This is a genomic window from Allobosea sp. GW821-FHT12C12, assembly GCF_058807355.1.
This window is the reverse complement of record NZ_JBXAQP010000002.1, coordinates 336,260-392,225: the sequence shown is the minus strand read 5'-3', so window position 1 is coordinate 392,225 and position 55,966 is coordinate 336,260. Positions and strand designations below refer to the sequence as shown.

51 protein-coding genes and 1 tRNA gene (1 of these 52 only partly in view) are annotated in these 55,966 nt (G+C 68.9%); 30 read left to right on the top strand and 22 right to left on the bottom strand.

The annotated features are described in order from the left end of the window. A protein-coding gene (locus AC1RRW_RS04810; protein ID WP_492899388.1) for an alpha/beta fold hydrolase crosses the window boundary here: on the top strand, positions 1-608 show its 3' portion. The gene continues 88 nt to the left of window position 1, outside the view; the window shows 608 of its 696 coding nt (coding positions 89-696); its start codon lies beyond the left edge, outside the window; it ends in the stop codon at positions 606-608. 184 nt (positions 609-792) lie between these two features. Here the strand turns inward: AC1RRW_RS04810 and AC1RRW_RS04805 are convergent, their stop codons facing one another. Both AC1RRW_RS04805 and parE read right to left on the bottom strand, forming a co-directional pair. Further along, entirely contained in the window at positions 793-1,053 is a 261-nt protein-coding gene (locus tag AC1RRW_RS04805) for a hypothetical protein (RefSeq protein ID WP_492899387.1), read from the bottom strand. A gap of 128 nt (positions 1,054-1,181) precedes the next feature. Beyond that, positions 1,182-3,263: a DNA topoisomerase IV subunit B gene (gene parE / locus AC1RRW_RS04800; protein ID WP_492899386.1), complete on the bottom strand. Its 2,082-nt coding sequence runs from the start codon at positions 3,261-3,263 to the stop codon at positions 1,182-1,184. Between the two features lie 193 nt (positions 3,264-3,456). Here parE and AC1RRW_RS04795 point away from each other — a divergent pair, with 193 nt between their 5' ends. From AC1RRW_RS04795 to AC1RRW_RS04780, 4 genes are all read left to right on the top strand, one after another. Continuing rightward, entirely contained in the window at positions 3,457-4,119 is a 663-nt protein-coding gene (locus tag AC1RRW_RS04795; RefSeq protein WP_492899385.1) for a tetratricopeptide repeat protein, read from the top strand. A gap of 146 nt (positions 4,120-4,265) precedes the next feature. Next, positions 4,266-5,687: a ribosome biogenesis GTPase Der gene (gene der / locus AC1RRW_RS04790; protein ID WP_492899384.1), complete on the top strand. Its 1,422-nt coding sequence runs from the start codon at positions 4,266-4,268 to the stop codon at positions 5,685-5,687. Then, positions 5,684-6,781 carry an NAD(P)/FAD-dependent oxidoreductase gene (locus AC1RRW_RS04785; protein ID WP_492899383.1) on the top strand — a complete coding sequence of 366 codons (1,098 nt, stop codon included), beginning with the start codon at positions 5,684-5,686 and terminating at the stop codon, positions 6,779-6,781. Before der ends, AC1RRW_RS04785 begins: the two co-directional genes overlap by 4 nt. Positions 6,782-6,806: 25 nt before the next feature. Further along, the gene (locus AC1RRW_RS04780; protein ID WP_492899382.1) at positions 6,807-7,220 is read left to right on the top strand and encodes an NUDIX domain-containing protein; all 414 of its coding nucleotides are present in this window, start codon (positions 6,807-6,809) and stop codon (positions 7,218-7,220) included. On the opposite strand, the gene AC1RRW_RS04775 is transcribed toward AC1RRW_RS04780, so the two are convergent. The 6 genes from AC1RRW_RS04775 to AC1RRW_RS04750 form a co-directional block, all read right to left on the bottom strand. Then, positions 7,221-7,961 carry an SDR family NAD(P)-dependent oxidoreductase gene (locus AC1RRW_RS04775; RefSeq protein WP_492899381.1) on the bottom strand — a complete coding sequence of 247 codons (741 nt, stop codon included), beginning with the start codon at positions 7,959-7,961 and terminating at the stop codon, positions 7,221-7,223. 22 nt (positions 7,962-7,983) lie between these two features. Continuing rightward, a complete protein-coding gene (purF, locus tag AC1RRW_RS04770) occupies positions 7,984-9,456 on the bottom strand; it encodes an amidophosphoribosyltransferase (RefSeq protein WP_492899380.1) in 1,473 nt (490 codons plus the stop codon). A 92-nt stretch (positions 9,457-9,548) separates the two neighbouring features. Beyond that, positions 9,549-10,226, bottom strand: a complete 678-nt coding sequence (locus AC1RRW_RS04765; RefSeq protein ID WP_492899379.1) for a CvpA family protein — start codon at positions 10,224-10,226, stop codon at positions 9,549-9,551. A 108-nt stretch (positions 10,227-10,334) separates the two neighbouring features. Beyond that, complete coding sequence (gene radA, locus AC1RRW_RS04760) at positions 10,335-11,729, bottom strand: DNA repair protein RadA (protein WP_492899378.1); 1,395 nt, start codon at positions 11,727-11,729, stop codon at positions 10,335-10,337. A gap of 170 nt (positions 11,730-11,899) precedes the next feature. Continuing rightward, complete coding sequence (alr, locus tag AC1RRW_RS04755; RefSeq protein ID WP_492899377.1) at positions 11,900-13,030, bottom strand: alanine racemase; 1,131 nt, start codon at positions 13,028-13,030, stop codon at positions 11,900-11,902. Continuing rightward, entirely contained in the window at positions 13,027-14,514 is a 1,488-nt protein-coding gene (locus tag AC1RRW_RS04750) for a replicative DNA helicase (RefSeq protein ID WP_492899376.1), read from the bottom strand. The genes alr and AC1RRW_RS04750 overlap by 4 nt, the downstream gene beginning before the upstream one ends. A 205-nt stretch (positions 14,515-14,719) precedes the next feature. Between AC1RRW_RS04750 and AC1RRW_RS04745 the strand changes: the two genes are divergently transcribed. Together AC1RRW_RS04745 and AC1RRW_RS04740 are read left to right on the top strand one after the other, a co-directional pair. Next, entirely contained in the window at positions 14,720-14,968 is a 249-nt protein-coding gene (locus AC1RRW_RS04745; RefSeq protein ID WP_492899375.1) for a plasmid stabilization protein, read from the top strand. Beyond that, positions 14,965-15,378 carry a type II toxin-antitoxin system VapC family toxin gene (locus AC1RRW_RS04740; protein WP_492899374.1) on the top strand — a complete coding sequence of 138 codons (414 nt, stop codon included), beginning with the start codon at positions 14,965-14,967 and terminating at the stop codon, positions 15,376-15,378. The genes AC1RRW_RS04745 and AC1RRW_RS04740 overlap by 4 nt, the downstream gene beginning before the upstream one ends. Positions 15,379-15,444: 66 nt before the next feature. Here AC1RRW_RS04740 and rplI read toward each other — a convergent pair whose 3' ends face one another. The 4 genes from rplI to rpsF form a co-directional block, all read right to left on the bottom strand. Further along, positions 15,445-16,008 (bottom strand): 50S ribosomal protein L9, encoded by a 564-nt coding sequence (gene rplI, locus AC1RRW_RS04735; protein WP_492899373.1) that lies wholly within the window; start codon positions 16,006-16,008, stop codon positions 15,445-15,447. A 54-nt stretch (positions 16,009-16,062) separates the two neighbouring features. Continuing rightward, positions 16,063-17,007 (bottom strand): hypothetical protein, encoded by a 945-nt coding sequence (locus AC1RRW_RS04730; RefSeq protein ID WP_492899372.1) that lies wholly within the window; start codon positions 17,005-17,007, stop codon positions 16,063-16,065. A gap of 227 nt (positions 17,008-17,234) precedes the next feature. Continuing rightward, positions 17,235-17,480: a 30S ribosomal protein S18 gene (gene rpsR, locus AC1RRW_RS04725; protein WP_038367644.1), complete on the bottom strand. Its 246-nt coding sequence runs from the start codon at positions 17,478-17,480 to the stop codon at positions 17,235-17,237. 3 nt (positions 17,481-17,483) lie between these two features. Beyond that, positions 17,484-17,954, bottom strand: coding sequence for a 30S ribosomal protein S6 (gene rpsF, locus AC1RRW_RS04720; RefSeq protein ID WP_492899371.1), 471 nt, complete (start codon positions 17,952-17,954; stop codon positions 17,484-17,486). Between the two features lie 339 nt (positions 17,955-18,293). Between rpsF and fabD the strand changes: the two genes are divergently transcribed. The 7 genes from fabD to gmk all read left to right on the top strand — a co-directional run bounded on the left by fabD (position 18,294) and on the right by gmk (position 25,149). Beyond that, the gene (fabD, locus tag AC1RRW_RS04715) at positions 18,294-19,238 is read left to right on the top strand and encodes an ACP S-malonyltransferase (RefSeq protein ID WP_492899370.1); all 945 of its coding nucleotides are present in this window, start codon (positions 18,294-18,296) and stop codon (positions 19,236-19,238) included. A 32-nt stretch (positions 19,239-19,270) separates the two neighbouring features. Further along, entirely contained in the window at positions 19,271-20,008 is a 738-nt protein-coding gene (gene fabG, locus AC1RRW_RS04710; protein ID WP_492899369.1) for a 3-oxoacyl-[acyl-carrier-protein] reductase, read from the top strand. 269 nt (positions 20,009-20,277) lie between these two features. Further along, positions 20,278-20,511 carry an acyl carrier protein gene (locus AC1RRW_RS04705; RefSeq protein ID WP_492899368.1) on the top strand — a complete coding sequence of 78 codons (234 nt, stop codon included), beginning with the start codon at positions 20,278-20,280 and terminating at the stop codon, positions 20,509-20,511. A 58-nt stretch (positions 20,512-20,569) separates the two neighbouring features. Then, entirely contained in the window at positions 20,570-21,835 is a 1,266-nt protein-coding gene (gene fabF / locus AC1RRW_RS04700) for a beta-ketoacyl-ACP synthase II (RefSeq protein WP_492899401.1), read from the top strand. Positions 21,836-22,004: 169 nt separating this feature from the next. Beyond that, positions 22,005-23,393 carry an endolytic transglycosylase MltG gene (gene mltG / locus AC1RRW_RS04695; RefSeq protein WP_492899367.1) on the top strand — a complete coding sequence of 463 codons (1,389 nt, stop codon included), beginning with the start codon at positions 22,005-22,007 and terminating at the stop codon, positions 23,391-23,393. A 221-nt stretch (positions 23,394-23,614) separates the two neighbouring features. Continuing rightward, positions 23,615-24,496: a YicC/YloC family endoribonuclease gene (locus AC1RRW_RS04690; protein WP_492899366.1), complete on the top strand. Its 882-nt coding sequence runs from the start codon at positions 23,615-23,617 to the stop codon at positions 24,494-24,496. Positions 24,497-24,501: 5 nt separating this feature from the next. Next, entirely contained in the window at positions 24,502-25,149 is a 648-nt protein-coding gene (gene gmk, locus AC1RRW_RS04685; RefSeq protein WP_492899365.1) for a guanylate kinase, read from the top strand. A gap of 20 nt (positions 25,150-25,169) precedes the next feature. Here gmk and AC1RRW_RS04680 read toward each other — a convergent pair whose 3' ends face one another. The 7 genes from AC1RRW_RS04680 to lptF all read right to left on the bottom strand — a co-directional run bounded on the left by AC1RRW_RS04680 (position 25,170) and on the right by lptF (position 33,464). Then, complete coding sequence (locus AC1RRW_RS04680; RefSeq protein ID WP_492899364.1) at positions 25,170-26,150, bottom strand: Bug family tripartite tricarboxylate transporter substrate binding protein; 981 nt, start codon at positions 26,148-26,150, stop codon at positions 25,170-25,172. Between the two features lie 50 nt (positions 26,151-26,200). After that, positions 26,201-26,626, bottom strand: coding sequence for a hypothetical protein (locus AC1RRW_RS04675; protein WP_492899363.1), 426 nt, complete (start codon positions 26,624-26,626; stop codon positions 26,201-26,203). 81 nt (positions 26,627-26,707) lie between these two features. After that, a complete protein-coding gene (rsmA, locus tag AC1RRW_RS04670) occupies positions 26,708-27,556 on the bottom strand; it encodes a 16S rRNA (adenine(1518)-N(6)/adenine(1519)-N(6))-dimethyltransferase RsmA (protein ID WP_492899362.1) in 849 nt (282 codons plus the stop codon). Continuing rightward, positions 27,553-28,569, bottom strand: coding sequence for a 4-hydroxythreonine-4-phosphate dehydrogenase PdxA (gene pdxA, locus AC1RRW_RS04665; protein WP_492899361.1), 1,017 nt, complete (start codon positions 28,567-28,569; stop codon positions 27,553-27,555). The genes rsmA and pdxA overlap by 4 nt, the downstream gene beginning before the upstream one ends. Positions 28,570-28,617: 48 nt before the next feature. Continuing rightward, positions 28,618-31,128 (bottom strand): LPS-assembly protein LptD, encoded by a 2,511-nt coding sequence (locus tag AC1RRW_RS04660; RefSeq protein WP_492899360.1) that lies wholly within the window; start codon positions 31,126-31,128, stop codon positions 28,618-28,620. A 57-nt stretch (positions 31,129-31,185) separates the two neighbouring features. Beyond that, positions 31,186-32,274, bottom strand: coding sequence for an LPS export ABC transporter permease LptG (lptG, locus tag AC1RRW_RS04655; protein WP_492899359.1), 1,089 nt, complete (start codon positions 32,272-32,274; stop codon positions 31,186-31,188). After that, positions 32,274-33,464, bottom strand: a complete 1,191-nt coding sequence (gene lptF / locus AC1RRW_RS04650) for an LPS export ABC transporter permease LptF (RefSeq protein ID WP_492899358.1) — start codon at positions 33,462-33,464, stop codon at positions 32,274-32,276. Before lptF ends, lptG begins: the two co-directional genes overlap by 1 nt. A 190-nt stretch (positions 33,465-33,654) precedes the next feature. On the opposite strand from lptF, the gene AC1RRW_RS04645 reads away from it, so the two are divergent. From AC1RRW_RS04645 to AC1RRW_RS04635, 3 genes are all read left to right on the top strand, one after another. Further along, the gene (locus AC1RRW_RS04645) at positions 33,655-35,148 is read left to right on the top strand and encodes a leucyl aminopeptidase (protein WP_492899357.1); all 1,494 of its coding nucleotides are present in this window, start codon (positions 33,655-33,657) and stop codon (positions 35,146-35,148) included. A gap of 141 nt (positions 35,149-35,289) precedes the next feature. Then, positions 35,290-35,742 carry a DNA polymerase III subunit chi gene (locus AC1RRW_RS04640; protein WP_492899356.1) on the top strand — a complete coding sequence of 151 codons (453 nt, stop codon included), beginning with the start codon at positions 35,290-35,292 and terminating at the stop codon, positions 35,740-35,742. Beyond that, positions 35,739-36,146 (top strand): hypothetical protein, encoded by a 408-nt coding sequence (locus AC1RRW_RS04635; protein ID WP_492899355.1) that lies wholly within the window; start codon positions 35,739-35,741, stop codon positions 36,144-36,146. Before AC1RRW_RS04640 ends, AC1RRW_RS04635 begins: the two co-directional genes overlap by 4 nt. A gap of 155 nt (positions 36,147-36,301) precedes the next feature. Here AC1RRW_RS04635 and AC1RRW_RS04630 read toward each other — a convergent pair whose 3' ends face one another. Continuing rightward, entirely contained in the window at positions 36,302-38,179 is a 1,878-nt protein-coding gene (locus AC1RRW_RS04630; protein WP_492899354.1) for an ABC-F family ATP-binding cassette domain-containing protein, read from the bottom strand. Positions 38,180-38,305: 126 nt separating this feature from the next. On the opposite strand from AC1RRW_RS04630, the gene AC1RRW_RS04625 reads away from it, so the two are divergent. The 11 genes from AC1RRW_RS04625 (at position 38,306) to AC1RRW_RS04575 (ending at position 52,346) form a co-directional block, all read left to right on the top strand. After that, positions 38,306-38,449 carry a hypothetical protein gene (locus AC1RRW_RS04625; protein ID WP_492899353.1) on the top strand — a complete coding sequence of 48 codons (144 nt, stop codon included), beginning with the start codon at positions 38,306-38,308 and terminating at the stop codon, positions 38,447-38,449. Between the two features lie 119 nt (positions 38,450-38,568). Next, positions 38,569-40,698 (top strand): methyl-accepting chemotaxis protein, encoded by a 2,130-nt coding sequence (locus AC1RRW_RS04620; RefSeq protein WP_492899352.1) that lies wholly within the window; start codon positions 38,569-38,571, stop codon positions 40,696-40,698. A 48-nt stretch (positions 40,699-40,746) separates the two neighbouring features. Further along, entirely contained in the window at positions 40,747-41,253 is a 507-nt protein-coding gene (coaD, locus tag AC1RRW_RS04615; RefSeq protein WP_492899351.1) for a pantetheine-phosphate adenylyltransferase, read from the top strand. A gap of 150 nt (positions 41,254-41,403) precedes the next feature. Beyond that, a complete protein-coding gene (proS, locus tag AC1RRW_RS04610; protein ID WP_492899350.1) occupies positions 41,404-42,735 on the top strand; it encodes a proline--tRNA ligase in 1,332 nt (443 codons plus the stop codon). A 160-nt stretch (positions 42,736-42,895) separates the two neighbouring features. Continuing rightward, the gene (locus tag AC1RRW_RS04605; protein WP_492899349.1) at positions 42,896-44,197 is read left to right on the top strand and encodes a lipoprotein-releasing ABC transporter permease subunit; all 1,302 of its coding nucleotides are present in this window, start codon (positions 42,896-42,898) and stop codon (positions 44,195-44,197) included. Between the two features lie 7 nt (positions 44,198-44,204). After that, positions 44,205-44,894 (top strand): ABC transporter ATP-binding protein, encoded by a 690-nt coding sequence (locus AC1RRW_RS04600; protein ID WP_492899348.1) that lies wholly within the window; start codon positions 44,205-44,207, stop codon positions 44,892-44,894. 446 nt (positions 44,895-45,340) lie between these two features. Further along, positions 45,341-45,709 carry a helix-turn-helix domain-containing protein gene (locus tag AC1RRW_RS04595; RefSeq protein ID WP_492899347.1) on the top strand — a complete coding sequence of 123 codons (369 nt, stop codon included), beginning with the start codon at positions 45,341-45,343 and terminating at the stop codon, positions 45,707-45,709. 42 nt (positions 45,710-45,751) lie between these two features. Beyond that, on the top strand, positions 45,752-49,231 hold the full coding sequence (gene dnaE / locus AC1RRW_RS04590) for a DNA polymerase III subunit alpha (protein WP_492899346.1): 3,480 nt from the start codon (positions 45,752-45,754) through the stop codon (positions 49,229-49,231). Positions 49,232-49,366: 135 nt separating this feature from the next. Then, entirely contained in the window at positions 49,367-50,089 is a 723-nt protein-coding gene (locus AC1RRW_RS04585) for an FkbM family methyltransferase (protein WP_492899345.1), read from the top strand. Positions 50,090-50,149: 60 nt separating this feature from the next. Next, a complete protein-coding gene (gene pncA, locus AC1RRW_RS04580; RefSeq protein ID WP_492899344.1) occupies positions 50,150-50,878 on the top strand; it encodes a bifunctional nicotinamidase/pyrazinamidase in 729 nt (242 codons plus the stop codon). A 37-nt stretch (positions 50,879-50,915) separates the two neighbouring features. After that, complete coding sequence (locus AC1RRW_RS04575) at positions 50,916-52,346, top strand: amidase (RefSeq protein WP_492899343.1); 1,431 nt, start codon at positions 50,916-50,918, stop codon at positions 52,344-52,346. On the opposite strand, the gene AC1RRW_RS04570 is transcribed toward AC1RRW_RS04575, so the two are convergent. Together AC1RRW_RS04570 and AC1RRW_RS04565 are read right to left on the bottom strand one after the other, a co-directional pair. Then, positions 52,261-52,710 carry a DoxX family protein gene (locus tag AC1RRW_RS04570; RefSeq protein ID WP_492899342.1) on the bottom strand — a complete coding sequence of 150 codons (450 nt, stop codon included), beginning with the start codon at positions 52,708-52,710 and terminating at the stop codon, positions 52,261-52,263. The two genes, AC1RRW_RS04575 and AC1RRW_RS04570, sit on opposite strands and share 86 nt — an antisense overlap. Further along, positions 52,707-54,149 (bottom strand): multicopper oxidase family protein, encoded by a 1,443-nt coding sequence (locus AC1RRW_RS04565; RefSeq protein ID WP_492899341.1) that lies wholly within the window; start codon positions 54,147-54,149, stop codon positions 52,707-52,709. Before AC1RRW_RS04565 ends, AC1RRW_RS04570 begins: the two co-directional genes overlap by 4 nt. 200 nt (positions 54,150-54,349) lie before the next feature. On the opposite strand from AC1RRW_RS04565, the gene AC1RRW_RS04560 reads away from it, so the two are divergent. Together AC1RRW_RS04560 and tig are read left to right on the top strand one after the other, a co-directional pair. Continuing rightward, positions 54,350-54,434: transfer RNA gene (locus AC1RRW_RS04560), tRNA-Leu, on the top strand. 85 nt (positions 54,435-54,519) lie between these two features. After that, entirely contained in the window at positions 54,520-55,938 is a 1,419-nt protein-coding gene (gene tig, locus AC1RRW_RS04555; protein ID WP_492899340.1) for a trigger factor, read from the top strand. Positions 55,939-55,966 lie beyond the last annotated feature (28 nt).

Genomic DNA, 55,966 nt, shown 5'->3' with positions numbered 1-55,966 from the left:
CGATCCTGGTCGCCGACCATGCCCGCGACGAGACCATGACGGATATCGCGAGGCGGCTGCTGGCGGCCGCGCCCGCGCGCTTCGCGCTGTGCGGATTGTCGATGGGCGGCTACATCGCCTTCGAGGCGATGCGGCAGGCGCCGGAGCGCGTCAGCCGGCTGGCGCTGCTCGACACCTCCGCCAAGGGCCCGACGCCGGAGAGCGACGCGGCGCGCGAGCAGATGATCGCGCTGGCCGAAAAGGGCGCCTTCGACAACGTCACGACGCTGCTCTGGCAGAAGCTGGTCGCGCCCGCGCGCCTGACGGACGAGCCGCTGCGGCTGGCGGTGCGCGCCATGGCCGAGGAGATCGGCCCGGCCGGCTTCGTGCGCCAGCAGAAGGCGATCATGAGCCGGCCGGATTCAAGGGCCGACCTGGCCGCGATCGGCGTCCCGACGCTGGTGCTTGTCGGCGAGGAGGACGCGCTGACGCCGCCCGCGGAGGCGAGGGAGATCGCGGACGGGATCGGCGGCAATGCGCGGCTCGTCGTGCTGCCGGGCTGCGGGCATCTCTCGACGCTGGAGGCTCCCGGGATCGTAACGAAGGAGCTTCTCGACTGGCTGGCCTAGAGCCCGCCGGGTTTCTCCGAACCGCTGCGTCATCCCGCACGAGCGGCCCTCGGGTCGTGCTTTCGGTAGGCCCAGGGACAGGCTCCGCCGCGCCGATCCGTCATAACGCTCGGCGGCTCTCCGTGATGGATCCCGGGTCGGGCCCGGATGACGACGTGTTTTCGCGTGAATGCTTCTGGGAGACTCAGCGCTGGACGACGCAGGGGTCGAGTTTCGTCTCGCCGGCCTTCTTCGGGATCGAGCCCGTCACCATCGGGTCGACCAGGCGGCCTTTCGAGGCCGCGTCGGCGACCTGCGTCAGCCGCTCCCTGTCGAGATTGGCGGCCTGGTTCGAGACGAAGTTCGCCGCGATGATGGAGAGAAGGGCGATCGCGACGCCCGCCTTGGCGACGTCGGCGACCATCGTGCCGCGCTCGTTCTTCCAGAAGAGTTCGATCAGCCGCATCGGCCCGCTCCGCGATCCATCCGGCGCATAGGCGCGCCGCTGGAGCGATCATGCCCGCCAAGCTGTAAAAAGACGGTTAGCGAAGCGTTGCGGCGATGCCGCCGAGGCGATGTCGTTCTGACGAAACGTCACAAATCGATCAGCTCGCCGGCGAAGGCGGCCCGCTCCTGGATGAAGACGAAGCGCGCCTCGGGCTTGTTGCCCATCAGCCGCTCGACCGTGTCGGAGGTCTCGTCGCGGGCCTCGTGCTCGACCATGACCTTGAGCAGGATGCGCTTGCCCGGATCCATGGTGGTCTCCTTGAGCTGCGCCGGCATCATCTCGCCAAGACCCTTGAAGCGCGAGATCTCCGGCTTCCTGCCCTTGAAGATCGAGGCGATCAGCTCGTCCTTGTGCGCGTCGTTGCGGGCATAGACCGACTTGCCGCCGGCCTGCAGCCGGTAGAGCGGCGGCACGGCGAGGAAGAGATGGCCCTTCTCGATCAGGCGCGGCATCTGGCGCCAGAAGAAGGTCACCAGCAGCGAGGCGATATGGGCGCCGTCGACATCGGCGTCGGTCATCACGATGACCTTCTCGTAGCGGAGGTCGTCCTCGCGGAACTGGCTGCCGATGCCGCAGCCCAGCGCCAGGATCAGGTCGGCGAGCTGCTGGTTCTGGTTGAGCTTGTCGCGCGTCGCGTTGGCGACGTTCAGGATCTTGCCGCGCAAGGGCAGGATGGCCTGCGTCGCGCGGTTCCTCGCCTGCTTTGCCGAGCCGCCGGCCGAGTCGCCCTCGACGATGAAGAGCTCGGAGCCGGCCGCACCGGCATTGCCGCAATCGGCGAGCTTGCCGGGCAGGCGCAGTTTCTTCGTTGCGGTCTTGCGCGAGACCTCCTTTTCGAGGCGGCGGCGCAGGCGCTCGTCGGCCCGGTCGACCGACCAGTCGAGCAGCTTCAGCGCCTGCTGCGGGGCTGCGGCGAGCCAGTGGTCGAAGGCGTCGCGGACCGCGTTCTCGACGATGCGCGAGGCCTCGACCGTCGCGAGCTTGTCCTTGGTCTGGCCCTGGAATTCCGGCTCGCGGATGAAGACCGAGAGCATGGCGGCGCAGGTCGCCATTACGTCGTCGGAGGTGACCTGCGCCATGCGCTTGGACTGGCCGATGCGCTCGGCATGGTCGCGCAGGCCGCGCAGCAGGGCGATGCGCAGGCCCTGCTCATGCGTGCCGCCCTCGGGCGTCGGGATCGTGTTGCAGTAGGAGGAGGCGAAGCCGTCCTCGCCGGTGGCGAGCCAGGCGATCGCCCATTCGAGCGAGCCGTGGCTGCCGGCCCTGGTGATCTTGCCGGAGAAGATCGGCTCGGCGACGAGATCCTTGCCCTCGATCTCGCGGGCGAGATAGTCGCGCAGGCCCCCCGGAAACTTGAACACGGCCTCCGCCGCGACGTCGCTCTCGGCCTTGAGCAGCGCCGGCGCGCAATGCCAGCGGATCTCGACGCCCCCGAAAAGATAGGCCTTCGAGCGCGCCATCCGGAACAGGCGGGACGGGACGAAATGCGCCCCCTCGCCAAAAATCTGCGCGTCGGGATGGAACCGCACGCGGGTGCCGCGCCGGTTGGCGACGCGGCCGACCGTCTCCAGCGGTCCCTGCGGATGGCCTCGGGAGAACGTCTGGCGATAGAGAGTCTGGCCGCGCGCGACCTCGACCTCGAGCGTGTCGGAGAGCGCGTTGACGACCGAGACGCCGACGCCGTGCAGTCCGCCGGAGGTCTCGTAGGCCTTGGAGTCGAATTTTCCGCCGGCATGCAGCGTCGTCATGATGACTTCGAGCGCCGACTTGCCGGGGAATTTCGGATGCGGATCGACCGGGATGCCGCGGCCGTTGTCGGTGACGGCGATCGAGCCGTCCTCCAGCGCCTCGACCTCGATGAAGGTCGCGTGGCCGGCGACCGCCTCGTCCATGGCGTTGTCGATCACCTCGGCGAAGAGATGATGCAGCGCGCGCTCGTCGGTGCCGCCGATATACATGCCTGGCCGGCGGCGGACCGGCTCCAGACCTTCGAGCACCTCGATGGCCGAGGCGTCGTAACCCTGCTCGGAGAGCGTGCCGTTGCGCGGCGGAGCGGCAGCCGGCACAGGCTTGCCGCTGGCGGGCGGCGCGGCGGCGCGTGGCGGCTTCGGCGGAGGTCCGGCCGGTGGCTCGGCTCCAGCGCCGAAAAGATCGCCGTTCTCCGCCATGTCCGCCGTCGGCCTCCCTGATTCGCTCGCGCCCGAGACTAGCGCAGCCGCGTCGTTCCCGCTCTGTCTGCATCGCCGCAGGCCGGGCGAGGCCGTGGATTGGATGTATCCCGCGTCAGGCCGCGTCAAGCGGCTCGCAATCGAGCGGCGGAAATGCTACGCGGCCCGTCAACAGGGAATTTCTTGGCGGGCCATGTCCGATATTTTTCGCGAGATCGATGAAGAGGTGCGCCGCGACAAGGCGGCCGCCTTCTGGAAGAAATACGGCAATGTGCTGATCGGGCTCGCCGTTCTGGCGGTGCTCGCCGTCGCCGGCTGGCAATACTGGCTGCGACGCGAGAACATCGCCTCGCAGGCCGTCGGCGCGCGGCTGGAAGCGGCGCTGAAATCCTCGCGCGACGGCAATGGCGACGAGGCGGAGACGATCCTGAAGGATCTCGCGGCGAATGCGCCGGCCGGCTACCGCCAGATCGCGCGCTTCAGGCTCGCGGCCGAGACCGGCAAGCGCGACCCGGCCACCGGGGCGACCGCGTTCGACGCGCTCGCCAACGACGGCGCGCTGGCGCAGGTCTATCGCGACGTGGCCCGGCTGCGCGCCGGCATGCTGCGGATCGACCTCGTGCCCTATGCCGAACTGCGCACCGCGCTGGAGCCGCTTGCAGCTCCGCAGGGCGTGCTTCGCCATTCGGCCCGCGAATTCCTCGGCATCGCCGCGCTCAAGGCCAACCTGTTCGAGGATGCCGGGCGCTGGTTCGACGCGATCGTCACCGACCCGTCCTCGCCGCGCGTGATGCGCCAGCGCGTCGATCTCTATCTGACGCTGGTGCGCGGCGGCCCGGTCGAGACGCGCAATTGAACGACGCCGTCATCCCGGGCGACCGAAGGGAGACCCGGGATCCATTCCGGAGCCTTTCCGAATAGCGTTCAGGAATGGAGCCCGAATCGGCGTGGCTAGCGCCGCTTGTCCGGGACGACAACCGCGAACAGGATATCCGGAAGACCATGACCGCCACCGTCGCCATCGTCGGCCGCCCCAATGTCGGCAAGTCGACCCTGTTCAACCGGCTCGTCGGCAAGAAGCTGGCGCTGGTCGACGATCTTCCCGGCGTGACCCGCGACCGGCGCGAGGGCGAGGCCTCGCTCGGCCATCTGCGCTTCACCGTCATCGACACGGCGGGGCTGGAAGAGGCCGATCCCGGCTCGCTCGCCGGCCGCATGCGGGCGCAGACCGAGACCGCGATCGGGCAGGCCGACGTCATCCTGTTCATGATCGACGCCAGGCTCGGCCTGACGCCGATGGACCAGCCCTTCGCCGATCTCGCGCGCAAGTCCGGCAAGCCGGTGATCCTGCTCGCCAACAAGGCCGAGGGGAAGAAGGGGCTCGACGGCATCCTCGAATCCTATGCGCTGGGTCTCGGCGACCCGGTGCCGTTCTCGGCCGAGCATGGCGAGGGCACCTCGGACCTGCTGGAGGCGCTCGCGCCCTTCGTCGACGAGGAGCCGGAGGAGGAAGAGCCCTTCGACGAGAGCTATGGCGACAAAAGCTGGGCCGATGCGCCGGCCGCCATCGGCGACGAGGAGGCGGAATACGGCGATCCGGCCAAGCCGCTGCGCGTCGCCATCATCGGGCGGCCCAATGCCGGCAAGTCGACGCTGGTCAACCGGATGATCGGCGAGGAGCGGCTTTTGACCGGCCCCGAAGCCGGCATCACCCGCGACACCATCTCGGTCGACTGGGAATGGCGCGGCAAGCCCGTGAAGCTCTTCGACACGGCGGGCATGCGCAAGCGCGCCCGGATCGAGGAGAAGCTCGAGAAGATGTCGGTGCAGGACGCGCTCAGGGCCGTCCGCTTCGCCGAGGTCGTGGTCGTGCTGCTCGACGCGACGATCCCGTTCGAGAAGCAGGACCTGACGCTGGTCGACCTGACCGAGCGCGAGGGCCGCCCCGTCGTGATCGGCCTGAACAAATGGGATCTCGTCGCCGACAGGAACGGGCTGCTGGCCGAACTCAGGGAAAAGGCGACGCATCTGCTCGCGCAGGTGCGCGGCGTGCCGATCATCCCGCTCTCGGGACTGGCGGGCGAGGGGATCGACCGGCTGATGCAGGGCGTGTTCTCGGCCTATGAGGTCTGGAACCGGCGCGTCTCGACGGCGCGGATCAACCGCTGGCTCGAAGGCGTGCTCTCGGCCCATCCGCCTCCGGCCGTGGCCGGGCGGCGCATCAAGATCCGCTACATGACGCAGGCCAAGGCGCGGCCGCCGACCTTCGCGCTGTTCGGCAACCAGCTCGACCACCTGCCGGTGTCCTACACGCGCTACCTCGTCAACAACCTGCGCGAGGCCTTCGAGCTGCCGGGCACGCCGATCCGGCTGCATACGCGCGGCGGCGAAAACCCCTATGACAGGAACAGGCGGGCCGGATGAAGATCGCCGTCGTCGGAGCCGGCATCGCCGGGATGTCCACCGCCTGGGCCCTGAACAAGGCCGGGCATGAGGTCACGCTGATCGAGCAGGCGGCGGCGATCCCCAACCCCTATGCGGCGTCGGGCGACCAGCACCGCATCATCCGGCGCGCCTATGCCGGCGAGGACGGCTATGCCCGGACCATCACCGAGGCCTTCGCCGCCTGGGACGAGCTCTGGGCCGATCTCGGCGCGGTCCACTACAAGGCCTGCGGCGTGATGGGCATCTCGCAGGTCGCGGGCGACGAGGGCGAGGCGTATCGCGACGGGCTCGACCGGACGGGCTCGCCCTACGAGCTGTTCGAGCCGGCGGAGGCGGCGCGGCGCTATCCCTTCCTCGACGCTTCGACCTTCCGCTACGCCTATCTGAGCGGCGATGGCGGGGCGCTGTTTCCCGCCCGCATCGCGGCCGGGCTGGTCGCGCTGCTGCGCGAGCGCGGCGTCGCGATCCGCGAGGGCGTGGCCGTGACCTCGGTCGATCCCGGGAGCGGCGCGGTCGGGTTTTCAGATGGGGAGCGGCTGGGCCTCGACCGCATCGTCGTCACGGCCGGCGCGTGGACGCCGAGGCTGCTGCCGGAACTCGGCGAGGCGCTCAAGACCTATCGGACGGCGGTGGCCTATCTCGATCCGCCCGACGACCTCAAGGCCGCCTGGGCGGCCGCGCCCTGCATCGTCGATGTCGGCGGCCCGGTCGACGGCTATGTCCTGCCGGCGGTGGATGGGACCGATCTCAAGGTCGGGGCGGGAGTCCACAAGGTTCCGATGGCGCCCGATCTCGACCGCGAGCCGCGCCCCGGCGAAGGCGAGATCATCCGCGACTATTTCGCGCCGCCCTTTGCGCGCATCGGCGAGTACGGCGTCAAGCGCGTGGCGAGCTGCGCCTACACCTTCACCGCCGACCACAAGTTCCTGTCGCGGCGGGTGGGCAAGGTGCTCGCCGTCTCGGCCTGTTCCGGCCACGGCTACAAGTTCGGCGCGGCGGTCGGGCGGCGGGTGGCCGCGGCTGTCGAGAGCGGGGATGACGTGGGGCTGCTGGCTTGGTTGAGGGCGGAATGAAGCGCCCTCGCGACTTGGATCGGCCATGATCCATACCGTTGGCGCTCTCTTCGTCAGCCCGGGCTGTCAGACCCTGCTAGGACTTCGCGCCATGCACAAAAAGGCGTGGCCGGGACACTGGGATGCGATCGGCGGCCACGTCGAGCCTGCCGAAACGGTCAACGAAGCCCTGTTGCGCGAGTGCCGTGAAGAAGTGGGCGTTACGCCGACAAGGTTTTGGCTCGCGGTCACGGCCCAGGAGCCTCACCGCGAAAGCCTCTATCACATCCATATCGTGACGCGCTGGGATGGCGGAGCGCCGCGCAACGTCAGCGCGGAACACTCCGAAATCAGATGGTTCGACTTCGACGAACTCGCACGCCTCGATAAGCTGGCCGACTATCGCTATGTCGACATCATCGCCGCCAACAAGGACGCGATCGACGCCGCCATGCGCTGATCATGCCGGCGGCTGCGGGCTCAGCACCTTGTCCTGCGGGAAATCGAAGATCTTGCCGCTCTCCGTCCAGTCCGGCGAGGCGAGCCTGACCAGATGCGGCGCGAGGTCTTCCGGCGTCCTCAGCGTCTGCGGGTCCTCGCCCGGCATCGCCTCGGCGCGCATGCGGGTGCGCAGGGGGCCGGGATTGACCAGCATCACCTTGGTCGGCGTCGTCGCGGTCTCGGCGGCGTAGGTCCGCGCCATCGCCTCGACGGCGGCCTTCGAGATCGAATAGGGGCCCCAGTAGGCCAGGCATTTATGGGCCGCGCCCGAGCTCATCAGGATGACGCGGGCGGCGTCGGAGAGCCGCAGCGCCGGCTCGACCGATTTCAGCAGCCGCCAGTTCGCCGTGACGTTGGTGTCGAAGACGCGGTTCCATTCCTTCGCGGAGGCGTGGGTCAGCGGCGTCAGCGGGCCGAGGATGCCGGCATTGGCCAGCAGGATGTCGAGCCTGCCCCAGCGCTGCAGCAGGGCAGGGCCGAGCTTCTCGATCGCGGCGGCGTCCGCCAGATCGACCGGGACCAGCGTCGCCGCGCCGCCCGCCGCCCTGATCTCGTCGTCGAGTTCCTCCAGCGCGCCGGAGGTGCGCGCGAGCGCGACGACATGGGCGCCGGCCTGCGCATAGGCCAGCGCGGCGGCGCGTCCGATGCCGCGCGACGCGCCGGTGACGAGCGCGACGCGCCCTTCGAGAGGCCTGGTCATGAAAGGTCCGTCGTGGTCGGGATCAACCTGCTTCCGCCAGCAGCGAAAGCTGCTGCTTGGCGCTCTCGCCGATCACGTCGGTCAGAGAGGTCGGGTAGTCGCCGGTGAAGCAGTGGTCGGTGAATTGCGGGCGGGCATCGTCGCGTCCGGAATGGCCCATGGCGCGGTAGAGCCCGTCGACCGAGAGGAAGGCGAGCGAATCCGCGCCGACGAAACGGCGCATCTCCTCCAGCGTGTGGGTCGCGGCGAGCAGCTTCTCGCGGTCGGGCGTGTCGATGCCGTAATAGTCGGGATGGGTGATCGGCGGCGAGGAGATGCGGAAATGCACCTCGCGCGCCCCGGCCTCGCGCATCATCTTGACGATCTTGAACGAGGTGGTGCCGCGCACGATCGAATCGTCGACCAGCACGATGCTCTTGCCCTCGACCACCGAGCGGTTGGCCGAATGCTTCAGCCGGACGCCGAGCTCGCGGACCTTCTGCGTCGGCTCGATGAAGGTGCGGCCGACATAGTGGTTGCGGATGATGCCGAGCTCGAAGGGGATGCCGCTCGCCTGCGCATAGCCCAGCGCGGCGGGCACGCCTGAATCGGGCACCGGCACGATGACGTCGGCGTTGGCCGGGGCCTCGGCCGCGAGCTGCGCGCCCATCTGCTTGCGGCGCTCGTAGATGCTGCGGCCCTTCACGATCGAATCGGGCCGGGCGAAGTAGATGTATTCGAAGATGCAGGGGCGCTCGGCCACAGGCGGGAAGGGCTTGTGGCTCTCGATGCCGCTCTCGGAGATGACGACGACCTCGCCGTTCTCGACCTCGCGGATGAATTTCGCGCCGATGATGTCGAGCGCGCAGGTCTCGGAGGTCAGGATCGGGCAGCCGTCGAGTTCGCCGAGCACCAGCGGGCGGATGCCGAGCGGGTCGCGCACACCGATCAGCTTCTTGTTGGTGATGCCGACGAAGGCGTAGGCGCCCTCGATCTGGCGGATCGCCTCGACGAAGCGCTCGATGAAGCGCGGCCTGCGCGAGCGGGCGACAAGATGCAGCAGCACCTCGGTGTCGGAGGTCGACTGGTAGATCGCGCCGTCGCGGACGAGGTTGCGCCGCAGCGTCAGCCCGTTGGTCAGGTTGCCGTTGTGGGCGACCGCGAAGCCGCCGCCATGCAGTTCGGCGAAGAGCGGCTGGACGTTGCGCAGGATGGTCTCGCCGGTGGTCGAGTAGCGGACATGGCCGATGGCCTGCGAGCCTTTCAGCTTCTCGATCACCGCCGCTTCCGAGAAGGCGTCGCCGACGAGGCCGAGGCGGCGCTCGGAATGGAAGCGCGCGCCGTCGAAGCAGACGATGCCCGCCGCCTCCTGGCCGCGATGCTGGAGCGCATGCAGGCCGAGCGCCGTCAGGGCCGCCGCGTCGGCATGGCCGAAGATGCCGAAGACGCCGCATTCCTCACGCAGCCTGTCGGCATGGGGGTCGAACGGCGGATCGGCTGGGCTCAGCGGCTGCATCGCAGGCTCCATGTAGCGGGCGGGAATGTCATCCAACCGGGCTTCGATAGGCTCGGATCAAGGCAATATTCGTGCTCAAGGCGGGGCGCTTCTCAAGGTCTGGCCGGCGTCGCGGGCCGGCTGGCGTCGATGGCGCGCTGCAGGCCGGCCCGATCGGTCGCGTTGGGCAGTTCGGTGCGGCGCTGCGGATCGGCGGTCGGGCTGGCGGGCGTGCGCGGCTCCTCGGCCGGCGCCTCGCTCGGCTCGTCGCCGGTCTTGGGCTTGAGCAGCTTCTTGACGATGTCGGAGTTGATGTCCTGCGGCAGCATGGTCAGCAGCGAGCGGCCGGTCTCCTCCAGCAGCGGCTTGGCCCTGGCTTCCCTGGCCCAGGAAGGCTGCATCTTCTCCGGCACCAGCGCGGAGAAGAAGAGATAGCCGATCACGGCCAGCAGCAGGCCGCGGCCGGCCCCGAAGACGAAGCCCAGCGTGCGGTCGAGCGCGCCGATGCGCGAATCGAGCACGAAATCCGACAGCCGCGCCGTGATCAGCGAGACCAGGATCAGCGTCACCAGGAAGAGCGAGGCGATCGCGGCGATCAGCGCGACGGTGTCGTTGGGGATGTACTGCTTCACGATCGGCAGAAGCTGCGGATGGAAGGTCCAGGCGACGGCGGCCGCGGCGACCCAGGACGCGATCGCCAGCACCTCGCGCGTCAGCCCGCGCACGGCGGCGAGCAAAGCCGAGATCAGAACCACGCCGATGACGACGAGATCGAGGATGGTGACAGGCATAAGGGCGTCGCTTCGCTAGGATAAATCGGGACGGCCATGAAGAGATGGGCTGGCCGCATGGATTTCGCTATACGCGCTCGAGCGCGCGGCGTCACCCATATGACGATCTCATTTCACAACCCTGCGAGGCGCGCGCGCCGCGATCTCCGCGACCAGCTCCGTGACATGGCCGATGCGCCTCAGGCCGAGCCCCGCGCCATCGCCCTGATCGCCTCCGCCGGGCAGCGTCGCCGATTCGAAGCCGAGCTTGGAGGCCTCGCGCAGCCGCGCCGGCGTCACCGAGACCGGGCGCACCGCGCCCGACAGCGCGATCTCGCCGAAATGCACGCCCTCCGGCGGCAGGATCGCGCCGGTCAGCGACGAGACGAGCGCGGCGGCGACCGCGAGATCGGCGGCCGGCTCGTTGACGCGCAGGCCGCCCGCGACGTTGAGGTAGACGTCGTGCTGGCCGAGCTTGAGCCCGCCATGGGTCTCCAGCACCGCCAGCACCATGGCAAGACGGCTGTTCTCCCAGCCGACGACGGCGCGGCGCGGCGTGCCGAGCGCGGTCGGGGCGACCAGCGCCTGGATCTCGACCAGCACCGGCCTCGTGCCCTCGATGCCGGCGAAGACGGCCGCGCCCGGCGCGGCCTGGTCGCGTCCGGCGAGGAAGAGCGCGGACGGGTTGGAGACCTCGGACAGGCCCTTGCCGGTCATCTCGAAGACGCCGATCTCGTCCGTCGCGCCGAAACGGTTCTTCTGGCCGCGCAGGATGCGGAAGGAATGCGCGCCTTCTCCCTCGAAGGAGAGCACGGCGTCGACCATGTGCTCGACGACGCGCGGGCCGGCGATCTGGCCGTCCTTGGTGACGTGGCCGACGAGGATCAGGCAGGCGCCGCTGGTCTTGGCGTAGCGGATCAGCGCCTGGGCGGAACCCCGCACCTGCGTCACAGTGCCCGGCGCGCTCTCGACCTCGCCCGACCACATCGTCTGGATCGAATCGATCACCACCAGCGCCGGGCGCTCGCCCTGGCTCAGCGTCGCGACGATGTCCTCGACATTGGTCTCGGCGGCGAGATCGACCGCGACATGGGCGAGGCCCATGCGCTCGGCGCGCAGGCGGACCTGTCCGGTCGATTCCTCGCCCGAGACGTAGACGACGCGGCGGCCGGTCAGCGCCAGCGCCGCGCAGGCCTGCATCAGCAGCGTCGACTTGCCGATGCCGGGATCGCCGCCGATCAGCAGCACCGAGCCCGGCACGAAGCCGCCGCCGGTGACCCGGTCGAGCTCGCCGAGCCCGGTCCTGACGCGGGGCGCGTCCTGCGTCTCGCCCTTCAGCGTCTCCAGCGCGAAGATGCGGCCTCGCGGCTTGGCCCCCGACGAGCCGCGCCCGCCGGGAACGGGAGCGGCCTGCGCTTCCTCGGCGAGCGACGACCAGACGCCGCAGGAATCGCACTTGCCCTGCCAGCGGTGATAGACCGCGCCGCAGGCCTGGCAGATATAGGTCGGCCCGCGCTTAGCCATGTCTTCTCCCTCCCCCCGCTTGCGGTGGGGAGGGTCGGGGTGGGGGGGAGAGTCCAGGCCGTCGCCTGAAACCGGCGCCGAGCCAGATTCTGCACGCCCCCCCATCCCTAACCCTTCCCCACCGCAAGCGGGTGGAAGGGGACGGGTCGAGGCTCGTCAAATCCACCGCGTCACAACCCGACATAGCGGCGCGCATAGCGCCGGCCGAGGCTGGTCAGGATCTCGTAGCCGCTGGTCTTCGCGCCCGCGCCGACCGCTTCCAGATCGAGCGGGCCGCCGATCAGGGTGACGGGCGCGCCGCGTTCCACGGACGCCGCCGGCGCATCGCTGACGTCGACGATGATCAGGTCCATCGAGACGGTGCCGACGAAGGGGCAGACCGCGCCGCCGACCAGAGCCGAGCCACCGGTCGCGCTGTCGGTCCAGCTCGCATTGCGCGGATAGCCGTCGGCGTAGCCGAGATGGATCGTCGCCAGCCGGCGCTTGCCCTTCGCGGTCCAGCGGCCGTTATAGCCGACCTGCGTGCCGGCCTCGACCTCGCGCAGCTGGATGATGCGGGCCTCCAGCCCGATGACCGCCCGCATCGGGTTCGGCTGTCCCGGCGTCGGGTTGCCGCCATAGAGCGCGTAGCCCGGCCGGGTCAGGGCGTAGGACGGACAGTCCTTCAGGAAATGCCCCGACGAGTTCTTCAGCGAGGCCGGCACGCCCGGAAGCGCGGCCGCGATCTCGGCGAAGGCCGCGACCTGGCGGGCGTTGGCCGGGTCGGCCTCGTCCTCGGAAGAGGCGAAATGGCTCATCAGCAGGCCGATGCCGGCCGCCGCGACGACGCTGCCGCGCTCGCGCGCGAGGCTCAGGCCCTCGCCGGCCCACAGGCCGAGCCGGTTCATCGCCGTGTCGACATGCAGCGCGGCGGGGCGGACCCGCGCGCCGCTCTGACGGAACGAGGCCCAGTCGAGCAGTTCCTCATGCGAACCCAGCACGGGCGAAAGGCCGTGCTCGGCGTAGACGCCGCAGGCGCCGGGCAGGAGGCCGTTGAGGACGTAGATCGCCGCCTCGGGAGCGACGGCGCGCGCCCGGATTCCCTCGGAAAGATGGGCGACGAAGAAGCTCCTGCAACCGGCCCGGGCAAGCGCGGTCACCGCCGGCTCGATGCCGATTCCATAGGCGTCGGCCTTGACCACGGCGGCGGCTTCCGTCCCGGCGCGGACGCCGAGCGCGCGCCAGTTGGCGACGAGCGCGCCGAGATCGATCGTCAGCGTCGCGCCGGCGCGGTCTGCGTCTGACGTGTCGAAAGGGCTCACATCCGCTCCGGAAGACGGTCTTCGTCGGCCTCGTCAGAAAACCGGGTCACCTCGGCATCGAATTGCAGTCGCACGGTGCCGGTCGGACCATGGCGCTGCTTGCCGATGATCAGCTCGGCCTTGCCGTGCGCGAGCTCCATCTCGTTCTGCCAGGTCGCGTATTCCGGCGTTCCGGCGCGCGGCTCCTTGCCCTTGAGATAGTACTCCTCGCGATAGACGAACATCACCACGTCGGCGTCCTGCTCGATCGAGCCGGATTCGCGCAGGTCCGAGAGCTGCGGACGCTTGTCGTCGCGGCTCTCGACCTGGCGCGAGAGCTGCGAGAGCGCCACGATCGGGACAGCGAGCTCCTTGGCCAGCGCCTTCAGGCTGGTGGTGATCTCGGTCAGCTCCTGCACCCGGTTCTGGCCGTTCCTGGCCGAGCCGGAGAGCAGCTGGAGATAGTCGATGAACAGGACGTCGAGCCCCTTCTGCCGCTTCAGCCGGCGCGCGCGGGCCATGAGCTGCGCGATCGAGATGCCGCCGGTCTGGTCGATATAGAGCGGCAGCCTCTCGATCTGCGCCGCGACGTCGGTCAATCTGGCGAAGTCGCCCTCCGTGATGCGGCCCTGCCTGATCTTGTAGGAGGAGATGCCGGACTGCTCGGCGACGATGCGGGTCGCGAGCTGGTCGGACGACATTTCGAGCGAGAAGAAGCCGACGATGCCGCCATCGACGCTCTTGATCGAGCCGTCCTCCTGGCGCTCGCCGCGCCAGGCCTTGGCGATGTTGAAGGCGATGTTGGTGGCGAGCGAGGTCTTGCCCATGGCCGGGCGGCCGGCGAGGATGATCAGGTCGGAGCCCTGCAGGCCGCCCATGCGGTGGTCGAGATCGCGCAGGCCCGACGAGAGGCCGGACAGCCCGCCGGCGCGCTGATAGGCGTTGGCCGCCATGTCGATCGCGGTGCGCAGCGCCCCGTCGAACTTCTGGAAGCCGCCTTCGTAGCGGCCCTTCTCGGCCAGTTCGTAGAGCTTGCGCTCGGCGTCCTCGATCTGCTCGCGCGGGGCGAGGTCGATGGGCGAGTCATAGGCGACGTTGACGAGGTCCTCGCCGACGCCGATCAGCTGCCGGCGGATGGCGAGGTCGTAGACGGTGCGGCCGTAATCCTGCGCGTTGATGACGGTCGTCGCCTCGGCGGCGAGCCGGGCGAGATATTGCGAGGCGGTGATGCCGCCGAGGTCCATCTCGCCGACGAAGGTCTTCAACGTGATCGGCGACGCGATCTTGCCGACCCGGATCAGGCTCGCCGTCTGGTCGAAGATGCGCTGGTGGATCGGCTCGAAGAAATGATCCGGCAGCAGGAAATCAGAGACGCGGTAGAAGGCGTCGTTGTTGACCAGGATCGCGCCCAGCAGCGCCTGCTCGGCCTCGATGTTCTGAGGCTGGACACGATACTCCGCCTCACGGGCGTCGAGACGGGTGACGAGGGCGGTTGCAGTGGCCATGGGGTTGGATAAGTCAGCGCCGGCCGACGGCGAAAGGGAACAGGAGCGGAACGCAAGAATCGTCCTGCCGTAGTCCGAATTGTCCACAGTCTAAGGCAGCGCCCTGACAAAAGACGACAGGATATTCAGCCATCTAGCCATCTTCCGCCATCTTGATGGCAGGGCGCTCCAACAGTATGGTCCGTTACCCGATGCGGAGGCAGGCATGGCCGAACCACAACTATCGGTCCGCAGCGCTCGTGCGCGCGACATCGCCCATCGCCTGGCCCAGCGCGAAAAACGCACCGTGGCTCAGATCGTCGAGCGTGCGCTCGAGCGCTATGAAGAGAGCGAAACCGGCCGCCAGCCAGCGGCCAGGTTTTACGCCAGTCTGCGGGCTGATGAAGGAGACGACATCGATCTGATGGAACTCATCAACGAAGTGCGCAAACCTCATGCCGGCATCGATCTGTGATCTTTCTCGATACCACCGTCGTGTCGGAGACGCTGCGGACAGCGCCGGATTCGCGCGTCAGCGCTTGGCTTGAGCGGCATGATTCCGAGCTTGCTCTCTCGACGGTGGTGTTGGCCGAGATCTCATTTGGCATCGAACGGATCCGGCCGGAGCAACGGTCCGCCCGGTTCGAGCAGCGATTGCATAGGCTGCGCCGCGGGTTCGCGGGCCGTCTGTTCGCGCTGAATGAAGAAGCCGCACTCGCTTATGGCGAGCTGATGGGACGGGCGATGCGGCAAGGCGTCGTCATCTCGATGGCCGACGGAATGATCGCCGCGGTCGCCCTGGTCAACGGCGCTCGACTGGCGACGCGGAATCTCCGCCATTTCGGTTTGACCGGCCTGACCTTGCACGATCCATGGACGGATTGACGCAGACGTGGAAAAGGCGCCGCGACCGCTCGCGACGCCCTTGTATTCTCGGCCAAAGCCGAAATCTCAGCGATCGTCCTCGCCGGCTTCCGCCAGCGCCGCGCCGACCTCGAGACCCAGATCGTCGAGGTCGAACTCCTCGCGGGCCGTGACGTTCTCGCCGCGGACCTGGCGCTCGGCCTCCTCGGCCGAACGGGCGACGTTGACCGTCACCGTGACCGAGACCTCCGGGTGCAGCACGACCGGGACGGTATGCAGGCCGAGCGTCTTGATCGGGGCGTTGAGCGTGACCTGGCCGCGCGAGACCTTGAAGCCGTCGGCGCTCAGCGACTCGGCGATGTCGCGGGTCGAGACCGAGCCGTAGAGCACGCCGGATTCGCCGGACTGGCGCAGGATCACGACGGCGTGGCCGTCCAGCGTCGCGGCGACCTTGTCGGCCTCGGACTTCAGCTCGAGGCTGCGGGTCTCGAGCTCGAGCTTCTGGCTCTCGAAGCGCTTGCGGTTCTCCTCGGTAGCGCGCAGCGCCTTGCCGCGGGCAAGCAGGTAGTTGCGGCCGAAGCCGTCGCGGACGCGGACGACTTCGCCCATCTGGCCGAGCTTGGCGACGCGTTCGAGCAGGATCACTTCCATAGTCTTGTCTCCTTTGAGAGCGGTGAGTTGAGCGGGATCAGGCGTCGGAGTGGATCAGGTCCGGGGTGGCGGCGGGAGCGCGGCGCGCCTGCGCAGGCCGAGCAGGGAATCAAGCAGGCCGGCGAGAGCCAAAAGCGGCGTCAGGATCGCCTGCATCAGGACGAGCGCGACATAGACCGAGACCAGCATCGGCGTGCGCCAGGGCCTGCCGCGCGAGAGATCGTGCAGAAGGCTGAGGCCGCTGAACGTCAGGACGGCGAAGAGCGCGCCCGCCATCGCCGCGCCGGCGACGCCGACAAAGCCGCCGAGAAAGGCCGCGACCAGCGCCAGCGCCAGCACCAGCAGCGCCTGACGCGGCAGGGACGCGGCCGGGATGAAGGGCCAGGGCCGGGGCAGGCGGCCCGACAACTGCACCGCCTTGGCGGCGAGCCAGAGATTTGTCGCGATGGTGATGACGAAGGAGGCGCCGATGCCGGTCGGCACGGCGGGCGCCAGCGTCTGGGCGAGCTCGGGCAAGGTCGTGCCCGCCGGCAGCGCGATCATCCGGCTGCGGACCATCTCGGCGAGGAAGCCCTCGACGATGCGCGCGATGACCGCGCGATAGGCGTCGTAATCGGTCGTCATGACCAGCGCGCTGCCGACGGTGACGAGCGCCGCGGTCGCCGCGATCCAGACCAGCAGATGGCCGAGCGGATACCATTCGACATGGCCCGCGCCATCGTCGCGGGCGAGCAAGGCGAGATAGCCGATCCACCAGGCGGGCAAGGCGATGATGATCGCGAAGGCGAGGCCGGCGGTGAGCGTCAGCGAGACCGCGACGGCGCCCGCGCCCGCCGCGATGGCGACGAGTCCGGCGCGGTGGTTCCAGCCGAGCGCCGCGATGAAGATCGGGAGCGGGGCGGCGGAATACAGCAGGAAGGCCAGCGGCGATCCCATGATCACCACCGAGAACAGGAGGGCCGCGACGAGCCCCGCGCCTATGCCGACGATCGGTAACATCAATCTCGTCCTGCTGTCCCGCTGCTCGGCGTCCCGCAAACGGGCCCGGCAGGGTGAGAGGCTGGTCCGCCTCAACATACCCGGAGGAGTTTCACCGCCGGGCGACCATGGCTTGTCGTTTCAATGAACCCGGCGGCGCTGGCGCGCTTTCCGTTCGGCCGGTCCAGCCGAACGGAAAGGATTCGCATCAGCTATCATGCTCGACGCCGCCGGGGTAGCCGATCAACTCAGCGGATGACGTAGGGCAGCAGGCCGAGGAAGCGGGCGCGCTTGATCGCCTGGGCGAGCTCGCGCTGCTTCTTGGCCGACACGGCCGTGATGCGCGACGGCACGATCTTGCCGCGCTCGGAGATGTAGCGCGAGAGCAGGCGCACATCCTTGTAGTCGATCTTCGGCGCGCCCTCGCCCGAGAAAGGGCAGGACTTGCGGCGACGGAAGAAGGGGCGGCGGGCGCCGGCTGATGCAGTGGACATGGCTCAGGCCTCCGCGCTGGGGGTTTCGGCGGCTTCGTCGTCGCGACGCGGACGGTCGCGGCGCGGGCCGCGATCGCCGCCACGGTCGAAACGGTCGCCGCCGCCCGGACCACGCTCGAAGCGGTCGCCCCGCTCGCCGCGGTCGTCGCGGTCGCGCTTCTGGAGCATGGCCGACTGGCCCTCCTCGAGCTCGTCGACGCGGATGGTGAGGAAGCGCAGCACGTCCTCGTTGATGCGCATCTGGCGCTCCATCTCCAGCACGGCGGCGGAGGGGGCGTCGATGTTCAGAAGCGAATAATGCGCCTTGCGGTTCTTCTTGATGCGATAGCCCAGCGACTTGACGCCCCAGTACTCGACCTTGGGGACCGAGCCGCCATTCGCCTCGATGATGCCCTTGTACTGTTCGACAAGAGCCTCGACCTGCTGCGCGCTGACATCCTGCCGCGCGAGCAGCACATGCTCGTACAATGCCATGATTGGCCCTTCTGTTTCACCCTGCTTCGTCCGGCGCGGAGCCCTCCGAGCCCTGGAACAGGCCCGACAGGATTTCATCGAAGGCGGAGACACGGGATGACGGCTCCGGGGAGCCTACGGGCGATGCCTTCCCGAAGAAGAGGCCGCCCGCCATCCGTTCAGCCTCCGGCCGAACAAGCAGAAGGGGTCGTTACAGTCTGGCGGCGCGGCGCGCAACCGAAATCCGCCGCCGCGAGCGGCGAAGATGTCGAAAATCGCCTGACGCTGCTTGACTTGGCGCGGCGGGCGATGTGACTGCGCCGTCGCTATGACCAAGGCATGACGATAAGGTTCCGCCGCATGACGACTGCGTTCATCTTTCCGGGCCAGGGTTCTCAGGCCGTCGGCATGGGCAAAAGCCTGGCCGATGCCTTTCCCGCCGCTCGCGCCGTGTTCGACGAGGTCGATGCGGCCTTGTCGCAGAAACTATCGGCGCTGATGTGGGACGGACCGTCCGAGGAACTGACGCTGACGGCCAACGCCCAGCCGGCGCTGATGGCGGCGAGCCTCGCGGTGGTGCGCGTGCTGGAGGCCGAGGCCGGGTTCGAGCTGAAGCGCGACGCCGCCTTCGTCGCCGGCCATTCGCTCGGCGAGTATTCGGCGCTTGCCGCGGCCGGAACCTTCAGCATCGCGGACGCCGCCCGGCTGCTGCGCATCCGCGGCGACGCCATGCAGAAGGCCGTTCCGGCCGGCGAGGGCGCGATGGCGGCGCTGCTCGGGGCCGAGCTCGATCTCGCCCGGGCGATCGCGGGCGATGCCGCGCAAGGCGAAATCTGCCAGGTCGCCAACGACAATGGCGGCGGGCAGGTCGTGCTGTCGGGCGCGAAGGCCGCCGTCGAGCGCGCCATCGCCCTGTCGTCGGAGCGCGGCGTCCGGCGCGCCATGCTGCTGCCGGTCTCCGCGCCGTTCCATTGCGCCCTGATGCAGCCCGCGGCCGAAGCGATGCGGGCCGCGCTCGCCGATGTCGCGATGCGCGCGCCGTCCGTTCCCGTGATGGCCAATGTCGGGGCCGCGCCTCTGACCGACCCGGATGCGATCCGCGCCTCGCTGGTGGCGCAGGTCACCGGCACGGTGCGCTGGCGCGAGTGCGTCTCCGCCATGGCCGAGGCGAGCGTCACCGAATTCGTCGAGGCGGGTTCCGGCAAGGTGCTCGCCGGCCTGGTCAAGCGGATCGCCGCGGGGGCGGCGACGGTTTCATTGGGAACAGCCGAGGACATCGCGACTTACAAGGCCCGGAACGGGTGAGACGGCAGAACGCCGGACAAAGGGGAAACAGAATGTTCGATCTGACGGGCAGAAAAGCCCTGGTCACCGGCGCGACCGGCGGGCTGGGCGGCGCCATCGCGCGCACGCTTCACGCACAGGGCGCGCATGTCGCGCTGTCTGGCACGCGGGCCGAGGCGCTCGAGGCGCTGGCGGCCGAACTCGGCGAGCGCGCCGTGGTCGCCGCATGCAATCTCTCGGACAAGGAGTCCATCGAGGCTCTGGTGCCGGCGGCCGAGGAGAAGCTCGGCGGGCTCGACATCCTGGTGAACAACGCCGGCGTGACGCGCGACAACCTGTTCATGCGCCTGAAGGACGAGGACTGGGACGCGGTGATCGCGGTCAACCTCACCGCCGCCTTCCGGCTCTCGCGCGCGGCCGTGAAGAGCATGATGCGCCGCCGTCATGGCCGCATCGTCTCGATCGGTTCGGTCGTCGGGACGATGGGCAATCCGGGGCAGGGCAACTACGCCGCCTCGAAAGCCGGGCTGATCGGCATGTCGAAGGCGCTCGCGGCGGAAGTCGCCAGCCGCAACATCACCGTCAACGTCGTGGCGCCGGGCTTCATCGAGTCGCCGATGACCGAGGCGCTGACCGACAAGCAGCGCGAGAGCATCCTCTCCGACGTGCCGATGGGCCGGCTCGGCGCGGGCGCGGACATCGCCGCCGCCGTGCTCTACCTCGCCAGCGACGAGGCGGCCTACGTGACCGGGCAGACCTTGCATGTGAATGGCGGAATGGCCATGATCTGAACGGCTTGGGGCCGTTCGCGAAGATTTTTCGAGCGGATTTTCGCGACCGCCGCGGCGCTCGCCAGCCCGCCATGGCTGTGTTAATGAGCGGCCACGCGATGCTGCGGCGCGGCGCGGGGGGACTTGACGGGAACCCGCGAGTTGCGTTTGTGCAGGCATCGAGTGTCCCGGCTCGCCGGCGCCGACCAGGCCCGGCGGGACGTGAGGAGTGAAATCCCATCCACGCGTCGCGATCCGGCGGTGTGTTTCAAGGTTTAAGGAAGAGACCCATGAGCGATGTCGCCGAGCGCGTGAAGAAGATCGTGGTCGAACATCTCGGCGTCGATCCCGACAAGGTCGTCGATGACGCCAACTTCATCGAGGATCTCGGCGCCGACAGCCTCGACACCGTCGAGCTGGTGATGGCCTTCGAGGAAGAGTTCGGCGTCGAGATCCCCGACGACGCGGCCGAGACCATCGTCAAGGTCGGCGATGCCGTGAAGTTCCTGTCCAAGACCGCCTGATCGGCGCTTCCTGGGTCGCCGCGTCGCCGAAAGCGCCATGGTCTCACGCAATTTTCCGATGCGACGCGTCGTCGTCACGGGTCTTGGCATGGTGACCCCGCTGGGTTGCGGCGTCGAGCCGACCTGGACCCGTCTGCTCGCCGGCGCCAGCGGCGCCGGCCCGATCGCATCCTTCGACGCCAGCGACCTGCCGGCGCGCATCGCCTGCAACATCCCGCGCGGCGACGGTTCCGGCGGCTCCTTCAATCCCGACGACTGGATGGAGCCGAAGGAGCAGCGCAAGGTCGACGATTTCATCGTCTTCGCGATGGCCGCGGCCAGACAGGCGCTCACGGACGCCGGCTGGAAGCCCGAGAGCCGCGAGGACCAGGTCGCGACCGGCGTCGCGATCGGCTCCGGCATCGGCGGCCTGGGCGGCATCTACGAGGCCTCGATCCTGCTCAAGGAGCGCGGCCCGCGCCGGCTCTCTCCCTTCTTCATTCCCGGCCGGCTGAGCAATCTCGCGGCGGGCTACGTCTCGATCGAGCACGGGCTGAAGGGTCCGAACCACGCCGTCGTGACCGCCTGCTCGACCGGCGCGCACGCGATCGGCGACGCGGCCCGGATGGTGTCGCTCGGCGACGCCGACGTGATGGTCGCCGGCGGCACCGAATCGGCGATCAACCGGCTCGGCATCGCGGGCTTCTGCGCCTGCCGCGCGCTCTCGACCAATTTCAACGACACGCCCGAAAAGGCCTCGCGCCCCTATGACAGGGACCGCGACGGCTTCGTCATGGGCGAGGGCGCCGGCGTCGTCGTGCTGGAAGAGCTCGAGCATGCGCTGGCGCGCGGGGCGCGCGTCCATGCCGAGGTGGTCGGCTACGGCATGTCGGGCGACGCCTATCACATCACGTCGCCGGCCGAGGACGGCGACGGCGCCTATCGCTGCATGGAGATGGCGATCGGTCGCGCCGGCATCGCGGCCGGCGATCTCGACTACATCAACGCGCACGGCACCTCGACGCAGCTCGGCGACGAGATCGAATTGCGGGCGGTCGAGCGGCTGCTGGCGAATGCGCCCAGGCGCCCCGCCATGTCCTCGACCAAATCTGCGACCGGGCATCTGCTCGGGGCCGCGGGCGCGATCGAGGCGATCTTCGCGATCCTGGCGATCCGCGACCAGATCGCGCCGCCGACGATCAACCTCGACAACCCCTCGGTCGAGACCGAGATCGACCTCGTGCCGCATGTCGCGAAGAAACGGCCGATCGAGACGGTGCTGTCGAATTCCTTCGGCTTCGGCGGCACGAACGCCTCGCTGGTGATGAAGCGCTACGGCGGCTGAACCTGCCGGCCGGAGGCAAGCGCGGTTTCGCCATAATCTTCGCCCATCCCTGACGGTGTCCTGAAATCGGACTCGACCTCGACGCCGGCCTGCGTCACGACTTCGGCCGACATCGAGACTCGATACCGGCCCTTCGTCATCGACCTGAACCCTGCGAGCGCCTCGACCCGTGACCCAGCCCCCCCGCGTCGCCCCGAAAAGCCCGAGCGAGGCGTTGAAGCCCGTGGCCCCGCCCGCGCCGCCGCCCAAGGCGCGCCGCCGCCGCCGCAGCCCCTTCATCGGCCTGCTCAGCGGCCTGTTCACGGCCCTGCTGGTCGGCGCCGGCGTGATCGGCGCGACGGTCATGGTGATCAACGGCCAGAGCCGGGCGCCGGGACCGCTCGCCACCGACCGCGTGCTGATCATCCCCAAGGAAAGCGGCCTGACCGATATCGCCGAGCTGCTGCAGCGCGAGGGGCTGATCGACCACCCCTGGGCCTTCCGCGTCTCGGCGCTGGTCACCGGCAACTGGACCAAGCTGAAGGCCGGCGAATTCCTGTTCAAGGCGCGCGCCAGCCAGCAGGAGATCCTCGACATCATCGCCGAGGGCAAGGCCGTCGAGCACGCGCTGACGATCCCCGAGGGCCTGACCAGCGAGCAGATCGTCGCCCGGCTCAAGGAGAACGACCTTCTCGTCGGCGAGGTGATCCAGATCCCGCGCGAGGGCACGATCCTGCCCGACACCTACAAGTTCCAGCGCGGCTCGAGTCGGCAGGCGATCCTCGACCGGATGTCGCGCGACCAGCGCCGCGTCCTCAACGAGGTCTGGGCCAAGCGCCCGGCCGACCTGCCGATCAAGACGCCGCAGGAATTGGTGATCCTCGCCTCGATCGTCGAGAAGGAAACCGGCCGCGCCGACGAGCGCCCGCGCGTCGCCGGGGTCTTCATCAACCGGCTCAACCGCAGGATGAAGCTGCAGTCGGACCCGACGATCGTCTACGGCATCGTCGGCGGCAAGGGCACGCTCGGCCGGCCGATCCAGCGCAACGAGATCACGCAGGCGACGCCCTACAACACCTATGCGATCGACGGCCTGCCGCCCGGCCCGATCGCCAATCCCGGCCGCGCCGCGATGGAGGCCGTGGTCAATCATTCGCGCACGAAGGATCTCTATTTCGTCGCCGACGGCAGCGGCGGCCACGCTTTCGCCGAGACGCTGGAGCAGCACAACCGCAATGTCGCGCGCTGGCGCCAGGTCGAGGCGGCGCGCCGCGAGCCCGGCAAGCCGCCGGCCGAAGCCTCCGTCGACAAGGTCGAGCCGCCGCCGGCTCCCGACACCCGCACCGAGGCGCCGGGCCCGCAGCGCGCTGGCGCGGCCCCTGCCGAGGTCGAGACCTTCCCCGTGCCGGCGGGTCGTCGCGGCCCGCCGACCGTCCAGCCCGGCAGCACGGTGCAGGCAGGCGCGGCCGGCGCGCGGGCGCGCGCCTTCGACGCGTCCGAGGGCACGACGCGCGATCCGCTGCTCAACCGCAGCTACGACCTGAACACGCCCAAGCAGATTCCCGCGCTGCGGCCCTGACGCGGACGGACGCGTCGTCTCCAGCCTGACGCGAAGGCCGGTCGCGCCCGGCTCGCCTCTGAGATCCTCCGACCCCGTGGCGCTTTCCGTTCGGCCGTCGACCGAACGGAAAGCGCGCCAAATCAATACCTTAAGCATGTCCTGATCGAAAAAGTGGTTTCCACTTCCGCGGAACATGCTTAGGGTCCCGCCGCATCGCAAAGGCGCGGACAGGGACAGCCATGGCCATCGAGAGCATGACGGGTTTCGCCCGCGCCGCGGGCGCCGCGGGCATCCATGCTTGGGCCTGGGAAATCCGCAGCGTCAACGGGCGCGGCCTCGACATAAGGGTGCGCGTGCCGCCGGGCTTCGAGGTGCTGGCCGAAGCCGCGCGCAAGCAGCTCGGCTCGGCCTTCGCGCGCGGCACCCTGCACTGCAACCTCTCGCTCAGCAGCGACGCCGGGCCGCCGCGCCTGCGCGTCAACGAACAGGCGCTGGCCGGCCTCGTCGAGGCGGTCGGCCGGCTGCCTGTCCATGAAGGCATTCGTCCCGCGAGCTATGACGGGCTGCTCGCCATCCGGGGCATCGTCGAGCTGGCGGACGAGGCGCAGGATGCGCTGACGATGCTGGAGACGCCGGTGCTCGCCGGGCTCGCCGAGGTCGTGGCGGCGCTGAAGCAGGCGCGGGCCGCCGAGGGGCGGGCGCTGGAGGCGATCGTCTCCGGCCAGCTCGACGCGATCGCGGCGCTGACCGAGCAGGCCGAAACGCATCCGGCGCGCCGCGGCGAGGCGATCCGCGAGCGTCTGGCGGCGCAGGTCGCGGCGCTGCTGGAGGCGAGCCAGGCGCTCGATCCGCAGCGGCTGCACCAGGAGGCGGCGCTCCTGGCGGTCAAGGCCGACATCCGCGAGGAGCTCGACCGGCTGAAGGCGCATGTCGCGGCGCTGCGCCTGCTGCTCGCCCAGGGCGGGCCGATCGGCCGCAAGCTCGATTTCCTGTCGCAGGAGTTCGGCCGCGAGGCCTCGACGCTCTGCGCCAAGGCGGGCGATCCCGGCCTGTCGCGGATCGGGCTCGATCTGCGCACGGTCGTCGACCAGATGCGCGAACAGGTCCAGAACGTGGAGTGAAGACGATGGTCGAGCAGCCCCGCCCGGCCCGTCGCGGCCTGATGCTGATCCTGTCCTCGCCGTCCGGCGCGGGCAAATCGACGCTGACCCGCAACCTCTCGCAGAACGAGAACAATCTCGATCTGTCGGTCTCGGTGACGACCCGGCAAAGGCGCCCGTCGGAAATCGACGGCGTCCACTATCGATTCATCGATCGCCGCAGCTTTGACGCCATGCGCCAGCATGACGATCTGCTGGAATGGGCCGAGGTCCACGGGAATGGCTACGGCACGCCGCGCAAGGATGTCGAGGCCTCGCTCAACGACGGGCGCGACGTGCTCTTCGACATCGACTGGCAGGGCACGCAGCAGATCGTCGAGAAGGCGCGCGCCGATGTCGTGACGATCTTCATCCTGCCGCCGTCGATGGCGGAACTGCGCTCGCGGCTGGTGCGCCGCGCCGAGGATGCGCCCGAGACGATCGCCAGGCGGCTCGACAACGCCCGCGACGAGATCGCGCGCTGGAGCGTCTACGACTACGTCATCGTCAACGACGATCTGAACGCGGCCTACGAGTCGATCCGTTCGATCCTCGTGGCCGAGCGGCTGAGGCGCAGCCGCGCCACGGGACTGAGCGATTTCGTCGAGACGTTGCTGAGCGAAAAGCTGCCCTGAAGCCAGCCGTCTCCCGGCGATCAGTTCGCCTGGATGCCGGCATCGCGGACGAGCTTGCCCCAGCGCTCGCTGTCGGCCGCGATCACGGCCGCGAGTTCGGCAGGAGAGCCGCCGATGGCGCGCGCGCCCTGCGCCTCCAGCGCCGCCGCCATGTCCGGCGCCTTCAGCGCGTCGGCGACCGCCTTGCTGAGCTGCGCGACGATCGCGGGCGGGGTCGCGGCCGGAGCCATCAGCGCATACCAGGAGACCGCCTCGAAGCCGGGCAGGCCCGCCGCCTCGGCGACGGTCGGCACCGCCGGCATCAGCGCGCTGCGGGCCGGGCTGGCGATGGCGAGCGCCCGGAGCTGGCCGCTCTCGACCAGCGGCCTGGCGGTGGAGAGCTGCGCCAGCATCACCGAGATCTCGCCGCGCAGAACGTCGGTCAGCGCGGGGGCGACGCCGCGATAGGGCACATGCGTCATGGCGAAGCCGGCCGAGCGCGCCAGCAGTTCGGCGCCGAGATGGGCGAGGCTGCCGGCGCCGGGCGAGGCGTAGGTCAGTTGCGGCGAACCGGCGCGGCCGGCCGCGACCAGTTCGGGCAGGCTGCGCCAGGGCGAAGCGCCCGCGACGACGAAGACGTTCTCGACGCTGGCGATCTGCGTCACCGGGGCAAAATCCTTCACCGGATCATAGGGCAGGCTGGCGAAGAGCGCCGGATTCACCGCGAGGTTGCCGATCGGCGCCAGAGCGAGCGTGTAGCCATCGGGGTCGGCCTTCGCCACGCTCGCCATGGCGGTGTTGCCCTGCGCGCCGACGCGGTTCTCGACCGTGACCGGCTGGCCCCAGGCCTGGCCGAGCCTGTCGGCGACGATCCGCGCGAGCGCATCGGGCGCGCCGCCGGCGGCGAAGCCGACGACGATGCGGATCGGTCGGGACGGGTAGGCGGATTGGGCGGCGGCGCGCGGCGCGGCCGCGGTCGCGAGCAAGGCGGCCAAAGCCGTCCGGCGGTCGATCGATGTCATGGAGCGCTCCCTGTCTCTGGCGGGCTGGATAGCAGGAAGCGTGTCGCGGATCAGGTCGGCGGGAAGACGCGCGGGATGATCGCGACGAGCGCGACGAACTGCACGGCGTTGTAGGCCATGCCGCGCCAATGCAGCCCGCGCAGCCGACGCACCGCCTGCGCATCGCCGGCATCCCGCGCAAGCAGTTCGGCGTCCATGCTGCGCAGGAAACAGCGTCGCATGGCGATGGCCAGGATCGCGATCGCGGCCGGCACGAGGCCGAAGAGCGGACGGCCGGCGATCGTGAAGGCGACGATGCCGATGACGGAGCCGATGCAGATCAGCCTGAAGTGGACGCTGAACAGGCCGCGCAGCAGCCAGGTGACGATCGGATCCTCGAGTTTGGCCAGCAGGAAGGTCGGCGACGCGATCAGGAAGTAGAGAGTCGGGAGCAAGACGGCGACGACGCCGGCGACGGCAAACGCATCGGGGGACATGGCACGGTCCTCGCTCGATCCTGATGAAGACAGGGTAATCGGGCGATCATTCGCCGGCAATCGCACTTAGGTCGCACGCGATCAGGCGCGGGCGGCCAAGACTTGCGCGAGCCGCACGAAGCCCGAGACCGGGATTTCCTCGGCGCGGGCGGCGGCATTCAGGCCGGCGGCCTCGATCAGCGGCAGCGGGTCCGGCGTCACGGCCTTGAGGCTCTGGCGCAGCATCTTGCGGCGCTGGCCGAAGGCGGCGAGCGTGATCCGCTCCAGGAGCCGCAACTCGCAGGGCTCAGGCTCCGGGCGCGGCACGAGACGGACCACGGAGGAGGTGATCCTGGGCTGCGGCACGAAGGCGGTCTTCGGCACGTCGAACAGGATCTTCGCCTCGCAGCGCCAGCCGGTCAGCACGGCGAGCCGGCCGTAATCGGCGCGCCGCTCCGGCGTCGCGACGATGCGCTCGGCGACCTCGCGCTGGAACATCAGCGTCAGCGAGCGCCACCAGGGCGGCCAGGGATCGAGGCCGAGCCAGCCGACCAGAAGCGGCGTGCCGATATTGTAGGGCAGGTTGGCGACGATGCGGGCCGGCTTGCCGCCGAGATGGCGCGTGAGGTCGACCGCCAGCGCGTCGCCGTCGACGACCTCGAGCCGGCCGGGATAATGCGCCGCGATCTCGGCGAGCGCCGGCAGGCAGCGCCGGTCGCGCTCGACCGCGATGACCTTTGTCGCGCCATTGGCGAGCAGGGCCCGCGTCAGTCCGCCGGGACCGGGGCCGATCTCGACCACGGTCTCGCCCTCGAGCGGGCCGGCGGCGCGGGCAATGCGGCCGGTCAGGTTGAGGTCGAACAGAAAATTCTGGCCGAGCGCCTTCTGCGCCATCAGGCCATGGCGCTCGACCACATCGCGCAAGGGCGGCAGGTCGTCGATCTGGCTCATCCCACAGTCTCGGCTGACATGGCAGCCATCCGCGCCGCCAGTTTCAGGGCGGCGCAGAGGCTGTCCGGCCGCGCCACGCCCTGGCCCGCGATGTCGAAAGCGGTGCCGTGGTCGGGCGAGGTCCGGATGAAGGGCAGGCCGAGCGTGACGTTGACGCCGTCGTCGAAGGCGATCGTCTTGATCGGGATCAGGGCCTGGTCGTGATACATCGCCAGTGCGACATCGTAGCCGGCCCGGGCGCGGGCATGGAACATCGTGTCGGCCGGGTAGGGCCCGCGCGCATCGATGCCGAGCGCGCGCAGGCGCGCGATCGCGGGGGCGACGATGGCGTCGTCCTCCAGTCCGAGCGCGCCGCCTTCGCCGGCATGAGGGTTGAGCCCGCTGAGCGCGAGTCGGGGTTTGGATACGCCGAAACGGCTGGTCAGCCCGGCCGAGACGATCCGGCCCGTCTCGACGATCAGATCCGTCGTCAGCAGGCCGGGCACGGCGCTGAGCGGAACGTGGATCGTCACCGGCACGACGACGAGATCCTCGCTCCAGAGCAGCATTACCGGCCGCGGCTCAGGGCCGCCTTCCGCCGCGAGATGCGCGAGGTATTCGGTATGGCCCGGATGCTTGAAGCCGGCTGCATAAAGCACTGATTTCGCGATTGGATTCGTCACGACGGCCGAAACCTGACCGGCCTTGGCCGCCGCGACGGCGCGGTCGATCGCGGCGATCGTGCCAGGCGCGGAGGCCGGATCGGGCCGGCCGGCCGTCACGGCCGGGCCGACCTCGAGCGGAATCACCGGCAAGCCGGCGTCGAACCGTGCGCCCGCGTCCGGCCAGTCGCAGGCGATCAGCGGCACGTCGAGCGAGAGCGCGTGCGCGAGCCGGCGCAGATGCGCGATGTCGGCGATGCAGGCGAAGGCCGGCAGCGCCTTTTCGCGACGCAGCAGCCAGGCCCGCAGGGCGAGTTCCGGCCCGATCCCGGCGGGGTCGCCCTGTGTCAGCGCCAGAGGCCTCGGCGACATGTCGCGCGTCCGGAAGGGAGGGTTTGGAAGAAGCTCGGCCTACGCCCGTCAGCGGCTGACGCCGTCTCCGGTCGCCGCGTCGAGGTTCTGCTGGAGGGCGATCTCGCCCAGCGTCCGCAGCTCGAGCCTGAACAGCACGGTGCGCGTGTCCTTCGTCGCGCCGGCCTGCCGGTCGGCATAGCTCTGCGTATAGGCGATGTCGAAGATCGTGCACTCGTCGGTGTAGTTGATGCCGAACGAGGTCGAGGCGGTCTGGAACAGGCCGGCCTTGGGATAGGTCGGCGGCGTGCCGACCGGCGAGACCTGATAGGCCGCCAGCGCGTCGCGATAGCGCTCGCGATCGTATTTGTACTTGTCGAGATCGAACAGCACGCCGGCGCGGACCTTCCAGTTCTGCGTCACGGCGATGGACGACGACAGCGACAGGCCCTCGCGCCGGCGGTTGATGCCGAGATTGGGCTGCGGCTCGTAGCGGCCGTAGCCGATCGAGGCCGAGATGATCTGGTTCGAGTAGGTCGCCGCCGCGTCGGCGCGCTGAACCTCGAAGGTCGTCTCGTTGAGGCGCGTCGCGCCGCTGAGGACGAAGCCGGACCATGGCGAGAGCTGTCCGCGCGCGACGATGTCGGAGCGATTGGTCTCCAGGCCCGAATCGAGACCGGCATTGACCAGGTCGCCGCGGGCGAAGGAGTTGCGGCCGCCGATATGATAGGACTGGCCGAGCAGGAGGTTTGCGTAAGCCTCGTTGCCGAAGCGGCCGGTGTAGAGCGCGCCGACATTGAGGCGCGAGCCGCCTTCAAGCCGGTCGTAGCCCGAGAACTTGCCGCTCCACTCGAACAGGTTGGTGTCGTCGAACACCAGGCTCTGCGAATCCTCGTTGGCGACGCGCAGGCTGCCGGTCTCGTTGGGCCGCGCCACGACCTGCGCCACCGGCTCGATGATATGGGTGCCCCAGCCGGTCCTGGCGACGAAGGGGTAGCGGTACATCAGGCCGATCGCCGGCATCGCCCGGCCGAAGACCTCGTTGGAGGTGTCGGCGATGTTGGCGGCATAGGAGTTGTAGTAGGCCGTGGTCGACGGATTGATCGAGAACACGTCGGCGCGCAGCGAGGCGTAAGGCGTCCAGACCTGGCCGATCGGATCGATGAAGTTGCGCCGCCACGACACCTCCGCCGTGGCGCGCGAGACGCCGCCGGCCAGGCCGCGCACCAGGCAGGTGCTCTTCTGGTAGATCGCGCAGCCGTCATAGAGGGCGGTGCCGTTGGCGAGCGTGATCAGGTTGGCGGTCTGCCGCGGCAATTGCTGATAGGCCGCCGCCTCGCGATGCAGGCTGGTGACGTTGACGTTGAAGGCGATCTCGCCGCCGAGGAAGGACGGCTTCTCGATGCGCTTGTTGTAGTCGAGCGAGGGCAGCACGACCGGCTGCTGCTTCTGCCAGTCGTTCGCGGTCAGCGGCTGGAAATAATAGCCGCGCAGATCGAACCAGGCCGAGGGGCTCTGGCCGTTGAGATAGACCGTCGAGATCGATTCCTGGAGATAGGTCGTCGAACTGACGCTCTCGTTGATGATGCGGTAGTTGCGGTAGAACCAGCGGTCGGTCGACATCGCGACGTTCCAGCCGAAATTCCAGCGCGGATTGAGATAGAACTTGCCGTTGGACTCGATCGAGCCGCGGAAATCCTTGTTCGCCGCGCCGAAGGGAGAGGCCAGGAAGGCTTCCGGCTCCTGCTGGCTGATGCCGCTGGCGCGGATCAGATAGGAGCCGTTCGACATCCGTTGGCGCCACTCGGCCTGGCCCAGAAAGCCCTGGCGCGTGAGATAGGTCGGCGTCAACGTCAGGTCGTAGTTCGGCGCGAGATTGAAGAAATACGGCACGGACGCGCCGAAGCCGAGCGCGGTGGTGTTGATGTAGCGCGGCGCGAGCACGCCGGTCTTGCGCTTCACGGTCGAATCCGGGCCCGACATATAGGGTATGTAGGCCATCGGAATGCCGAGGAATTCGAGACGCGCATCCTCGTAATAGATCGTCTGCTCGGACTTCTTGTGGATGATCCTGGCGGCGCGGACCTGCCATAATGGCGGCTTTTCGGGCGCGGCCTTGCAGGCCTCGCAGGCGGTGTAGATGCCCTTCTCGAAGACGAAGGTCTCGCCGTCGGTGCGCTCGGCGCGGGGCGCGGAGAAGCGGGTCCTGTCGGGATTCTGGACCTGGAGCGAATCGATGAAGCCGTCGCGGAAATCATCGGTCAGGTTGAAGCGCTCGCCGGTGATGACGGTGCCGTTGGCCTCGGTAATGCGGGCGTTGCCGGTCGCGACGACACGCTTGCTCTTGCGGTCGTAGACGACGCGGTCCGCCTCGATGGTGCGGCCCTGATAGAGGATCTGCACCGAGCCGACGGCGGATACGGTGTTGTTGTCGTTGTTGTAGATCAGCTCGCGGGCGTCGACGACCATCCGCTCCTGCGGCTTGGCCCCCGGCGGCGCCGGCGCCTGCGCCTGGACCGGCGACGCCAGCATGAACGCCAGGCTCGACGCGAGCGCGGTCGCGGCAGCAAAGCGCGCCATGCGTCTCACGCCAGAAGCCATACGCTCAATCCTAAATTAACCATAGGCACAGTACGATTACCCATCTTCCTGATGGAGCAGAGCCAGAGCGCCGAGCATCGTCCCCACGACAGCCGGCAGCCAGGCGGCGATCACGGAACTGACGATTCCGGCCGACCCCAGCTCTTCTGACAATTGCGTCGCGACATAGAGCACGAAGCCCGCCGCCACGCCACCTACCACCAGTCTGGTCACACCACCAAACCTGAAAAATCTTAAGGAAACGGATGCCGCCACGAGAACCATGGCGACGAGCAGCAGCGGCCGCGCCATGAGCGACTGGTAGCGAAGCTCGTAACGCGTGGTGTCGAGCCCGGCATTCTTCGTCCGCTCGATCACCGTCGGCATCGCCCAGAACCCGACGGCGTCAGGCGGTGTGAAACTTTGCCGCATCTGCTCGGGCTCCAGGGTCGTCGCGACGAGGTAGGTCGGGTAGCTCTGTGGCTCTTCCATGGCGGAGATGACGCGGGCGTCGGTTAGCTCCCAGAAGCCCGGCCGCAGCACCGCCTGCCTGGCGTCGATGCGCTCGCTGAAGCCGCCGCCGGGGCCGAACGAGAAGATCGCGACCTGGGACAGTCCGTCGCCGTCTGGCAGGGCGCCGGCGGCGCGCACGATCGACTGGCCGTCGACGCTGTGCTGCCTCAGCCAGATTTCCTGATTGGCCGGCGCCTGGGCCGCGCGCGCGAAAAGCCGCGCCTCCAGCAGCGTCGCGTTGCGCTTCAGCTCGGCCGCGACGGGGTTGTAGACGAGGATCGAGAACAGGCCGATCAGCCCCGCCACCAGCGCCGCCGGCTGCAGGAACTGCCAGGCCGAGACGCCGACCGAGCGGGCGACGACGAGCTCGAGCTTCCGGCTCAGCGTCAGGAGCGCGAACATGCCGCCGAATAGCGCCGCGAAGGGGAAGATCTGCTCGGCCACGGCCGGCGCGCGATAGAGCGCGAGCCGCACGATCTGCGCCGTCGTCGCGACCGGCGAATCGCCGGCGCGGCGCATGAGCTCGACGAAATCGAGCGTGCCGATCAGGAAGAAGAAGGTGCCGAAGACGCCGAGGATCGCGCGCCCGAAGCGCCGGGTCAGGTAGCGGCCGAAGGTGGTGGCGAGCAGCATCAGGCGCGCCTGAGCCGTGCGGTCAGGCCGGTCAGCGGCGCCAGCACCGGCGCGGCGAGGCGCGCCAGCACCGGCCGCAGCCGCTCGCCATAGAGGATCAGGGAGACCGAGAGGATGATCGCGCCGATCGGCAGAAGGTAGAGCAGCAGCACGGCGGACGGCGAGCGCACGCTCGCCGTCCAGGCGGCATAGGCGCCGATGCGCGTCGCGCCGACGATCAGGATCGCGGCCTGGATCGCGCTGGCGCGGCCCTGGCGGGTGGTGCGGGCCTCGCCGAGGAAGGCGAAGGCGATCAGCATGAAAGCGATCGGATACAGCGGCGCGGAGAGGCGGTTGTGCAGCTCGGCCCGGAAGCGGCCTTCCTGGGTCTTGTAATAGTGCTCGTTGCGGTCCTGGTTGAGCAGCGACCAGGTGGTGCGCTCGCGCGGCTTGTAGATGACCTTGTCGCCGCTGCCTTCGCCGGCGCCGCCGGCCGCGTCGCCAGACAGCGCCGAGAGGTTCAGCGCATAGCGCTCGAAGGAGATGATCGAGGTCGTGTCCTGCTTGTTCTCGCGCTGGATCGTGCCGCGTTCGAGCATCAGGAAGTTCTGGCCGTCGACGTCCGCCGTGCGGCCGCGCTCGGCGATATAGATCGCGGGCTGGTTCGGATCGCGCCGGTCCTGCATGAAGATGCCGACCAGCGCGTCGCCCTGGCGCTCGCGGTAGTGGAAGGTGACGCCGGATTCGAGCGAGACGAACTGGCCCTCCTTGACGACGTTGGCGACGAAATCGGCGCGGATCGTGGTGATCAGGTCGCGCAGCATGCGGAAACCGGCCGGCATGACCGAAAGCGACATCCAGCCGACGAGCAGGGAGACCGCGATGGTCAGCACGATGAAGGGCTTCGTCAGCCGATGGGGCGCGACGCCGGCCGCGTTCATCACGATCAGCTCGGAATCGCCGTTGAGCCGGTTCAGCGTGTAGAGCGTCGCCATGAACAGCGCGACCGGCGCGATGCCGGCGATCAGCGCCGGCAGCGAGAGCAGCGTGACGGTGAAGAAGATCACCACCGTCTGGCCCTTGCCGGTGATCAGGTCGACCTCGCGCAGCGCCTGCGTCACCCAGATCACGCTCGTCAGGCCGATCAGCAGCACGATGGCGGCGACCGCGGCGATCTTCAGGATGTAGCGGTCGAGGCGGTTCAGGATCACGCGGCGGCTTTCGCTCGGGTCTTCGGGAAGCGCCTGTTCCACAGGCGGATTTGGACGCTTCGGCGCTTACATCCTATGGTATAGGCGCAATCATGGCGCAAACGGGAATCGTTTGTGTTCCTGTCGCTAGAGGCCATAACAGCCTCTGATCTCGTCCGACGCCCTCCTTCGCAACATCGTGAGCCTTCCCATGTCGCAGCGCCTGAAGCTCGAGGTCAAAGCCCTGAACGCGATTTCGGCCGAGGATCTCGTCGTCCTCGTCGGCGACGCCCTGACGCCGCCGCGGATCAGCGACGAGTGGCTGGGCGAGGGCGCGCACGGTCTGCTGGCGCGCGCCGCCGCGGCCGAGCGCTTCAAGGGCAAGGCGCTGTCCGGCCTGACGCTGCTCGCGCCGGACGGAGCCGGCTACCAGCGCCTGATCGTCGTCGGCGTCGGCCTGGCCTCCGAGCGCGGCACGCTCGATTTCGCCAGGCTTGGCGGCGCGATCGCCGGCAGGCTCGGCCATGGCCGCAGCGCCGACGTGATCGCGGCGCTGCCGGATGGCGAGATTTCCGCCGACGAGATCGCCGAGATGGCGCTCGGCATGAGGCTGCGGGCCTATGCCTTCGACCAGTACAAGACCAAGAGCAGGGATAAGGACGAGACCGCGCCGAAGATGGTGACGCTGCGCGTCGGCGATCCCGCGCTGGTCAAGAAGGCGCTGAAGGGGCGCGAGGCGGTCGCGGCCGGCGTCGAGATCGCGCGCGACCTCGTCAACGAGCCGCCCAACGTGCTCTATCCGGAAGAATTCGCCGAACGCGCCGCGAAGCTGGAGAAGCTCGGGGTCGAGGTCGAGATCCTCGACGAGAAGCAGCTCAGGAAGATCGGCATGCGCGCGCTGCTCGCCGTCGGCCAGGGCTCGCGCCGCGAGAGCCGCGTCGTGGTGATGCGCTGGAACGGCGCGAAATCGTCGGTCCAGCCGGTCGCCTTCGTCGGCAAGGGCGTGACCTTCGACACCGGCGGCATCTCGATCAAGCCCGGCGGCGGCATGGAGGACATGAAGGGCGACATGGCGGGCGCGGCTTGCGTCACCGGGCTGATGCATGCGCTCAGCCAGCGCAAGGCCAGGGTCAACGCCATCGGCGTGATCGGCGTGGTCGAGAACATGCCGGACGGCAACGCGCAGCGGCCGGGCGACATCGTCGCCTCGCTTTCGGGCCAGACCATCGAGATCATCAACACCGACGCCGAGGGCCGGCTCGTCCTGGGCGACGTGCTCTGGTACACGCAGGACAAGTACAAGCCGCGCTTAATGATCGACCTGGCGACGCTGACCGGAGCCATCCTCGTGGCGCTGGCGCAGGAGAACGCCGGGCTGTTCTCCAACAACGACGAACTCGCCGAGCGGCTCCTCGCGGCCGGGAGAGCCACCGGCGAGACCGTCTGGCGCATGCCGCTCGGCAAGGCCTACGACAAGATGATCGACTCGAAGTTCGCCGACATGAAGAACTCGGCAGGCCGCCATGGCGGCTCGGTCACGGCGGCGCAGTTCCTGCAGCGTCATGTCAACGACTGCCCCTGGGCGCATCTCGACATCGCCGGCACCGGCATGGGTTCGCCCAGCAGCGAGACCAACCGCTCCTGGGGCTCGGGCTGGGGCGTGCGCCTGCTCGACCGGCTGGTGGCGGATCATTACGAGGGGTGAGCGTTCTCCGCACCGCCCTCATCCTGAGGAGCCGCGCAGCGGCGTCTCGAAGGATGCTCAAGATGCTTCCGGAGATTCCTGGAGCATCCTTCGAGATGCGTGCTTCGCTCGCTCCTCAGGATGAGGGTTGAGAGAAAGCGGATGACCGAAATCCTGTTCTTCCATCTGCAGTCGCGCCCGCTCGAACAGGTCCTGCCGACCATCCTGGAGCGGGCGCTGTCGCGCGGGCAGAAGGTCGTGGTGGAGGTGTCCAGCCCGGAGCGGCTGTCCGCGCTCGACGACCGGCTCTGGACCTATTCCGACGAGGGGTTCCTGCCGCATGTCACGGCGGCCGAGCCGGATGCCGCCGCCAACCCCATCGTGCTGACGACGCAGGCGCACAATCCCAACGCCGCGCAGGTCCGGATCTGCGCCGACGGCGTCCGCATTCCCGACGCATTGAAGGGCTATGAGCGCGTCGTGCTGATATTCGATGGTGACGATCCCGACGCGCTGACAGCCGCGCGCGAGGATTGGAGGACGGTCAAGGCGTCCGGCCGGAGCGCGAGCTACTGGCAGCAGGACGAAGCGGGCCGCTGGGAGAAAAAAGCGTGAAAATTCCGGTCCTGCTCGCCTGCGCGCTCGCGCTCGGCGGCTGCTCCGTCGATATCGGCGGGTTCTCGTTCATGTCGGAGAGCCGCGACGGCCGCACCACCACGACGAGCAGCGCGAGCGCGCGGGTCTCGACGCAGGAGGCGCTGCTGACGCCGGAGGGCGAATGCGACGCCGGCGTCTCGCTCGATCCCTCGACGCGGGCGCTGCCGCCCCAGATCGCCGAGGGCATCACCGAATGCGAGCTGGTCAGGCTCAAGGGCAAGCGCCCGACCGACGTGCTGATCGGCGAGAGCGGCAAGGGCCAGCGCGAGACGCAGGTGCTCTATTCCGAGCCCGGCGGGCGCGAGATCTACATGTTCACCGACAACCGGCTGGCGCGGATCGTGAAGCCGGGGCAGGGGTGAGGACGGCGAGCCTCGCTGCCGCGCCGGACGCGCGCCGATCGACGAGATCACCAAGACCTATGACAGCTACTGGTTCGATCTCTTCCGGCTGAAGGATGGCAAGATCGTCGGGCGCTGGGATCCGGCGCTGAAGCCGGTCGGGAATTGAAGCGCGCTCAGGCGCTCTCCAGCTCCTCGCTCAGGCCGAGCCACTCCTCCTCCGCCGCGGCCAGCGCCTCGGCCAGTTCGGCCCGCTGGCGCGACAGCAGCAGCGCCTTGTCCGGATCGCGCGCGAAGGCGGCGCCGTTGCCGAGCACCTCGTCGACCTTGCCGATCAGCCCGGCGAGCTTGGCGATGCGGGCCTCGGCGAGGTTGAGCTTCTGGCGCAGCGGACCCTGCGCCGCGCGCTTCGCCGCCGCGCCCTTGCGCTCCTCGGCCTTGCCGCTGGCGGCAAGGGCGGCCTCCGCCTGCTTCTCGCGCCGCGCCCCCTTGGCGCCGCCGAGCACGAGCGCGCGATAGTCCTCCATGTCGCCGTCGAAGTTCTTCACCGTGCCGTCGCCGACGAGCCAGAGCCGGTCGGCGCAGGATTCGATCAGGAAGCGGTCGTGGCTGACGAGGATGACCGCGCCGGGATAGTCGTTGATCGCGTTGACCAGCGCGGTGCGGCTGTCGATGTCGAGATGGTTGGTCGGCTCGTCGAGGATCAGGAGATGCGGGCCGCCGAAGGCCGCGAGCCCGAGCATCAGCCGCGCCTTCTCGCCTCCGGACAGGTTCTTGACCGGCGTCTCGGCCTTCTGGGCCGGAAAACCGATCTGGGCCGCCTTGGAGCGGACCTTGGCCTCGGGCGCGTCCGGCATCAGGTCGCGCAGATGCGCGACGGGGGTGTCCTCCAGCCGCAATTCGTCGAGCTGGTGCTGGGCGAAATAGGCGGTCTCGAGCTTGGACGACTTGCGCATCTCGCCGGAGAGCGGGGCGAGGCGTCCGCCGATCAGCTTGCAGAAGGTCGACTTGCCGTTGCCGTTCGAGCCCAGCAGGGCGATGCGGTCGTCCGGCAGCAGCGTCAGGTTGAGGCGCGAGAGCACCTTGCGCTCGCCATAGCCGGCGCTGGCGTCGTTCAGCACGATCATCGGCGGGGCGAGCGGCCGCTCGGGGCCGGGCAGGATGAAGGGCTGGACGTCGCGGTCGACGATGGTCGCGATCGTCTCCATCTTCTCCAGCCGCTTGACCCGCGACTGGGCCTGGCGCGCCTTGGTCGCCTTGGCCTTGAAGCGGTCGACGAAGGACTGCAGGTGCTTGCGCTCGGCGTCCTGCTTCTCCTTGGCCTTGGCGAGCTGCATCTGCTTCTCGGCGCGCTGCTTCGCGAAGGAGGTGTAGCCGCCACGATAGATCGTCAGCTTGCCCTGGTCGAGATGCAGGATGTGATCGACGCAGGCGTCGAGCAGTTCGCGGTCGTGGCTGACGACGAGCACGGTGTGCGGATAGCGCTCGAGATAGTCGTAGAGCCAGAGCGTGCCTTCGAGGTCGAGATAGTTGGTCGGCTCGTCGAGCAGCAGCAGGTCGGGTTCGGAGAACAGCACGGCCGCGAGCGCCACGCGCATGCGCCAGCCCCCCGAGAAGTCCGAGCAGGGCCGCTGCTGGGCCGCCTCGTCGAAGCCGAGCCCGTGCAGCACGGTCGCGGCGCGGGCCGGGGCGGAATGGGCGTCGATGTCGGCCAGCCGGGCGCCGATCTCGGCGATGCGCAGCGGGTCGGCCGCGGTCCCGGATTCGGCCAGCAGGGCGGCGCGCTCGGTGTCGGCGGCGAGCACGACCTCGATCAGCGTCTCGGGCCCGCCCGGCGCTTCCTGCGCCACGCCGCCGATGCGCCGGCCCCTGGGCAGATGGACGCTGCCGCCCTCGGGCGAGAGATCGCCGGTGATGATGCGGAACAGGGTGGTCTTGCCGGCGCCGTTGCGGCCGACGAGGCCGACGCGCGCGCCGTCGGGCAGCGCCGCGCCGGCATGGTCCAGCAGCAGGCGCTCGCCGAGGCGGTAGGTGATGTCGTTGAGGGTGAGCATGGGCGCGGTTTAGGCGGGAAGGGGCCGATCATGCAATCGGGAAACAAGACGGCGCTCCCCGGCACGATTTCGCCATCTTGCCGCCACGCGACGGCCGGACGCGGGCATCACGCAAGGTAAGAGAAGATGTCGCCGATTCGCCGAGAGCAGCCCATGCCCTTTTCCCGCAGGTTCGACAGTCAGCGCCGCATGTCATTCATCGCCGTCGCGCTGGTGTTCTGGTCGGTCATCATCGGAAGCGCCGCCGCTCTGGCCGCGCTGATCCCTTGATGCGGGCAAGGCCGACCGTCATGGTCCCGGCCTGATCGACCGCGCTTTCAACGAACGTTAACGCAATCGAGTGTCTTCTGGCGCGGCTCGGAAACGATGTCCTGCCGGAGTTCGCCCGCTTGTTCAGCCTCAGGGTCAGGCTACCTGCCGCGATGCTGGCGCTCGCCTGTCTGGCGGCGCTGGTCGTGGGCGTCTCCGCCTATCGCGCCGTCGCCGAGTGGGCGCGGGAATCGGTCAAGGCGCGGCTGAGCGATCTTGCCGAGAGCCATGTCGGGGCGATCGAGCGCCGCTGGGCGCAGGTCCGTTCCGAGCTTTCCGTGCAGGCCCGCAGCGCCTATGCCGTCTCGGCGGTCGACGAGATCGGAAAATGGATGGAGCTCGGCGCCTACGACATGCGCCGCATCCTCGACTACTATCAGGCCGGCACCTCGCCCGAGGAGCGCGAGGCGCGCACCGGCCGGGACCACCAGCACGGCTATTCCTGGCGCCACGGCCCGATCCACGAGACCTATCGCGCCGCGCTGAAGCAGTTCGGCTATGCCGACATGTATCTCGTTTCGGCCAAGGGGCGGGTCGTCTACAGCGTGAAGAAGGGCCCGGAGTTCGGACGCCTCGTCAGCGAGTCCGATCTCGCCGAAACCGGATTCGGCAAGGCCGTGACCGCGGCGCAGACACTGCCGCTGGGCGAGCAGGCGGTGATCGATTTTTCGCCCTACGACCCGGCCGGCGGCGAGTCGCGCGCCTTCATGGCGCAACGCTTCGTCGCAACCGAGGCTGGAGCGGAGGCGCCGTCGGGCACGCTCGTGATCGCGCTCGACACGCGGATCATCGACGGGGTCCTGACGGTCAATGCGGGCGGCGTGCGCAATGTCGGAACCTATCTGATCGGCGCGGACGGTTTCATGCGCTCGAACCCGGCGCTGCGCCTTGTCGGGGATGCGCCGCGGGACGTGCTCGATCCCGCTCTCCTGAAGCGCGGCGACGGCGTCATGCTGACGATGGCCAGCCGCGACGGCGCACCGCTTCTCGTCACGGGACGCCCGGTCCGGATCGGCGACTGGACCTGGCGGCTCTGGCTGACCGAGCCCGAAAGAACGGCCTTCGCCGTCGTCGACACGATACGCAATGCGATGGCGGGCGCGGCGCTGCTCGTCCTCGGGCCGCTGCTGGCCGTCGCGCTGGTTCTCGGGCTTTCGGTGGCGAAACCGATCAGGGGTCTGGCGACGGCGCTGGCCGGCGTCGCCACGGGGCGCACCGATCTCGACATCCCCGGCGCGCAGCGCAAGGACGAGATCGGCGCGATCGCAGCTTCCGTCCAGCGCATCCGGGAAAACCTCATCCGCGAGGAAGCGACGCGCCTGGCCGAGCGGGAGAACGCCGAGGACGAGGCGCGCCGCCAGCGCACGGCGCTGCTCGGCGATCTCGCCAGCGATCTCGAGCGCTCGATCCTGAGCGTCACCGGGGCGGTCTCGTCCGCGGCCGAGGAACTCAGCGTCACGGCGATGGAGCTATCCAGCGGCGCCCTGCAGACGCAGGCCAATGCCGGCACGGTGCACGACTCGACCTCCAGCGCCATCGCCAGCATCCGCTCGATCGAAGGGGCCGCGCAGGGTTTGCGCGCCGCGATCGACCGGCTCGACAGCGACGTGCAGTCCTCCGACCGCAGCGCCCGCTCGGCACGCGACTACGCCGACGAGATGGGCGCCGTCGTCGACCAGCTGGCCTCGGGCGCGGCCCGCGTCTCCGACGTGATCGGCCTGATCTCCGACATCGCGGCCCAGACCAACCTGCTCGCGCTCAACGCCACGATCGAGGCCGCCCGCGCCGGCGAGGCGGGCCGGGGCTTCGCGGTCGTCGCCAGCGAGGTCAAGGGCCTGTCCGGCCAGACGGCGCGCGCCATCGACGACATCTCCCGCCAGATCGCGACCATGAACGACGCCACGGTCGCGACGGTCGAGGCCATCGCCGGCATCCGCGGCATGATCGGCGACCTCAGCGACACGGTCCGCCGGACGGCCGAGACGATGCGCCACCAGCATGGCGTGACCCATGCGATCGTCGCCGATGTCGGCACGGCGACGGCCGCCTTCAGCCGGATCGGCGAGGCGACGAGCCTGGTCTCCTCGGCCTCGCAGCAGACCTCGGACGCCGCCGGCGCGCTGCTGCGCGCCTCGTCCGAACTGACCGGGCTCGCCAACGGCCTGAAGACCCGCGTCGACGAGTTCATCACGCAGGTCCGGGCCGCCTGACAAGACGGTCGGCTTGCCGGCGAAGCGGGCAGGGGCTAACGCTTTTCCATGAGCCGCACAGCCTTCTATCCGGGGTCGTTCGACCCCGTCACCAATGGCCATCTCGACGTGATCTCTGGCGCCTGCCGGCTCTGCGACCGGCTGGTCATCGCCATCGGCGTCCATCCCGGCAAGGCGCCGATCTTCTCGGCCGAGGAGCGCGCCGGGCTGCTGCGCGAGGTCGCCGGGCCGATCGCGCGGGCGGCCGGCGCCGTCATCGAGGTCGTCAGCTTCGACAGGCTGGCGATCTGGGCGGCGCGCGAGGCCGGGGCTACGCTGTTCGTGCGCGGCCTGCGCGACGGCTCCGACCTCGACTACGAGATGCAACTCGCCGGCATGAACAAGACCATGGACGGCGGGATCCAGACCGTCTTCCTGCCGGCCTCGACCGGGGTGAGGCCGATCACCGCGACGCTGGTGAGGCAGATCGCCGGCATGGGCGGCGACGTCTCGGCCTTCGTGCCGCCGGCCGTGAACGAGCGGATCAGGCAGAAGTTCGCTCAAAGTCGAGGCTGATGCCTCTTCGGCCGCTGTCGGGCTGCGACCGGTCCGATTTGCATTTGCATTTGCTTTCGCGCAATGGCGATGCTGTCTCTGCCATGACCGACTCAGGCGCGCCTGAGGCTCGTGTCCGATTGTCCAAGCGCCTCCTTGCACGAGTTCCCCATGCGTCTGTCCCGCTATTTCCTGCCGATCCTGCGCGATGCGCCCCGGGAGGCCGAGATCGTCTCGCACCGGCTGATGCTGCGGGCCGGCATGATCCGCCAGCAGTCCGCCGGCATCTATTCCTGGCTGCCGCTCGGCCTGCGCGTGCTGGAGAAGATCAACCGGGTCGTGCGCGAGGAGCAGAACCGCTCGGGCGCGATCGAGATCCTGATGCCGACGATCCAGTCGGCCGATCTCTGGCGCGAGAGCGGGCGCTACGACGCCTATGGCGACGAGATGCTGCGCATCGCCGACCGCAACAAGCGGGACATGCTCTACGGGCCGACCAACGAGGAGATGGTCACCGATATCTTCCGGACTTATGTGAAGTCCTACAAGGACCTGCCGCTGAATCTGTATCACATCCAGTGGAAGTTCCGCGACGAGCGCCGGCCCCGCTTCGGCGTGATGCGCGGCCGCGAGTTCCTGATGAAGGACGCCTATTCCTTCGACATCGACAAGGACGCGGCGCGCCATGCCTATAACCGCATGTTCACCGCCTATCTGCGCACCTTCGCGCGGCTCGGCCTGAAGGCGATCCCGATGCGGGCCGACACCGGGCCGATCGGCGGCGACCTCTCCCACGAGTTCATCGTGCTGGCCTCGACCGGAGAAAGCGAGGTGTTCTGCCACAAGGACTATCTCGACTTCGAGACGCCGGCGGCCGACACCGATTTCGACAGCGTCGCGGGCCTGCAGGCGATCGTCGAGACATGGACCAGCCTTTATGCCGCCACCGACGAGATGCATGACAAGGCGGCCTACGAGGCGGTTCCCAAGGATGCGCAGGTGTCAGCGCGCGGCATCGAGGTCGGTCACATCTTCTATTTCGGCACGAAGTATTCCGACCCGATGGGGGCGACGGTGACCGGCCCCGACGGCCAGCAGACGCCGGTCCATATGGGCTCCTACGGCATCGGCCCGAGCCGCCTGGTCGCGGCGCTGATCGAGGCCGGCCATGACGATGGCGGCATCATCTGGCCCGACGAGATCGCGCCGTTCGACGTCGCGGTGCTGAACCTCAAGGCGGGCGACGCCGGCGCCGACGCAGCCTGCGAGCAGCTCTACAAGGCGCTGCTGGGCAAGGGCTACGACGCGCTCTACGACGACACCGACGAGCGGCCGGGCGGGAAATTCGCCACCGCCGACCTGATCGGCGTGCCGTGGCAGATCATCGTCGGCCCCAAGGGCCTGGCCGAGGGCAAGGTCGAGCTCAAGCGGCGCGCCGGGGGCGAGCGCGAGAGCGTCCCGATCGAGGCCGCGCTCGCGCGCTTCAAGGACCGGGCGGCGTGATGAGGTTTTCGTCGGCGTTCATCAGCCCTCATCCCGAGGAGCCGCGAGGCGGCGTCTCGAAGGATCGTCCGGTTCGCCCGGCCGGCGCCTTCCGGAGCATCCTTCGAGACGCCCCCGCGGCGCTCCCCGGCACGAGGGCGTCGGGTGTGGAGACGCGGCCATGAACGTCGCCGTCGACACGCCGGTCGCCGCCGGGGCGCAGCCGACCGGCACGAGGGCCTTCGCCGGCTTCGAATGGCTGCTCGCCGGGCGCTACCTGCGCACGCGGCGGCGCGAGGGCTTCGTCTCGGTCATCGCCGGCTTTTCCTTCCTCGGCATCCTGCTCGGCGTCGCGACGCTGATCATCGTGATGTCGGTGATGAACGGTTTCCGCAAGGAACTGCTGGAGAAGATCGTCGGCGTGAACGGGCACATCTTCGCCACCCCGATCGACCGGCCGCTCGACGACTACATGGCTGTGGCCGAGCGGCTGCGGAAGGTGCGGGGCGTCAAGCTCGCCATCCCGCTGGTCGAGGGCCAGGCGCTGGCCTCCTCGCAGACCGGCAATGGCGGCGTGCTGGTGCGCGGCATCCTCGAATCCGACATCAAGGCGATCCCCTTCATCGGAGGCAATGTCCGGCGCGGCGCGCTCGACGGCTTCGATGCGGGCGGCGGCGTCGCGATCGGCCAGCGGCTCGCGAACTCGCTCGGGCTGACGGTCGGGGAATCGATCACCATCGTCTCGCCGCGCGGCGCCTCGACGCCGTTCGGCACCGCGCCGCGGATCAAGGCCTATCCGGTGCAGGCGATCTTCGAGATCGGCATGACCGAGTTCGACGCCTCCTTCGTCTTCATGCCGCTCGCCGAAGCCCAGGCCTATTTCAACCGCGACGGCGACGTGAACGTCATCGAGATCTTCGTCGACAATCCCGACCGCACTCAAGCCGTGCGCGACGCGATCGAGGCCGACGCGCCGCGCCCGCTGGTGCTGTCGGACTGGCGGCAGCGCAACCGCACCTTCTTCAACGCGCTGGAGGTCGAGCGGAACGTGATGTTCATCATCCTGGCGCTGATCGTGCTGGTGGCGGCGCTGAACATCGTCTCCGGGCTGATCATGCTGGTGAAGGACAAGACCGCCGACATCGCGATCATGCGCACCATGGGAGCGACGCGCGGCACCGTGCTGCGGGTCTTCCTGATCACGGGGGCGGCGATCGGCGTCTTCGGCACGCTGGCGGGGCTGGGGCTCGGCGTCGTCTTCGCCAACAACATCAAGTCGATCATGGCCGGGCTGAACTGGATCACCGGGGCCAATCTGTGGGACCCGACGGTGCGTTTCCTCAGCGACATTCCCTCGGTGATCGACTGGCGCGAGGTGACCAGCGTCGTCGTGATGGCGCTGACGCTGTCGCTGCTGGCGACGCTCTATCCGGCGTGGAAGGCCGCGCGCCTCGACCCCGTGCAAGCGCTCAGGATGGGTTGAGGCGATCATGGCACGCGAGACGCCCGCGCTCTTCCTCTCCCAGGTCGAGCGCTTCTACCCCCAGACCGACGCGCCGCTCGAAATCCTGCGCAAGGCGGATTTCGCGCTCTGGCCGGGCGAACTCGTCGCGCTGGTCGCGCCGAGCGGCACCGGCAAGTCGACGCTGCTGCATGTCGCCGGCCTGCTCGAGAAGCCCGACGCCGGCGAGGTCTTCGTCGGCGGCATGGCGACCGCGAGGCTCGACGACAAGGGCCGCACGCGGCTGCGCCGCACCGAGATCGGCTTCGTCTACCAGTTCCACCATCTGCTGCCGGAGTTCACGGCGCTGGAGAACGTCGTGCTGCCGCAGCGCATACGCGGCCTCGACCGCGAACTGGCGGAACAGCGCGGCACGGAGCTTTTGACCTTCCTCGGGCTCGGCGAGCGCCTCGGCCACCTGCCGGGCGAGCTTTCGGGCGGCGAGCAGCAGCGCGTCGCCATCGGCCGCGCGGTCGCCAACACGCCGCGCCTGCTCCTGGCCGACGAGCCCACCGGCAATCTCGACCCGGTCACCTCGCTGCACGTCTTCTCGACGCTGGTCGCGCTGGCGCGGGCCTCGGGGCTGGCGGCGCTGATCGCGACCCACAACCTCGATCTCGCCCGCCGCATGGACCGGCAGGTGACGATCCGCGACGGGCTGGTCGTGCCGCTCGACTGACTCGGCCGCGTTAACCGCTCGCGGGCGCCTATCACAAAACGTTAACCGCCATCCCTTTGTCCAGGATGGAACTAACGTTTCGGCATTGACGGGAACAAAACATGAATTAAATTGAACATAGAAAGAACATCAGGAGTTTGCGATGGTTGCGATGCGCAAGGTTGCGGCGGGTCTGGCGGAGCTGGCCTCGCTCGGTTTGTTCCTCGGCATGATCTGGCTCTGGGCGGCGCTGTTCTCGGCAACGTCCGGTCCAGTCTGACGGCTGGGCCAAGGTTTGAAGTTTGAAGGCATATACCTGTTTCGATATATTTTCTGAAGATTGGGATGCCGCCGATTTCTGATCGCCGGGCGGCTCAAGCGCGCGCAGGCTGATCACGACGCGAGCCCGTCGCAGGCAAGCCGTGGTCGCAGGGAGATATGACGATGTCGGCCGGATCGATCATGGCGTGGGCAATGTCTTCGCCGATCTCGGCCTGCCGGATGCGTCCGAACGGCAGACCAAGACACGGCTCGCCATGGCCCTGAACGACATTCTCAAGTCCCGAAAGCTGAGACAGGCGGAGGCCTCGCGCATCCTGAACGTGCCGCAGCCCAAGGTTTCGGCGCTGGTGAATTACCGCCTGTACGGGTTCTCGGTCGAAACTGATGGGGTTCCTGACGGCGCTCGATCAGGACGTCGACATCCTGATCCGGCCGCGCTCCAAGGCCGGCCTTGGCGTCATCTCGGTCCGGTCTCTGCGATAGAGCCGTCCACAGCCTGCCCGCGGCTGCGGCATCTGGCTGCTGGACGCTGCGCGCGTCGAGGCGGCAAATGATCCGGCGACGGCGTTGACGAGTCGGGCGGGCGAGGGCGGGCGATGGGTCGGGACGACAGCGAGAGCCGCGGCCTGTCCGAGGTCGGCTTCGTGCATCTGCACGTCCATTCGAGCTATTCGCTGCTCGAAGGCGCGATGACGATCGCGACCATCGCCAAGATGGCCGCCGCCGACGGGCAGCCGGCGCTGGCGCTGACCGACACCGACAACCTGTTCGGCGCTCTGGAATTCTCGGAAAAACTCGCCGGCTCCGGCATCCAGCCGATCGCCGGCGTGCAACTCTCGATCGACTTCGCCGACGAGGCCGAAGGCGGGCGCAAGGCCGCGCTCAACCAGGCCGCGCCGCACCTCGTCCTGCTGGCGATGAATGAGCTCGGCTACGGCAACCTGATGAAGCTCGTCACCGAAGCGTGCCTGGCGAGCGGCGGCTCGGGCCAGCCGCTTTCGACGCCGGAGCGGCTTGTCGCCCATCACGAGGGCCTGATCGTGCTGACCGGCGGGTCCGGCGGGCCGGTCGACCTCGCCTTGCGCAACGGGCAGGCGGCGCAGGCGAAAGCGCGGCTCGCGACGCTCGCCCGGATCTTCGGCGACCGGCTCTATGTCGAGATCCAGCGCCATGGCGAGGAGGGCGAGGGGGCGCTGGAGGCGCAGCTTCTGAAGCTCGCCTATGATTCCGACCTCGCCATCGTCGCGACCAACGAGCCGTTCTTCGCCAGGCCCGCCGATTACGACGCCCATGACGCGCTGCTGGCGGTTGCGGCCGGGCGGCTGGTTTCCGATGGCGAGCGCCGCCGGGTGACGCCGCAGCACAATTTCGCCAGCCGCGCCGAGATGAAGCGGCGCTTCGCCGACCTGCCCGAGGCGCTGACCTCCACCGTCGAGATCGCGATGCGCTGCACCTGGCGCGTCGGCCTGCGCAAGCCGATCCTGCCGCGCTTCGGCGGGGAGAACGGGCTCGACGAGGCGGTCGAGCTCGAACTCCAGGCGAAGGCGGGGCTGGCGGCGCGGCTCGCCAAGCACGGCCCGTCGCCGGGCTTCGAGGTCGCGGCCTATGAGGAGCGGCTCGATTTCGAGCTCTCGGTCATCGCCCGGATGAAATATCCCGGCTATTTCCTGATCGTCGCCGACTTCATCAAATGGGCCAAGGACCACGACATTCCGGTCGGGCCCGGCCGCGGCTCGGGCGCGGGCTCGCTCGTCGCCTACGCGCTCACGATCACCGACGTCGATCCGCTGCGCTTCGGCCTGCTGTTCGAGCGCTTCCTCAATCCGGACCGCGTCTCGATGCCGGATTTCGACATCGACTTCTGCCAGAACCGGCGCGAGGAGGTGATCGATTACGTCCAGGCGCGCTACGGCAGGGAGCGCGTGGCGCAGATCATCACCTTCGGCACCTTGCTGGCGCGCGGCGTGCTGCGCGATGTCGGCCGGGTGCTGGAGATGCCCTACGGCCAGGTCGACAAGCTGACCAAGCTCGTGCCGCAGAATCCGGCCAAGCCGATCTCGCTGGTCGACGCGATCAAGGGCGAGCCGAAGCTGCAGCAGGCGGCCGGGGAGGATCAGGTCGTCGCGCGCCTGCTGGAGATCGGCCAGAAGCTCGAAGGGCTGCACCGCCACGCCTCGACCCATGCGGCGGGCGTCGTCATCGGCGACCGGCCGCTGGAGGAACTGGTCGCGCTCTCGGTCGATCCGCGCACCGGCATGCGCGTGACCCAGTTCAACATGAAGTGGGTCGAGCAGGCGGGGCTGGTGAAGTTCGACTTCCTCGGCCTCAAGACGCTGACGACGCTGACCACGGCGGTAAAACTGATCGCTCAGCGCAACATCGCCGTCGATCTGGCGAGCCTGCCCTTCGACGACCCCAAGAGCTACGAGATGCTGGCGCGCGGCGAGGTGGTCGGCGTGTTCCAGGTGGAAAGCGCGGGCATGCGGCGCGCGCTGGTCGAGATGAAGGCAGACCGGATCGAGGATCTGATCGCGCTGGTGGCGCTCTACCGGCCGGGTCCGATGGACAACATCCCGAGCTATTGCCGCCGCAAGCTCGGACTCGAGGAGCCGAGCTATCTCCACCCCAAGATGGAGCCGATCCTGGCCGAAACGCATGGCATCATCGTCTACCAGGAGCAGGTGATGCAGGTGGCGCAGGCGCTGTCGGGCTATTCGCTCGGCGAGGCGGACCTGCTGCGCCGCGCCATGGGCAAGAAGATCAAGGCGGAGATGGACGCCCAGCGCGACCGCTTCGTGCGCGGCGCGATCGAGGGCGGCATCAGGAAGGACGTCGCGTCCGAGATCTTCGACCTCCTGGCGAAATTCGCCGATTACGGCTTCAACAAGAGCCATGCCGCGGCCTATGCGATCGTCGCCTTCCAGACCGCCTATCTGAAGGCGAATTTCCCGGTCGAGTTCATGGCCGCGTCGATGACGCTCGACATGGGCAACACCGACAAGCTCTCGGAATTCCGGCGCGACGCCGAGCGCATGGGCATCACCGTGCTGCCGCCGGCGATCAACCGCTCCGGCGTCGAGTTCGACGTGGCCGAGGGCGCGATCCACTACGCGCTGGCCGCGATCAAGGGCGTCGGCGGAGCGGCCGTCGCCTCGATCGTCGCCGCGCGGCAGGCGGGCGGGCCTTTCGGAGACCTTGCCGATCTCGCGCGCCGGATCGACACCAGGCTGGTCAACCGCCGCACCATCGAGGCGCTGATCGCGGCCGGGGCGCTCGATGCGCTGGAACCGGAGCGGGCCCGCGCGATGGCGGCGATCGACGGCATGCTGGCGCTCTCCAACCGCACCCGCGAGGCGGCTCTCGGCGGGCAGTCCGAGCTGTTCGCCGGCGGCGGGGCGCGGGAGGCCTTCCGCATTCCCCCGGTCGAGCCCTGGTCGCCGGCCGAGCGGCTCCGGCGCGAGCACGAGGCGGTCGGTTTCTTCCTGTCCGGCCACCCGCTCGACGACTACGCCCATGTGCTCAAGCGGCTGCGCGTGCAGCGCTTCGCCGAATTCGCCCAGACGGTGCGCGCCAACGGCGCCGGCGTCGCCAAGGTGGCGGTCTCGGTGATCGACAAATCGGAGCGGCGGACAAAATCCGGCAACAAGATGGGCATCGTCCAACTCTCCGATCCGAGCGGACAGTTCGAGGCGATCCTGTTCTCGGAGGGCCTGCAGCGCCATCGCGACCTGCTGGAGCCGGGCCGGGCGCTCGTGCTGCGGCTCTCGGCCGTGCTCGACGGCGAGGAGGTCAGGCCGCGCATCGAGGATGTCGAGGTGCTCGACGATCTCGCCGCGCGCCAGAAGCAGGACCTTCTGGTCTATCTGCGCGACGACAAGGCGCTGGCCTCGATCGCCGAGCGCGTGCGCCCGCGCAGCGACGGCGTCAAGGCCGAGGGCAAGATCGCGCTGGTGATGATCCTCGACGAGGGCGCGCAGGAGGTCGAGATCGAATTGCCGGGCCGCTATCCGGTCAACCAGCAGATCGCCAACGCGGTCCGGGCGGCGCCCGGCGTGGTCAGCGTCGAGCTGCGCTGAACGACGCCGATGTCGTCTCGGTCTTGCGCGGCCGGGACGCGGCGCTTGCGGATCGGCCGGGAAAGCGGTTCCATCGGCGGCGTGACTCCGGGGCTCGCGTCAAGACGAGACCGGGCACGATCGCCGGGGGCCGAGATGAAGCACTATGTCGCGCGCATTCCGATGAGCCTTGCCGTGCCGGACGCGATGCACTGGGCGATCAAGGACGTTCTGGAGGGCGAGTACGAGACGGGATTCGACGGCGTCGGCCTCGACATCCTCGACATCGGCGCGAATGTCGGCTCCTTCGCGCTCTGGGCGACGGCGCGCTGGCCCGGCAGCGTCGTCACCTCCTACGAGCCGCATCCCGGCACCTTCGCGCTGCTGAAGCGCAACACGCATCAGCGCCGCGACATCGTGCCGGTCAACGCCGCGGTCTTTCCCGGCGGCGCGGCGACGGCGAGCTTCGTCAGCCGCTTCGCCGGGGACGGCGAATCCGGCCTCGCCTCCTATGCCGGCGATACCTTCGTGACCGGCGCGATGCTCGAGCGCTACGAGGTCGCGCTGGTCGATCCGGCGAGCCTGCCCTCGGCGGACGTGGTGAAGATCGACATCGAGGGCGGGGAGGGCGACGTGCTCGACGCGATCGACCTGTCGAAGACCTCGCTCGTGCTGCTGGAATACCAGAACCGCAGGAATCGCGACCAGCTCGCGGCGCGGCTGAAGGCCGATTTCGAGCTGATCGACACCGTCGAACATGCCTGGGATCCGCTGCTCGGGCAAAGCTGCTATCGGCCCGACCTAGCCGGCGACGTCTATGGCCGGATGTTCGCGGCGCGAAAGGGCGTGACGCGGATGACGCGCGCGGCGAGCGCGTAGCCACTTCCACACGCTCATGTCTTCCTGCAAGGTGCCGGCTCATCAACGCGGAGGCATGCCATGACCAGCCGCTTCACCCTTGACAGACGCGATCTCATCGCCGGCGCGAGCGTGCTGACCGCCGCTGCCGCGACCCGACCCCTGCGAGCCCAGGAGAGACCGATGATCGACGCCGCGACCGCGCTCATCGTCGTCGACGTGCAGAACGATTTCTGTCCGGGCGGCAGCCTCGCCGTGACGAAGGGAGACGAGGTCGTCGCCGTCATCAACGCGCTTGGAAAACGCTTTTCCAACATCGTGCTGACGCAGGACTGGCATCCGGCCGGGCACTCCTCCTTCGCCACGAGCCATCCCGGCAAGAAGCCGTTCGAGCTGATCCAGATGCCCTATGGCCCGCAGGTGCTCTGGCCGGACCATTGCATCCAGGGGACCAAAGGTGCGGAATTCCGCGCCGATCTCGATCTGCCGACGGCGCAGACCATCATCCGCAAGGGCTACCGGCCGCAGATCGACAGCTATTCCGGCTTCCTGGAGGCCGACCGCAAGACGCCGACCGGGCTCGGCGGCTATCTCAAGGAGCGCGGCGTGACGCGGGCCGTGGTCGTCGGGCTCGCGACCGATTTCTGCGTGAGCTGGACGGCGCAGGACGCGGCCAAGGCCGGCTTGCAGACGCTGGTCGTCGAGGAAGCCTGCCGCGCGATCGATCTCAACGGCTCGCTCGACAAGGCCTGGGCCGACATGGCGGCGCTCGGGGTGAAGCGGATCAAGGCGAGCGAATTGCCAGGGTGATCGGCGGCCACCCATCCTGCCTCACTTCGATCCTGCGATGAATCCACTCCGCATTCGCCTTTTGCTCGAACGCCTGCGAAGCGGATCGATCTCCTGCGAGGCGCTCGCGAAGCACTGCCTGGCGCAGGAAGAGAAGCACCGCTCGCTGAATGCCTTCATTCGACTGAATCCGAGCATCCGCGAGGACGCCAGAGCGCTCGATGCCCGGCTCCGCGCCGGCGAATATCTCCCGCTTCACGGCATTCCGGTCGCGATCAAGGACAATATCGAGACGGCGGGGATCGAAACGACGGGCGGGGCCGTGGCGCTCGCAGGATATGTTCCGCAAGCCGACGCGGCCGTCGTCGCCGGGTTGAAGGCGGCCGGGGCGCTGGTCATCGGCAAGACCAATCTCGACGAACTGGCCGGCGCCGGCAGCACATTGAGTTCGCTCGGCGGCCGGACCCTCAACCCGTTCGATCCCGGACGAACACCCGCAGGCTCTTCCGGTGGCTCGGCGGTCGCGGTCGCCATCGGCGCATGCGCTTTCGCGCTGGGAACGGAAACCGTCAATTCGATCCGGAACCCCGCCCATGTCTGCGGCGTCGCAGGACTACGGCCGACGCGCGGCCTGATCTGCCGATCTGGCGTCATCCCGGTGTCGCCGACGATGGATGTCGTCGGGCCGCTTGCCGCCGGCGTCGATGACGTGGCGATCGTGTTCCGAGCCATGCTCGAAGCCAACGGCGGAGCTCAGCCGGCGGCTGGCTTCGCCAGTTACGATGCGGACCGGCTGGAGCCCGGTGCGTGGCCGCAGGTCGCGGGGTTGAGAGTGGGCGTCCTGAGGCCGCTGTTCGGGGCCGCCGCCGAGCATCGCGCGATCAACGAGGTTCTCGAGACGGTCTTGCAGCGGCTTCGCTTGGCTGGCGTCACGCTCGTGGAGATCGCCGACCCGATCTTTGATTCGGTCCGCCTTTATGCGGATCTCGCCTTGCACGCCTGTGAATTCCAGAGCGCCTTCAACGACTGGCTGTCGGCCCGCGCCGGCCTGGTCCCGATACCCGACATGGCGGCCTATGTCGCGGACGGGCGCTGGCCTGCCGCGACCATGGCAGGGTTGATCGACACGGCCATGGCGACGCCCGATCCGGCCGCGAGCCGCAGCTATCAGGCGAAATGGGCGGCCGTCGCCGCGATGGCCGACTTCATGACCGATCTGGCCGCCAGGCATCGCATCGACGCCTTCGCCTATCCGGCCCAGCAGCGGCCGGCGCTGCGGATAGACGAGCCTTCGCGGCCCGAAAGGAACGGCGTTCTCGCCTCCGTGCTGGGCTGGCCGGCCTTGAACGTGCCGGCCGGGTGGGTGCTGGATCAGGAGCTGGCCTTGCCTGTCGGCCTCGACCTCATGGCCCGTCCGTTCGCCGAGCCGACATTGTTCGTCCTTGGGCGGGCGATCGAAGCGGACCACGCCGCCACGGCCAGTCGATGACGCCGCCCACATAGAGCGCCCACCAGATCAGCACGGGCTGGAAGGCGATCCGTGGGCCGTGATACCACCAGCTCGTCGGAAGCGACGGAATGACAATGCCTTCGAGCGCATGCTTGATGTTGGCCGGCCAGACGCAGAGCGCGTAGAGCGCCAGGCCGATGCCGGCCGCCTTGCGCAGCCGCGGCACGAGCAGCCCGAGCGCGCCCGCCAGTTCGGCGACGCCGGTGGCGAGGATCACCTCGCGCGGGGCCGGCACCCATCCGGGCATGATCGGCAGGAAGGCGTCTGGCGAACGCAGATGCGCGATGCCGGCGGCGAGGTAGAACGCCGCCATCAGCCAGCGCATGATGCTCCGGCCGCTCATGTCACCTCGAACCAGGTCCACAGGCCGAGGTCGAAGCGCTCCAGCACCGAGGACGAAATCAGCCATTTGCCGGGGTTCTCGGCGATGAAGGCGATGTGCAGCCGCTTGCCTTCGGGAATCTGCACCGTGTCGAGGAAATAGGGCTCCCAGCCGTCGTCGAGCGGGTGCAGCAGCCGGAACGAATGGCCATGGACGTGGATCGGCTGGAGGAAGGCCGTGCGGTTGTCGATCGCGAGCACGATCGGCGTGCCGCGTTTGACGCTGAACAACGGCCTGGCGAGGTCGCCCGTGCCGCCGTTGAGCCGCCAGGGTTTTGCGAGGTCGAGCCCGGCGAAGTCGGGCCTCTGCCCGGCCGCCAGCTTCGCGCCGCCCTCGATCACGATCTCGGGGCGGCTGGCGTCCTGGAGGCGGACGGCGGCGGGCAAGGCCTGGTTGGGCCTGAGCGCGGCCGGCTCGGACGCGGCGGCTTTCTTCTCGCCCTCGGCGACCAGCCGGACCAGCGGCACGCCCGCGCCGATCAGCGCGGTGACGCTCGCGACCTGGCCGGCTTCCTCCGGCAGGTCGACGACGAGGTCGTAGCGCGAGCCCGGCGCGAAGGGGAGCTGGGCGCGGACTGGCTCGAAGGCGTCGGTCGGCTGGCCGTCGACGGCGATCACATGGGCCTTCACCCCGTCGAAGCGCAGCCGCATGATCCGGGCGTTGCAGGCGTTGGCGAGGCGCAGCCGCACGCGGCTGCCCGGCCTGACCGCGACGCGCTGCGGCGGGGCTAAGCCATTGACGGTGAGCCAGCTTCCGAGGCGGCCCGCCGCCGCATTGGCCTCGCTCTGGACCGCGAAGGACCGGATCGCATGGTCGTCGCCGAGCAGCCAGTCGCCGACCAGCACCGGCAGATCGAGATCGACCGGCAGCGGCGTCGCCTCCTCGACCACCAGCATCCCGGCAAGGCCGCGTCCGGAGGGCTCGGACGAGCCGCCCAGCACCATGGCGCGGTAGAGCAGCGTGCCGGAATCGGGCGGGGTCAGGCGGTAGTCGAAGCTCGCGCCGGGCGCGACCGGCGGCTGACTGAAGCCGCCGACGCCGTCCATCGCGGCCTCGCCGCCGCGCAGACCGTGCCAGTGCAAGGCGAGCGGCAGCGCCGTGCGGTTTTCCAGCCTCACGCGCAGCGTCTCGCCCTGCCTGATCCGCGGGACCGGAGCGGGCGTCGCGCCGTTCAGCATCAGGATCTCGGTCTCGCCGGCGGGCGCCGGCCGCAGTCTGGCCTTGCCGGGAGCGGCGACGAGCGGGCGCACGGGCGCCTCATCGGCTGGAACGGTCGAGCGAACCGACGGCGCCGGCTGGCCGGCGGCCTCGTCCGACAGCGTCAGCACGGTGGAGCCGAGCCCGGCGAGGATGGCGCGGCGGGTCGGGCGGACAGGCGCGTCGAGGCGGTGATCGGTCATGAGCGCAGGCATAAGGTCTGCGTCGCGATCTGGCGAGGGCCTGCGTCGCGGGTCGCCCGACACCCGCCGCCGCGTCTCCGAGGCGGCCCGTTTCGCAAATCCGTCGCATTTTTTTGCTGCATGCCCCGGCCGAAATGCGTATAGCACCGGCGCCCTATGATGCCGGGGCCTGCGTTTCGCGGGCGTGGCGCGGCGGGTCGGCGGGCGTGGCGGAACTGGTAGACGCACTGGTTTTAGGTACCAGCGGCGAGAGTCGTGGGGGTTCGAGTCCCTCCGCCCGCACCATATCCGGATTTCGCGAGCGCGGCGGCCGTCACCCGGCGTCGCGCTTTGGACATTTGAAGACGAGACCTTTTGACGGATCGAAACGATGAACGTGACCGAAACCCTCTCGCAGGGCCTCAAGCGCGAATTCCAGGTGGTGCTGAACGCCGCCGACCTGAAGACCCGTCTCGATGACGGCCTCCAGGGCCTGCAGGGGAAGGCCAGGATCAACGGCTTCCGTCCCGGCAAGGTGCCGGTGGCGCATCTGCGCCGGCTCTATGGCCGCTCGGTCATGGCCGACGTGCTGCAGAACGCGGTCAACGAGGCCAACCAGAAGATCGTCAGCGACAACGGCCTGAAGCTCGCCTTCGAGCCTCAGATCAAGTTCCCCGAGAACAAGGACGAGATCGAGGCCGCGATGGAGGCCAAGGGCGATCTCGCCTTCACCGTCGCGCTCGAGGTGCTGCCCAAGATCGAGCTCGCCGACCTGTCGGACGTGTCCCTGACCAAGCCGGTCGCGCAGGTGCCCGACGCCGATGTCGACGCCGCGCTGGAGCGCATGGCCGGCCAGAACCGCAGCTTCTCCAGCAAGGGCGAGAAGGCCAAGGCCGCCAAGGGCGACCGGCTGATCATCTCCTTCGTCGGTACGCTGGAAGGCAAGCCCTTCGACGGCGGCACGGGCGAGGGCATCCCGCTCGATCTCGGCGCCGGCCAGTTCATCCCCGGCTTCGAGGAGCAGCTCGAAGGCGCAAAGGCCGGCGACACGCGCACGGTCAAGGTCACCTTTCCGGAGAACTACACCGCGACCCATCTCGCCGGGAAGCCGGCCGAGTTCGAGGTCACCGTGACCGAGGTGCAGGCGCCCGAGCCCGTCACGATCGACGAGGAGCTCGCCAAGGCCTTCGGGATGGAATCGCTCGATTCGCTGAAGGGCGCGATCCGCGAGCAGATCGGCCGCGATTTCGGGGCGCAGTCGCGCCGCAAGCTCAAGAAGAGCCTGCTCGACGCGCTCGACGCCAAATACACCTTCGAGCTGCCGCCGACGCTGGTCGAACAGGAGTTCGGCTCGGTCTGGAGCCAGGTCGAGGTCGACATGAAGGAAGCCAAGAAGAGCTTCGAGGACGAGAACACGACCGAGGAGGCGGCCAAGGCCGAATACCGCAGGATCGCCGAGCGCCGCGTGCGGCTCGGCCTCGTGCTGGCCGAGATCGGCGAGCAGGCCAAGGTCCAGATCTCCGACGACGAGGTGACGCAGGCGCTGGTCGAGCGCGCCCGCCAGTTCCCCGGTCAGGAGAAGCAGGTCTGGGAGTTCTACCGCAAGAACCCGCAGGCGCTGGCCGAGATCCGCGCGCCGATCTTCGAGGAGAAGGTCGTCGACCACCTGCTGGAGCAGGTGAAGGTTGCCGACGAGAGCGTCACCCGCGAGGCGCTCTACGCCGACGAGGACAGCGACGAGGCGGAGGCCGGGGCGAAGCCGAAAAAGGCCGCCAGGAAGACCAAGAAGGCCGACGACGCGTCCGCCTGAGCGCCCCGGAAACCTTAACCGCGATATT

Coding starts and splice junctions, on each gene's coding strand:
- AC1RRW_RS04675 (WP_492899363.1), bottom strand. CDS start 26,626: ATGTCCCCCGATGCGTTTGCCGTCGCCGGCGTCGTCGCCGTCTTGCTC.
- rpsF (WP_492899371.1), bottom strand. CDS start 17,954: ATGGCATTGTACGAGCATGTGCTGCTCGCGCGGCAGGATGTCAGCGCG.
- lptG (WP_492899359.1), bottom strand. CDS start 32,274: ATGCTGCTCGCCACCACCTTCGGCCGCTACCTGACCCGGCGCTTCGGG.
- AC1RRW_RS04585 (WP_492899345.1), top strand. CDS start 49,367: ATGAAGCACTATGTCGCGCGCATTCCGATGAGCCTTGCCGTGCCGGAC.
- AC1RRW_RS04795 (WP_492899385.1), top strand. CDS start 3,457: ATGTCCGATATTTTTCGCGAGATCGATGAAGAGGTGCGCCGCGACAAG.
- fabF (WP_492899401.1), top strand. CDS start 20,570: ATGCGACGCGTCGTCGTCACGGGTCTTGGCATGGTGACCCCGCTGGGT.
- AC1RRW_RS04570 (WP_492899342.1), bottom strand. CDS start 52,710: ATGAGCGGCCGGAGCATCATGCGCTGGCTGATGGCGGCGTTCTACCTC.
- gmk (WP_492899365.1), top strand. CDS start 24,502: ATGGTCGAGCAGCCCCGCCCGGCCCGTCGCGGCCTGATGCTGATCCTG.
- dnaE (WP_492899346.1), top strand. CDS start 45,752: ATGGGTCGGGACGACAGCGAGAGCCGCGGCCTGTCCGAGGTCGGCTTC.
- AC1RRW_RS04605 (WP_492899349.1), top strand. CDS start 42,896: ATGAACGTCGCCGTCGACACGCCGGTCGCCGCCGGGGCGCAGCCGACC.
- coaD (WP_492899351.1), top strand. CDS start 40,747: ATGAGCCGCACAGCCTTCTATCCGGGGTCGTTCGACCCCGTCACCAAT.
- AC1RRW_RS04785 (WP_492899383.1), top strand. CDS start 5,684: ATGAAGATCGCCGTCGTCGGAGCCGGCATCGCCGGGATGTCCACCGCC.
- parE (WP_492899386.1), bottom strand. CDS start 3,263: ATGGCGGAGAACGGCGATCTTTTCGGCGCTGGAGCCGAGCCACCGGCC.
- AC1RRW_RS04780 (WP_492899382.1), top strand. CDS start 6,807: ATGATCCATACCGTTGGCGCTCTCTTCGTCAGCCCGGGCTGTCAGACC.
- AC1RRW_RS04630 (WP_492899354.1), bottom strand. CDS start 38,179: ATGCTCACCCTCAACGACATCACCTACCGCCTCGGCGAGCGCCTGCTG.
- AC1RRW_RS04565 (WP_492899341.1), bottom strand. CDS start 54,149: ATGACCGATCACCGCCTCGACGCGCCTGTCCGCCCGACCCGCCGCGCC.
- AC1RRW_RS04645 (WP_492899357.1), top strand. CDS start 33,655: ATGTCGCAGCGCCTGAAGCTCGAGGTCAAAGCCCTGAACGCGATTTCG.
- AC1RRW_RS04625 (WP_492899353.1), top strand. CDS start 38,306: ATGTCGCCGATTCGCCGAGAGCAGCCCATGCCCTTTTCCCGCAGGTTC.
- rpsR (WP_038367644.1), bottom strand. CDS start 17,480: ATGTCCACTGCATCAGCCGGCGCCCGCCGCCCCTTCTTCCGTCGCCGC.
- rplI (WP_492899373.1), bottom strand. CDS start 16,008: ATGGAAGTGATCCTGCTCGAACGCGTCGCCAAGCTCGGCCAGATGGGC.
- AC1RRW_RS04775 (WP_492899381.1), bottom strand. CDS start 7,961: ATGACCAGGCCTCTCGAAGGGCGCGTCGCGCTCGTCACCGGCGCGTCG.
- AC1RRW_RS04575 (WP_492899343.1), top strand. CDS start 50,916: ATGAATCCACTCCGCATTCGCCTTTTGCTCGAACGCCTGCGAAGCGGA.
- AC1RRW_RS04660 (WP_492899360.1), bottom strand. CDS start 31,128: ATGGCGCGCTTTGCTGCCGCGACCGCGCTCGCGTCGAGCCTGGCGTTC.
- AC1RRW_RS04750 (WP_492899376.1), bottom strand. CDS start 14,514: ATGGCCACTGCAACCGCCCTCGTCACCCGTCTCGACGCCCGTGAGGCG.
- der (WP_492899384.1), top strand. CDS start 4,266: ATGACCGCCACCGTCGCCATCGTCGGCCGCCCCAATGTCGGCAAGTCG.
- tig (WP_492899340.1), top strand. CDS start 54,520: ATGAACGTGACCGAAACCCTCTCGCAGGGCCTCAAGCGCGAATTCCAG.
- AC1RRW_RS04745 (WP_492899375.1), top strand. CDS start 14,720: ATGGCCGAACCACAACTATCGGTCCGCAGCGCTCGTGCGCGCGACATC.
- AC1RRW_RS04600 (WP_492899348.1), top strand. CDS start 44,205: ATGGCACGCGAGACGCCCGCGCTCTTCCTCTCCCAGGTCGAGCGCTTC.
- AC1RRW_RS04690 (WP_492899366.1), top strand. CDS start 23,615: ATGGCCATCGAGAGCATGACGGGTTTCGCCCGCGCCGCGGGCGCCGCG.
- purF (WP_492899380.1), bottom strand. CDS start 9,456: ATGCAGCCGCTGAGCCCAGCCGATCCGCCGTTCGACCCCCATGCCGAC.
- AC1RRW_RS04680 (WP_492899364.1), bottom strand. CDS start 26,150: ATGACATCGATCGACCGCCGGACGGCTTTGGCCGCCTTGCTCGCGACC.
- pdxA (WP_492899361.1), bottom strand. CDS start 28,569: ATGTCGCCGAGGCCTCTGGCGCTGACACAGGGCGACCCCGCCGGGATC.
- AC1RRW_RS04640 (WP_492899356.1), top strand. CDS start 35,290: ATGACCGAAATCCTGTTCTTCCATCTGCAGTCGCGCCCGCTCGAACAG.
- fabG (WP_492899369.1), top strand. CDS start 19,271: ATGTTCGATCTGACGGGCAGAAAAGCCCTGGTCACCGGCGCGACCGGC.
- AC1RRW_RS04765 (WP_492899379.1), bottom strand. CDS start 10,226: ATGCCTGTCACCATCCTCGATCTCGTCGTCATCGGCGTGGTTCTGATC.
- pncA (WP_492899344.1), top strand. CDS start 50,150: ATGACCAGCCGCTTCACCCTTGACAGACGCGATCTCATCGCCGGCGCG.
- fabD (WP_492899370.1), top strand. CDS start 18,294: ATGACGACTGCGTTCATCTTTCCGGGCCAGGGTTCTCAGGCCGTCGGC.
- rsmA (WP_492899362.1), bottom strand. CDS start 27,556: ATGAGCCAGATCGACGACCTGCCGCCCTTGCGCGATGTGGTCGAGCGC.
- radA (WP_492899378.1), bottom strand. CDS start 11,729: ATGGCTAAGCGCGGGCCGACCTATATCTGCCAGGCCTGCGGCGCGGTC.
- AC1RRW_RS04730 (WP_492899372.1), bottom strand. CDS start 17,007: ATGTTACCGATCGTCGGCATAGGCGCGGGGCTCGTCGCGGCCCTCCTG.
- proS (WP_492899350.1), top strand. CDS start 41,404: ATGCGTCTGTCCCGCTATTTCCTGCCGATCCTGCGCGATGCGCCCCGG.
- AC1RRW_RS04805 (WP_492899387.1), bottom strand. CDS start 1,053: ATGCGGCTGATCGAACTCTTCTGGAAGAACGAGCGCGGCACGATGGTC.
- AC1RRW_RS04705 (WP_492899368.1), top strand. CDS start 20,278: ATGAGCGATGTCGCCGAGCGCGTGAAGAAGATCGTGGTCGAACATCTC.